Raw genomic sequence first — 54,259 nt, forward strand, 5'->3', positions numbered from 1 at the left:
GGTGAACTGCACGATCATGCCGACGATGATGGGCACCGTGATGCCGCCGATATTGCCGCCCAGGTTCATCACGCCGCCCAGGAAGCCGATCTTGTTGCGGGTGCCGAGCATCGACGGAACGCACCAGAACAGGCCGCACCAGCGCAGGAAGAACAGCGTCGACGACAGCAGCACGACCACCACGATCGGGTCGGTGACGTAGGCCACCGAGAAGATCGAGACCGTGGCCACCACCGCGGCAATGCCGAACAGCGTGCGCATCACCACATTGGGCCGGCCGCCGGCTTCCTTCCACTTGTCGGCGATCCAGCCGCCGATCAGTTCGCCCACGAAGCCGCTGAAGAAGATGATGAAGCTGGCGCCGCCCATCTGCTTGATGTCGAAGCCGTGCACCTTGTTCAGGTAGTTGGGCATCCAGGTCAGCAGGCCGTAGAACACGGTGTTGAAGCACATCCAGCCGATCGCCATGCACCACACCGAGCGGTACTTGAAGAAGTCCAGCGAACGGCCCGACAGGTTGGCCGGCTCGGCGCGGTGTTCATTGGCCTGGGCTTCCTCGATGTAGCGGGCTTCCAGTTCGTTCACGCCGCGGTGCTCGCGCGGGGAGTTGCGCACGTAGTACCAGGCCAGCACGCCGGCCAGCACGGTGCCGACGCCGGCAACGATAAAGGCCAGGCGCCACGAACCCAGCGTGGCGATCAGCCACGTGATGATGATGGCGCCGAGCGCGGCGCCCAGCGGCGCGCCGCCGTCAAGCAGGGTGGCGCCGCGGCCGCGTTCGTTCTGGGTCATCCAGATCGCGTTGAGCTTGCCGCCGGCCGGGTAGATCGGCGCTTCGGCCGCGCCCAGGCCGAGCCGGGTCAGCAGCAGCGCGGTGGCGTTGGTGGTGAAGGCCGCCACGGCCTGGGCAATGCCCCAGAACACGGTGGCGCAGGCGATCACGATGCGCGGCTTGTACTTGTCGGCCAGCATGCCGCCCGGCACCTGCATCAGCGCATAGGTCCAGAAGAACGAGCTGAGGATCAGGCCCTGCATGGTGGGGCTGAGGTCGAACTCCTTGGCGATCAGCGGCATCGCCACTGACAGTGAGGCGCGATCGATGTAGTTGATCGCGATGAGGAACAGCATCATCAAAAAAATCTTCCAGCGAACGGAGGTCTTGGCCTCCGTGACCACTGTCGCCCGGCTTGTCGTCTGCATGACGGCGTCTCCTGTTTTAGTCCTTGGGTGAGGCAGTTCTGTTGGCGTTTTGCGCAACAGGCCGGAGTATAGGATACGTAATCTGTAATTACAACGCGTGTAAGTCATTGATTTTGCGATGTTGCGCATGCACAATTTTGGTATGTGGTAGCCTTGTCGTGGTGCATTTCCCCAATCTGGTGACGTCTGTGACACAAACGCTTTCCCAAACCACGCGCCTGCGCACGCTCGGCATGTCGGCCGAAATCGCCGCCCGGCTGCGCACCATGATCGAAGAGGGCGAACTGCCGCCCGGCGCGAGGATCGATGAACGGGCCTTCTGCGAGACCTTCGATGTCTCCAAGACGCCGCTGCGCGAGGCGCTGAAGGTGCTGGTGTCCGAGGGGCTGGTGCTGCACCGGCAGTACATCGGCTATCGCGTGGCGCCGCTGGACCTGGAGGAGCTGCGCGCCACCTTCGAGACCCTGCACGGGCTCGAGGCGCTGGCGGGTGAACTGGCCGCGCAGCGCCTGGGTGCGGCCGCCATGGCCAAGCTGGAGCGGCGCCACCAGGCCATGATCGATGCGCATGCGGCGGGCCGGCGCACCGACTATTTCCGCATCAACCAGGAAATCCACCAGCTGATCATCGACGGCGCCGCCAATCCGGTGCTGGCCGGCGTCTATGCCACGCTGATGAGCAAGGTGCACCGCGCGCGCGGTGCAGCCAATGCCGATACCATCCGCTGGCAGGAGTCGCATGAGGAACACGAGGCCATCATGGCCGCGCTGCGCGAGCCCGGCCGGCCGCGCCTGGCGCAGGTGCTGCGCGCCCACTCCGAGAACACCGCCAGGGAAGTCCTGAGCGTGGTGGCGCAGACCCTGGCCGAGGCCGGCGCAACCGGCGCAATCGGCGCCACCCTCAAGAAGTCCGCCTGAACAACCCCTGAAGATAACGACGACGATGAAACTGGTTCGAGTAGGCAACCCCGGCGCCGAGCGCCCGGGCATGATCGATGCGCAAGGCCGCGTGCGCGACCTGTCCGGCGTGGTGGCCGATATCGGCGCGTTGCAGCTGGCGCCGGCGGCGCTGGCGCGGCTGGCGCAGGTGGACCCCGCGTCGCTCCCGGTGATCGAGGGCGCACGCTTTGGCGTGCCCTGGAGCGGCGTCGGCAAGATCGTGGCGATCGGCCTGAACTATGCCGACCACGCCGCCGAGGCCGGCATGCCGCTGCCGGCCGAGCCGATCGTGTTCCTGAAGGCCAACAGCTCGCTGAATGGTCCCAACGACGTGGTGATGCTGCCGCTCGGCTCGGAAAAGACCGACTGGGAAGTGGAGCTGGGCGTGGTCATCGGCAGCACCGCGCGCAATGTCTCGCGCGAAGCGGCGCTGAACCACGTGGCCGGCTACTGCGTGGTCAATGACGTGTCCGAGCGCGAGTTCCAGATCGAGCGCGGCGGCACCTGGGACAAGGGCAAAGGCTGCGACACCTTCTGCCCGGCCGGCCCGTGGCTGGTGACGCGCGACGAAGTGCAGGACCCGCAGGCGCTGGGCCTGTGGCTGGAGGTCAACGGCGAGCGCGTGCAGAAGGGCAGCACCGCCACCATGGTCTTCGACGTGGCCACCGTGGTCAGCTATGTCAGCCGCTTCATGACGCTGCTGCCGGGCGACCTGATCGCGACCGGCACGCCGCCGGGCGTGGGCATGGGTTTCAAGCCGCCGCGCTTCCTGAAGGCCGGCGACACCATGCGCCTGGGCGTGGACGGGCTGGGCGAGCAGACGCAGCAGGTGGTGCCCTACGGCGAACTCTGAGGGCAGGGCAGTGGCATCGCGTCACCCTTCGGGGTGACGCATGCCGGCAGCACTGCCGCGGGCTAATACGCGGTCCGCAATGGTTCCCCATCGATACGCTTTTACACAAAGCGTTTGGTTTCCATACAAAGCGTACGATTAGGGCAACAGTTCCGGTGCTGAAACGGGCCCGATTACATGGTTTTACAGGAATTCGCACGCTTGGCGTTTCGCTCGCGTTTTCTGCGTGAAATACTGGTTGTACAGGTTTCGCCAGAGAGCAAAACACCATGTCTGAGCACGCCCCCGAAATCGAGTCCTATCTCGGCACCACCCTCACGGCGTCCCCCACGTCACCACTCAAGCACCGGTACTGCGCGCTGGCCGACACCCTGGACAGCCGCGCCGAACTTGAAGTCATCCGGCGCAATATCCACCAGCATCCCGAACTCGCCTTCGACGAGGTCCGCACTTCGGGCCTGGTCGCCAGCCTGCTGGAGACGTGGGGCTATACGGTCACGCGCGGCGTGGGCGGCACCGGGGTGGTGGGCACCTTGCGCTGCGGTGACAGCGGGCACAGCGTGGGCATCCGCGCCGACATGGACGCCTTGCCGATCCACGAACGCACCGCACTGCCGTACGCCAGCGTCAATGCCGGCCGCATGCACGCCTGCGGCCACGACGGCCATACCGCGATCCTGCTCGGCGCGGCAAAGCAGCTGGCGCGCACGCGCAACTTTGACGGCACCGTGCACCTGATCTTCCAGCCGGCCGAGGAAATCGGCGCGGGCGGCGGCGCCGAGCGCATGCTGGCCGACGGGCTGTTCGAGCGTTTTCCCTGCGATGCGATCTTCGGGCTGCACAACCATCCGGGCGTGGAGCAGGGCACCTTCCTGTTCCGCTCGGGCCCCTTCATGGCGGCATGCGACACGGTCACCATCACCATCCGCGGCAAGGGCGGCCACGCCGCGCGCCCGCACCAGTCGGTCGACCCGATCCTGGTGGCAGGCAGCCTGGTGATGGCGCTGCAGTCGGTGGTCGCGCGCTATGTCGACCCGAACGAGACCGCGGTGGTGACGATCGGCACGCTGCACGCCGGCCACGCGCCCAATGTGATCCCGGACAATGCGCGCATGGAGATCAGCGTGCGCTCGTTCAACCCCGAGGTGCGCGCATCGGTGGAGAACCGCATCCGCCAGCTGGCCACGTCGCACGCCGAAGGCTACGGCGCGGTGGCCGAGGTCGACTATGTGCGCGGCTACCCGGTGCTGGTCAACAGCGAGCGCGAGACTGAGTTCGCGCGCCAGGTGGCCGAGGAGCTGGTCGGTGCCGGCAAGGTGGTGGACCAGGCCGCGCGCATCGCCGGCAGCGAGGACTTTGCCTACTTCCTGCAGCAGCGCCCGGGCTGCTTCGTGCGGCTGGGCAACGGCGCCAACCAGCCGCTGCTGCACAACGCCGGCTACGACTTCAACGACGAGAACCTGACCGTCGGCGCGGCCTACTGGACGCGGCTGGTGGAGCGATACCTCGCGAGCTGACCGCCATGGCGCCCCCGCTCAGCGGAAGAACGCGCTTGGCGGCACGCCGAACTGCCGCCTGAACATGGTCGCAAACGCGCTCGGGCTGTCATAGCCCAGGTCCAGCGCCACATCCACCACCTTGCTGCCGGCGGCCAGCTTCTCGAGCGCCGCCAGCAGGCGCGCCTGCTGGCGCCATTGCCCGAAGGTCATCCCGGTTTCGCGCGCAAAGCGGCGCTGGATGGTCTTGGGGTCCAGCCCCAGCCGTGAACCCCAGTCCGCCAGCGTCAGCGCCGTATCGGGCGCGCCGGTGATGGCATCGCAGATCTGCCGCAGGCTGTCATCGGCCGGGCGCGGCAGGTGCAGCGGCAGCGACGGCACCAGCATCACTTCATCGAGCAGCAGCCGCATCAGCCGCGCGCCGCGCGTGCCGGGAGCGTAGGGCAGGGGTATGTCGATTGCCGCCAGGATCAGCTCGCGCAGCAGCGCGGAGATGCCCAGCACGGTGCAGCGCTGCGGCAGGTCGGGCGCGGCATCGGGGCGGATATAGGCGGTGCGCATCTGCACCCGGCCGACCATGCGGATCCAGTGCGTGGTGCCGCCCGGCATCCACATGCCGCGCGTGGGCGGCACGATCCACTGGCCTTCGGTGGTGGCCACCACCATCACTCCGTGCACCGCGTGGATCAGCTGCGCGTGCGGATGCTGGTGCGGGTTGGTCACGTGGCCGGGCAGGTAGTCGGCGGCCATGGCGGTGACGGGCAGGGGGCTGCGGTCGAAGCGGACGTAGGGCGGGGGATCGGCGTAGGTGTCGCCCAGCGCCAGCGCCTCGGGCGTGGGGGCAGGGGGCGCATGCTGATCGCGGCGGCGGCGGGCCGCTCCGGAAGCAGAAAGGGGGCGAGGGGCGCGCGGCATGTCCTTTTCTCCAAGGTCGGGGACCTATTCTCGCAGGACAGGCGCCCGGGCGCCAGCTAGCATCGGTGCTCAGTTCCTTCCAGGCCGGCGCCCCCCGCTGGCCGCTTTCCGTCTGTCGAGAGCCGCCAATGAGCACAACCATCGACTCCGCGCCTGCTGGCGCGACACCCTCCGCGACATCCCCCCAGGCGGAACGCACCGGTTTCCGCGTGCTGTCGGCGATCAGCTTCGCCCACTTCCTCAACGACATGATCCAGTCGTTGATCCTGGCGATCTATCCGATGCTCAAGGGGGGCTTCAACCTGAGCTTCACCCAGATCGGCCTGCTGACCATGACCTACCAGGTCACGGCATCGCTGCTGCAGCCGGTGGTGGGCCTGTACACCGACAAGCATCCCAAGCCGCATTCGCTGGCCATCGCCATGGCGTTCACGCTGGCGGGCTTGCTGCTGCTGTCGGTGGCGCCGAGCTACGGCGTGCTGCTGGTGGCCGCGGCGCTGGTCGGTACCGGCTCATCGATCTTCCATCCGGAATCATCGCGTGTGGCGCGCATGGCCTCGGGCGGCCAGCACGGGCTGGCGCAGTCGATCTTCCAGGTTGGCGGCAACGGCGGCAGCGCCATGGGGCCGCTGCTGGCCGCGCTGATCGTGCACCAGCAGGCCAGCCTGGCGTGGTTCTCGCTGGCGGCGCTGGTGGGCATCGTGGTGCTGTGGCGCATCGGCGGCTGGTATGCGCGCCAGCTGGCGCAGGGCGCGCGCAAGCACAAGGCCGCCGGCGCGGTGGCCAGCCCGGTTCCCACGCGCCTGGTGGTGCGGGCCATGGTGGTGCTGATGGTGCTGGTGTTCTCCAAGTACTTCTACATGGCCAGCCTGACCTCCTACTACACCTTCTACCTGATGGAGCGCTTCGGGCTGGCGCGCCAGGACGCGCAGCTGCACCTGTTCATGTTCCTGGCCGCGGTGGCGGCGGGCACCATCCTGGGCGGCCCGATCGGCGACCGCATCGGCCGCAAGCGCGTGATCTGGGCGTCGATCCTGGGCGTGGCGCCGTTCACGCTGGCGCTGCCGCACGTGGGCCTGTTCTGGACCACGGTGCTGACCTTCATCATCGGCTTTATCCTGGCCTCGGCGTTCTCGGCGATCCTGGTGTTCGCGCAGGAGCTGATTCCCGGCAAGGTCGGCATGGTGTCGGGCCTGTTCTTCGGTTTTGCCTTCGGCATGGGCGGCATCGGCGCCGCGGTGCTGGGCGGCATGGCCGATACGCATGGCATCCGCGCGGTGTACGAGTACTGTGCCTACCTGCCGCTGCTGGGCCTGCTGACGATCTTCCTGCCCGACCTGCGCGAGCGTCAGCGGGCCTGACACTCAGGCCGGTTCATTGCCTTCGCCGCCACCGCCCGGTGGCGGCTCGAACATGCGCAGCCAGCGGCGCAGCAGCGCAGCCAGCTGCGCGCGTTCCGTCGCGGTCAGGTCCGCCAGCAGGCGGTGCTCGTTGGCCACGTGCAATTCCAGCGCGCGGTCGACGCGCTCGCGTCCGGTTTCGGTCAGTTCCACCAGCAGCCCGCGCCGGTCTTCCGGATTGGGCTGGCGCCGCACCAGCCCGGCCCGTTCCAGGTGGTCGAGCCGGTTGGTCATGGTGCCCGAAGTGATCATCAGCGAGCCGATCAGCGCGCCCGGCGACAGCGCATACGGCGGCCCCGCGCGCCGCAGCGTCGCCAGCACATCGAATTCCCACGGCTGCAGGCCGGTTTCCCCAAGCGCGGCTTCAATGGCCCGGCTGGTATGGCGGTTGAGCCGGCCCAGCCGGCCGATCACGCCCATCGGCGAGGCATCCAGGTCCGGGCGCTCTCGCGCCCATTGGGCGAGAATGCCATCGACGTGGTCAGGCGTGTCTTCGGGCTTGCGGCGGGCAGTCATCAGCAGGGCGGGCGTGGGAATACGCGATGGGCGGAATACCGAAGTATCTTGACATCAACCAATCGGCTTCGTAAAGTCTATTTATCTTGACATCAAGAATATCGACATGAAGGCGAGTGGATCTTCCTCCCTGGCCGCGACCGGCGGCGTGACCCTCAGGGACATCCTGCTGACCGGGCTGGCCCCGGCCATCTGGGGCAGCACCTACCTGGTCACCAGCCAGTGGCTGCCGCCGGGGCAGCCGCTGCTCTCAGGCGTGATCCGGGCGCTGCCGGCCGGGCTGGCGATGCTTGCCTTCGGCCGGCAACTGCCGCGTGGCAGCTGGTGGTGGCGCGCGGCGGTGCTGGGCGTGCTCAATATCGGCTTCTTCCAGGCCATGCTGTTTATCGCCGCGTACCGGTTGCCGGGCGGGGTGGCGGCCACGGTCGGCGCGATCCAGCCGCTGATCGTGGTGGTGCTGGCGTGGGCCTGGCTGGGCGCACGCCCGCGGCCGGCCGCCTGGCTGGCGGGTGTGGGCGGGCTGCTGGGCGTGGCGCTGCTGGTACTGGGCCCGGCCGCCCGGCTCGATGCCATCGGCGTGGCGGCGGCAGCGGCCGGGGCGGTATCGATGGCGGTGGGCACGGTACTGACGCGGCACTGGCGCCCGCCGGTCTCGCCGCTGGTGCTGACGGCATGGCAGTTGTGCGCGGGCGGGCTGTTCCTGCTGCCGTTCGCACTGGTGCTGGAACCGCTGCCCGGGCATTTCACGCTGGCCAACTGGCTTGGCTATGCGTGGCTGAGCATTGTCGGGGCCGGCTTCAGCTATGCGCTGTGGTTCCGCGGTGTCGGGCGCATGCCGTCGTCCGCGGTGGCGGCGCTGGGGCTGCTCAGCCCGGTCAGCGCCACCGTGCTCGGCTTTCTGGTGCTGGGCCAGGCATTGACGGCGATGCAGGCTGCCGGCGCGCTGCTGGTGCTGGGCAGCGTGTGGCTGGGCCAGCGCGCGGCGGCGCCGGCCGCGGTGACGCGCACGCAGCCGGCCTGATCCGAGATTGCGTCAGCGGCTGCTGCCGGACGGCGTTTTGCGGCATCATGGCGGGCATGAAGTCTGCCGTGCCTCCGTCCCCGCCACCCATCCACCCCGCGTCGGCACCGTCTGCCACGCCTGCCTGCGAGCGCTGCCTGGCGCTCGCCGCCGACCCGCGCCGGCGCGAGCCGCCGTCCTGCCTGGCGCTGCGCGGCACGGTGCCGCTGGTGAGCCAGAGCGCCGCCGGCGTGCCGTTCAGCATGCTTTCCTTTGCCTGCCGCGACTGCGGCACGGTATGGCGCCTGTATGACCGGGCCAACGAACTCTTTGTCTCGTGGGTGCCGGAACGCCCGCTGGTGCGCTGAGCGCGCACGCCCCGATCGGCTAAGATAGCGGCTGCTCCGCGCCAGACCGGCGAACCGCTGCCGCGCCCGGCGCCCTCCTGTCGAAATCTCTCCCGCATTTCCATCATGGCCTTCCCCTTCCGCTCATCCCTGCTGGTCGCCCTGTGCGTGACCAGCGGTGCTGCCGCACTGCCTGCCGCCGCTGCCGACGCCTATCCCAGCCGTCCGATCCGCCTGATCGTCGCCTACCCGACCGGCGGCATCAGCGACACCGTGGCGCGCGCGCTCGGCGAGCGGCTGTCGGCGCAGATGGGCACCTCGGTGGTGGTCGAGAACAAGGCCGGCGCGGGCGGCAGCATCGGCATCGATGCGGTCGCCAAGGCTGCGCCGGACGGCTATACGCTGGGCTTCGCCGCCACCAGCCCGCTGACGCTCAACCCGCATGTCGGCCGCGTCAACTACGACCCGCAGAAGGACGTGGCGCCGGTGATGAGCGTGATGTACTCGCCGGTGCTGGTGGTGGCCACCGCCGGCTTCAGCGGCAAGGGCTTTGCCGACGTGGTCGGCCAGGCCAGCGCCAAACCGGGCTCGGTGCGCTGGGCAACGTCGGGCCTGGGAACGGTTGGCCACGTAGTGCTGGAACAGATCAAGCAGAAGTCGAAGGCCGACATCACGCTGATCCCGTATAAGGGCGCGGGCCAACAGATGAATGACGCGCTCGGCGGCCAGTTCGAGGTGATGAGCACCAACGCCAGCCCGGTGCTGACCCAGCATATGCAGGCCGGCCGCCTGCGCGCGCTGGCGGTGGGTGCGCCCAGGCGCCTGGAGAGCCTGCCCTCGGTGCCGACGCTGGCCGAGCTGGGCTACCCCAAGGCCAACCTGACCTCGACCTTCGGCATCTTCGCGCCGGGCAAGACGCCCGCGGCCATCATCAACCGCCTGAACGCCGAACTGAACAAGGCGCTGGCCGAGCCGGAAGTCCATGAGCGCCTGCTCAAGGGCGGCGAAGTGCCGACCGGCGGCACGCCGGCGCAGTTTGCCAAGGCCATCCGCGAAGAGTCCGCGGAGAACGCCCGCATCGTCAGGGACGCGGGCATCAAGGCCGATTGAGGCTAGGCCGCATCGAGGCGGCTGCCCAGCCCGTACACCGACGACAGCCGCACGCCGTTGTGCGGCCACAGCGCCAGCTTGGTGCGCACGCGCGACAGGTGGCTGTCCACCGTGCGCGAGGCCGGGTCCATGTGGTAGCGCCAGACCTGGTCGACCATGGCCTGGCGCAGCACCAGCGAGCCCAGGTTGCGGAACAGCAGCACCGCCAGGTCGAATTCCTTGGGGGCCAGCAGCACCGGCTTACCCTGGACCCACACGCGCCGCTCCGCGGTGGCAAAGCGGAACACGCCGTGCTCCAGGTCGCATTCATCGACCGCCGGCCTGGCGCGGCGCAACAGCGCCAGCACGCGCGCGGCCAGCTCGGCCGTGCGCAGCGGCTTGGGCACGTAGCTGTCGGCGCCTTGCGCAAAGCAGGCCGCGACGAAGGCTTCTTCGTTGGAGGTGCCGGTCAGCATCACCGGCATCTCGCTGCCGAGCGTGCGGCGCACCCATGCCAGCACTTCCAGGGCCGGGATCCCCGGCGTATCGCAGTCGAGCATCAGCAGATCGAACGACCGGCCGCGCAGCGCGCCGATCATGGTGCGTCCGCTGAGATAGCGCGTGCACTGGTGCCCGTTCAGGCGCAGGGTCTGTTCGATGCTGACGGCGAGGGTCGGGTCCGCCTGCAGCGCGGCGATGTTCACGAGAGTGGCTCCTGCGCGGGCGCATCGGAATGCGCCGATGGATGGACAGAGCTTGGCACTGCGGGCCCGCTCGGCACGCAGCGAAGCCCATGGTAGGAGCGGCCTGCTGAGGCGAGAAGTAAAAGATTGTTGAAAATCGAGATTGAGGTCTTTCCTATTCGTGCCGAAGGCAACGCGGTCTTAAATGTCCCGCTAGTGTTCTGTTCCGTCGGAGACAACACATGGGAAAGAAAATGGCATCGCGCATTGCATCGCTTGAAGACGCGCCCGCGGATGCGGCGCTGATCCGGCAGGTCATTACCGGCGCGGGACATGACTGCGTGACTTTCGCCGAAAGCCGGCGGCTGCTGCTGGCGCTGCGCGACGCGGGCTTCGACCTGCTGCTGCTGGACTGGCAGATGCCGGACCTGTCCGGGCGCGAGGTACTGGCCTGGGTGCGTACCCACCTCGACCGCCGCATCCCGGTGATGTTCCTGACCTGCCGCGAGGCCGAGCTCGACATCGTCAACGCCCTGGCGGCCGGCGCTGACGACTACATGGTCAAGCCGGTGCGCCCGGCCGAGCTGGCCGCGCGCATCGACTGCCTGCTGCGGCGCGCGTATCCCGCGCAGCTGGCGCCGCTCGCGCCGTTGCGGCTGGGCGAGTACGCTTTTGACTGCGCCCTGCGCAAGGTCACCTGCAATGGCGATCCGGTCAGCCTGACGCCCAAAGAGTTCGACCTGGCGGTGCTGCTGTTCCGCAACGAGGGGCGCATCGTCACGCGCGACCACATCACCGCCGCGGTCTGGGGCCGCGAGATCTCGCCGCTGTCGCGCACCATCGATACCCATGTCTCGCGCGTGCGCAGCAAGCTTGGGCTGCAGGCAGGGCACGGCTTGCGGCTGACGCCGGTCTACACGCATGGCTACCGGCTGGAGCGTATCGATCGCCCGGAGCGCACCGAACGGGCCGCCGCATGAGAGCGTCCCGGCTGCACCAGGCGGGGCTGGCCGTGGCACCGTGGCTCGGCGGCCGGCCGGTCGCGCAGCGGCGCGCTGATGTGCGCAACCCCGCCGCCGTGCACGACATGCTGCTGCACGTGCTTGGCCACGACCTGCGCGCACCCAATGCCTCGCTGCTGGCCTGGCTGGAACTGCGCCGCACGCGGGCCCAGGCCGACGCCGCGCTGCTGGCGCAGGTCGGCAGCCATGCGCGCCGTTCGCTGCGCCAGATCGACGACCTGAACCGGCTGCTGCGCGAAACGCGCCACGCCTATCGCATGCGCCGTATCGCCATGGAATCGCTGCTGGATGAAGCGCTGGACCGCGTCTGGACCCTGGCCAGCGAGGCCGGCATCCGGCTTGAACGGCCGGCTGGCCGCCTGCCGCGCCTTGGCGGGGACCAGGCCATGCTGGCGCAAACGCTGGAATGGCTGCTGACCAGCGCGATTGATGCCGCGGCGCGGGAGACTGCGCTGCGGATCACGTGCCGTGGCCATGCCGGCGGCCTGGCGCTGTGGCTGGCGTTCGATTCCGCCGACGACGAAAGCGCCGCGCGGCTGGCGCAGCCCGGGCCGGCGCTGCTGTGCGCACAGCGCGTGGTGGCGCGGCATGGCGGCGTGCTGGTGCCGCTGCAGCCGATGGGCGAAGCCACCTCGCAGGCCGGCTGGTACCTGTGGCTGCGGCGCCGGCCGCGCCCATGAAAAAAGGCACCCGAAGGTGCCTTTTGCCAGGAACTGCTGATCGGGTGTCGATCAGAAGATGTGGCGGATACCCAGTGCAGCGCCAGTCTGGTTGTTGCGGCCCGGCATTTCGGTGGTGGTGCCGCCCGAAACCTTGTTGAAGTCAACCGTGCCGTAGACCTGGGTGCGCTTGGACAGCGAGTACTCGGCCAGCAGCACGCCGGTGTAGCGGCGGCCGTTGTTGTCGTTCACGCCGTTCTTGTTCTCGACGTAGTCGCCGTAGAACACGCCGGTCAGCGCCAGGGCCGGGGTGGCCTGGTAGGTCAGGCCGATGTAGCCGAGGGTGTCCTTGCGCGGGTTGCTGGCAGCGCCGGCGGTGACCACGGCCGGAGCAGGCGCGGCAGCCGAGTTGTTCAGGAAGCCGTTGTCGATCACGCCGGTGCGGTCCTTGCCGCCGACGTAGCCCACGAACAGCTTGGCCGGACCAAAGGCGTACTTACCGGCAGCGCCCCACATTTGCTGCTTGTTGCCGTTGATGTCGCGGATTTCCTGGTACACGCCGCCGATGCCGAACGGACCGAACGAGTAAGCGGCACGGGTGCCCCAGTACTGGTTCTTGGTCATGCTGCCCGGCTGCTCGCCGAAGCCGTAGCTGGCGCCCACGTCCAGGCCGCCGAACTTGCCGCCGTAGCTGACCACGTTGTCGCTGCGGAACTGGGTCAGGAAGAACGGCCAGGCGTTGTTGGTGTAGTTGCCGATGGTCAGCGGATCGTAGTCGCCGAAGAAGTTAAAGCCTTCGGTGTACTGGCGGCCCAGCTTGATCGTGCCGAAGTCGCCCGACAGGCCAACGTAAGCCTGACGACCGAACAGGCGGCCGTTCGGGTTGGTGGCGCTGGCCTGGTTGGAACGGCCGGTGTCCGGATCGAAGCCGCCTTCCAGCTGGAAGATTGCCTTCAGGTTATTGCCGAGGGCTTCGCTGCCCTTCAGGCCCCAGCGGCTGTTGGTGACGGCGCCGTTGGTCAGTTCCCACAGGTTGTCGTTGTTGGCGTTGGAGTTCGTCTGGAAGCGGATGCTCTGGTCAACGATACCGTACAGGGTAACGGACGATTGTGCGAACGCCGAACCTGCCAACAGGCTGCCGGCTGCGAGGACGATGGCCGATTTCTTCATGGTGCTCCTTTTCTGTCTTGTACTGTTCTCTCCGCCGGATCACGGCGGGGACGATGTCTACGTTTCGTTGTAGACGCCGCGAAAATTTAACAAAACGTAAGCTACAAGGACACAAAACTCCGCCAAGCTGCCCTTTCAAGCAGGATTTTGGTGCAAATCCGTTGTCTCGCCGCTACAGAATTCCGAATTGGGGCGTTCTGGCAGCGCTGGCAGCTGGCCTGCACACTGGGCTGGTGGGGAATCGCGGCGGGGAGGACGGGGGCCGGCCGACCCCGGCGCGCAAGCGGCGCCGCGGTCGGCGGAAAGACGGGAAGTGCGGGAAAACCGAAGGAGGAGGAACGAATCCGGCAGCGCCGGGATCCGTCCTCAGTTCTGCGGGATCTCGATCTTGACCTCGAGCACCTCGAGGTTGTCCTGGCGTTCCAGGCTGACGCGCAGGTCCTGGTCGCCGATCTTGACGTACTTGGAGATTACCGCCACCAGCTCGCGCTGCAGCGCGGGCAGGTAGTCGGCGGGCGCGGAATGGCCGGTGCGCTCGTGCGCCAGGATGATCTGCAGCCGCTCCTTGGCGACCGACGCGGACTTCTTCTTCTCTCCCAGCAGGAAGGAAAGGATCGACATGGGGTGAGCCCTCCTTGACCGTTACTTGTTGCCGAAGATGCGGGAGAGCAGACCCGGCTTCTGGTAGTCGGTGAAACGCATCGGCTTGTCCTTGCCGAGGAAGCGGTCCACCACGTCGCCATAGGCGTCGGCCACGTCGCTGCCTTCCAGGTGGATGGCGGGCGTGCCCTGGTTCGAGGCGTGCAGCACGGCTTCAGACTCCGGCACCACGCCGATCAGCTTGATGCGCAGGATTTCCTGGATGTCGGTCAGCGACAGCATTTCGCCGCCATGCACACGCTTGGGGTTGTAGCGGGTGATCAGCAGGTGTTCCTTGATCGGGTCGCCGCCTTCGCTGGCGCGCTTGGTCTTGGAGGCCAGGATGCCCAGGATGCGGTCCGAATCGCGCACCGACGACACTTCCGGGTTGGTCACGATCAGCGCCTCGTCGGCGAAGTACATCGCCATCAGCGCGCCCGACTCGATGCCGGCCGGCGAGTCGCAGATGATGAATTCGAAATCCATCTCGATCAGGCCGTTGATGACCTTCTCGACGCCTTCGCGCGTGAGCGCGTCCTTGTCGCGCGTCTGCGAGGCCGGCAGGATGAACAGGTTCTCGCACTTCTTGTCCTTGATCAGCGCCTGGCGCAGGTTGGCTTCGCCCTGCACCACGTTGATCAGGTCGTACACCACGCGGCGCTCGCAACCCATGATCAGGTCAAGGTTGCGCAGGCCGACGTCGAAGTCGATCACGGCAGTCTTGTGGCCGCGCAGGGCCAGGCCGGCGGCAAAGCTGGCGCTGGTGGTGGTCTTGCCGACGCCTCCCTTGCCGGAGGTCACAACGATGATTTTTGCCATGGCTCTTTGGTCCAGTAATAAGTTGAAGCTTGCGCTCTCTGCAATTCGGTCCCGAGGGCTGCGCGGTTACTTGAGCCGCAGCGCTTCGAGAATCAGTTTTTCATCGGCCAGGCGCACCTGGGCGGTCTTGCCGAGCACGTCGGCCGGAAGCGTCTGCTCCGCGGTCCGGTAGATGCCGGCGATGGAAATCAGTTCAGGCTCCATGCACGTGCTGAAAATGCGCGCGCCGGTGTTGCCCTTGACGCCCGCCAGCGCACGGCCGCGCAGCGGGGCATAGATATGGATGTTGCCTTCGGCGATCACCTCGGCGCCGTAGCTGACCACGTCCAGGATGACCACGTCGCCCTGCGCGTAGACCTGCTGGCCCGAGCGCAGCGGCTTGTCGATCAGCATGGTCTGGGTCTGGCGGATGGCAGCGGCCACGGCGGCGTCGGTGGTGGCCTGCGCGGCGGCGCGGATGGATTCCTCGCGCGCGGCCTGTTCGGCGGCGGCCTGTTCCGCCGCGGCTGCGGCCCTGGCCTCGGCGGCACGGTCGGTGGCGCGATCGGCGCCACTGCCGCGGCGGGCCTGGCTGTCCAGCAGCGGCAGGCCGAAGCGCTCGGCCCACTCGCGCTGGCCGGGGCGGGCCACCACGCCGATGGCGCGGGCCCTGAGCGTGGCCAGCGTGTCGATCACGGTGCCAAGCGCGACTTCGCTGTCATCTTCCAGCGCGCGCAGGTCCAGCGCGATCACGTCATTGGAAAAGAAGTCGGGGGTGGCTTCAAAGCGGGCGAGGAGGTCATCCCGCAGCGCAGCCATGTCGGCGGTCTGGAGGGCGAGAAGGAGGGCGTCTACGTTGCCACTGCGCAGCTCGAAGCGTGGCGATTTCTTCTGGGACATAGCCGGGTGACCGTGGAAATGCCACATTCTAACGTCGTATCTGTCGCGAACTGTAACAATTGGATCGATATGTACAGCAGGTGGCGCGTGGGTTCCATATGCGCGTGCACGGCACACCGTAGCGCCGGACAAGTGCGGCCAGCGTGGTATGCCGCGCGGGGCAACGCGCATCGAGTCCGGCACAGCGTAAAGGCTTGTTACGATTGCGCCATCTGATCAGCGGAGTTTTCATGGGCGCCATCGTCAATTGCGTGGCCTACCGGCAGGGCAAGCGGCTCGGCACAGTGGGCATGGATGAGATCCGCACCGTGCTGGGGGTGCCCGGCACCTTTGTCTGGCTGGGCCTGCATGAGCCTGACCTCGCGCTGCTGCGCCAGGCCCAGCAGGCGTTCGGCCTGCACGACCTGGCGGTGGAAGATGCGCTCGATGCGCACCAGCGCCCCAAGCTCGAGGCCTACGGCGATTCGGTCTTCGTGGTGCTCAACACGGCGCAACTGGTGGAAGATGAAGTGGTGGTCGGCGAGACCCATCTCTTTGTCGGCCCCAACTATGTGGTTTCGGTGCGCCACGGTGTCAGCAGCACCTACGCGCCCGTGCGCGAGCGCTGCGAGCAGGACCCGCACGGCCTGGCCAATGGCCCGGGCTATGTGCTGTACGCGCTGATGGACTTTGTCGTCGACCACTACCTGCCCATCGTCACGCGCCTGGAAGACACCTTCGAGGCGCTGGAGCAGGGCATCTTCCGCGACGAGTTCGACCGTGCGGCGATCGAGCGCCTGTACCGGATCAAGCGCCAGGTGCTGCGTCTGCGCAATGCGGTCAGCCCGGTGGAGGACATGTGCGGCCAGCTGATCCGGCTGCACGAAGACCTGGTGCCGAAGGAGCTGCGCGCCTATTTCCGCGACATCGAGGACCACGCCAGCCGGCTGGTGCGCACGCTCGACGTGGTGCGCGAAATGCTGACCACGGCCGTGCAGGTCAACCTGGCGCTGGTCACCGTGGGCCAGAACGAGGTGGTCAAGCGGCTGGCCGGCTGGGGCGCGATCCTGGCGATCCCGACCGTGATCTTCAGCCTGTATGGCATGAACTTCGATTTCATGCCTGAGCTGAAATTCCACTTCGCCTACCCGGCAGTGATCGGCGTGACCGCGGTCGCCTGCGGGGGACTGTGGCGGCGGCTGCATCGGGCCGGGTGGATCTGAAGACCTGGTTTTATCTGTGCGAGGAATGATCGTGGCAGATATTATGGCCGATTGATTATTCGTATGGATATTCCGGCGAGTCCGCGCCTGCCTACCGGCGCCGTGTCCTGACTCCTACACTGGAATCAGGAAGGCGCTGTGCCCGGAGTCCGCCATGTCGATTGCCCGCCCCCCGATTGCCGCCTTGCTCGCCGGCGCCACCGCCGCATGGCTGTTGTGCATGCAGGCGGCAGCCTCCGCACCGCAGCCGCCTGCCCCCGCGCAGGTCCAGACCCGCGACGCGGTCACCGCGTATGAAGCGGGCAACTTCGACCAGGCCCTGCGTGGCTTTGCCGATGCGGCCCGGCTGGGCAACCGTCTGGCCCAGTTCAACTACGCAATGATGCTGCTGCGCGGCGAGGGCACCGCCGCCCGCCCGCAGGAGGCGCTGGTCTGGCTGAAAAAAGCGGCCGACAACCAGATGACGCATGCCCAGTACACCTGGGGCGACCTTTACGAGCGCGGCGAACTGGTGCCGAAGTCACTGGAGGAAGCCAACCGCTGGTATGCACTGGCGGCACAGGGCGGGCATGTGCAGGCGCAGATGGCGCTGGCGACGAATTACTTCACTGGCCGGGGCGTGCCGCGCGACTACGGACAGGCGTTCATGTGGTACAGCCGCGCGGCCAGTGCCGGCGACGGCGGCGCGCAATACATCGTCGGCAGCTTCTACGAACACGGCGAGCCCGGCGTGGTCGACCGGGATCTCGAGCAGGCCAAGATCTGGTATGCGCGCTCAGCCGCGCACGGGGATCCGGGCGCGCTGGCGAAGTTGCGGTCGTTGCTGGAGGAGTCGGTGCGGGGAAGGGCGGCGAGGTAGCGCGGTGGGATGCGTGTGCCGGGAAGCGTCAACCATGTCCTCGCACACCTGTCACCTGTGTGCCCGCTCTGTACAGCGGGGGAGGGGACCGGACCGGCGCGGAATCATGGCTTCCCGCCGCTGCCATCTTCCTCGTCATGCAGATGCTCGATGATCGCCGCTACCCGGTCCCCCAGGTATTTGTTGGCCGAGATCTCCAGCGCCCGCATCATCTCCGTCTCCGCCATCACCAGTGCCAGCGGGCGGATGCGCCACAGGATCTCCACCAGCCGCGGCACGTCCTGCGGCGGCGGCAGCTTGCCAATGCCAAAGCGGTCCAGCTCGCGCACCACGGTAGCGACGATATGGTCAGATACCGCCTGGAAATGCCCGCGCGACTGCGCGATGATCTCCAGCACGTCTTCCAGCGCAAAGCCCGCCTGGGCGATCTCCGCGCCCGCGGCCAGCGCGCGCGGGCTGCGCGCGAGATAGCCCAGGCCATCCGGTTCCAGCAGCCCCAGCGAGATCGCCTTGGCCAGGGCCGGGCGCGAGATCGCGCGGCCGAACAGCCGCGCCAGCGCCAGGTAGGAGTAGTGCCGCGGCGTCTCGTTGGTCCACGGGCTGCTGATGGCAGTCTCCAACCCAAGGATCGAGCGCAGATCGTGCCCCTCGACGATGGCCTTGAGCAGCTCGGTGATATTGGCCAGCGTATAGCCGCGCGCCAGCAGGTGGTGGATCAGCTTGAGCCGTCCCAGGTGCGCCTGCGTGTAGATGCCGACGCGCCCGCGCCGCTGCGGCGGATCGATCAAGCCGCGGTCCTGGTAGGAGCGCACGTTGCGCACCGTGGTGCCGGCCACGCGCGCCAGCTCGTCGATGGTGTATTCCGGGGCGGGCGGCGTGGTGTCGGACGCCTGGCTGGTCGGGGACGAGGGGTGGCGGCGCCGGATCAGTGTCATGCGAAAAATTCTAACCGAGGAATGCGGCAGGCAAAGGTGGCGGCCGGTATTGCCGATAATGAGGGCATTGCCGCCCCACCTTCAACGGTCCGCCTTCCATGCATATCCGCTGGCTTGAAGACTTCGTCTGCCTGGCCCAGGCCGGCAGCCTGGCGCGCGCCGCCGAGCTGCGCAACGTGACCCCGCCCGCGTTTGGCCGCCGCATGCAGGCGCTTGAGGTCTGGGCCGGCGCCCCGCTGATCGACCGCAGCGCGTTCCCGGTGCGGCTGACCGCCGAAGGGCGCCAGTTCCTGGAAGCCGCGCAGAGCGCCTTGCGCACGCTGGACGAGACCCGCGTGGCGCTGCGCGCCGCGCACCGCGCCGACGCCAGCACGGTCACCATCGCCACCGGCAAGACCCTGGCGCGCTCGATGGTGCCGGCGTGGCTGGCGGGCCTGCGCGAGGCGCTGCGGCACGACCCCGCGGCGGCCGGTTTCCGCACGCAGCTGTCGACCTTCCCGATGCATGACGCGCTAGCCATGTTTGCCGAGGGCGATGCCGATTTCCTGCTCTGCTACAGCCCGCCGGACCTGCCGGTGATGCTGGATGACGCGCGCTACCAGTTCCACCTGGCCGGCGTGGAGCGGCTGGTGTGCGTCAGCGCCGCCGATGCGCGCGGCGCGCCGCTGCACCGGCTTGCGACCGGCAAGGCTGCGGCGAAGCCGGTGCCCATGATCGCCTACGCCGAGACCCTGACACTCGGCCGCATGGTCAACCAGGAGATCGCGCGCCGCAAGCTGGCGCCGCGGCTGGACGTGATCGCGGTCAGCGACTTTGCCGAGTCGGTGCACGAGATGGTGCGCCAGCGCATGGGCCTGGCCTGGCTGCCGGCACGCCTGATTGCTGACGACCTGCACGCCGGGCGCCTGGTGCGTGCCATCAGCGGCGCGCGCAGCGATGATGGCGGCGACCTGGCGCTCGATATCCGCCTGTACCGCCCGCGCGCGCCGATGCGCCCGCTGGCCGAGGCTTTCTGGCAGGCGGCGGTGCAGGCACCGCGCTGATGCGCCTTCGGCCACCATTGCCGAATCGGCAACCGCCCTTGCCAAAGCTGCACGCCGGGCCGGTTCCGCGCTCACTACCATCGCTCCACAACAACCATTCCGGGACCCCCAGAGCCAAGACCATGAAGACCATCCTGCGCGCGGCCGCTGCCGCACTCTGCCTTGCCGCTTCCGCCGGCGCCGTTGCCTCCGCCTGGCCCGCCAAGCCGATCACGCTGGTGGTGGGCTACACCGCCGGCGGCAGCGTCGACCTGGTGGCCCGGACCATTGCCCCGGAGCTGGGCAAGCGCCTGGGCCAGAGCGTGGTGATCGAGAACCTGGGCGGCGCCGGCGGCACCATCGGCGCGGCCAAGGTGGTCAAGGCCGAGGCCGACGGCTACACCCTGCTGATGGGCTCGGGCAGTGAAGTGTCGATCGCCCGCCTGACCAACCCCGCCGTGCGCTACGACGGCGAAAAGGACCTGGTGCCGGTGACCTTCGTCGGCACCCAGCCGATGGTGCTGGTCGGCAAGCCCGGCCTGGCGGCCAGGAACGCGGCCGAGCTGATTGCGCTGGCCAAGGCCCAGCCGGGCAAGCTGTCGTATGCCTCGTCGGGCGTGGGCACGCCGCTGAACCTGGCCGGCGAGCTGATCAAGCAGCAGGGCAAGGTCAATATCACGCACGTGCCGTACAAGGGCGCGTCGGCCATGGCCACCGACCTGCTCGGCGGCCAGATCGACCTGGCGGTAATGGTGCTGTCGTCGGCGCTGCCGCATATCCAGGCCGGCCGCGTGCAGGCCTACGGCGTGACCAACGCCAAGCGCTCGCCGGTGGCGCCGAACGTGCCCGCGCTGGCCGAGACGCCCGCGCTCAAGGGCGTCGACATGGGCGTGTGGTTCGGCCTGATGGGCCCGGCCAGGCTGCCGCAAACGGTGGTGGAGCGCCTGAACACCGAGATGCAGGCCGTGCTGGCCATGCCGGATGTGAAGAAGAAGCTGGCAGAAGCCGGTGTGGAAGTGGCGCCTGCCAATCCGGCGCAGTTCGGCAGCTTTATCAAGCGCGAGACGGGGCGCTATCGCACCATCGTGCAGACCGCTGGCATTCATGAATAAGTGAGGTTGCGGGGCGGCGTCGCTTCTTGCAAGTGCCCGCCGCCCTTCCTCAACTCGATTCACAACAACGACCCCGCAGGCATACGACCTGCCAGGCGCCCTGAACGCACCGATTCCCATGACCCAGCCCACCGCACCGATCGACGCCTACCCAGTCGATGTCGCGTTCCCCGACATCCGCGCCTACGCCGCCGGCAATACCGGCATCCCCTACCTGTACACCTTCGACAGCGGCCAGCCCGGCCCGCACGTGATGGTCAACGCGCTGACCCACGGCAACGAGGTCTGCGGCGCCATCGCCGTCAAGGCGCTGCTGGACCACGGACTGCGCCCGCGCCGCGGCCGGCTGACGCTGGCGTTTGCCAACGTCGACGCGTACCACAGCTTCGATGCCGCCAGGCCCGACGCATCGCGCTTTGTCGACCAGGATTTCAACCGCGTGTGGACCGCCAGGGTGCTGGATGACGCCAGCCTGGATTCATCGGAGCTGCGCCGCGCGCGCGCCATGCGGCCGGTGATCGACACCGTCGACCTGCTGCTGGACCTGCATTCGATGCATGAGAAAAGCCGGCCGCTGATCGTCTCCGGCCCGCTCGACAAGGGCATCGCCCTGGCGCGCGCGCTGGGCGCGCCGGCCGATGTGATCGTCGACGAAGGCCACCCCGAAGGCCGCCGCATGCGCGACTACGATGGCTTTGGCGATGCCGCCAGCCCGCGCAATGCACTGCTGATCGAGTGCGGCCAGCACTGGGAGCCCGCCGCCGTGACCGTGGCGCAGGACAGTACCGCGCGCTTCCTGCTGCATGCCGGCGTGATCGATGCGAGCGACTTGCCCGCAGGCTGGCTGCAACCGCTGCCCGCCACGCAGCGCGTGGTGCGCGTGACCGAGCCGGTGGTGGCCACCAGCATGGACTTCCGCTTTGCCGGCCCCTATACCGGGCTGGAGACCTTTACCGAGGCCGGGACCGTAATCGGCTGGCGCGACGGCGAGCCAGTGGTGACGCCGTATCCGGATTGCGTGCTGGTGATGCCGTCGCTGCGGCAGCTGCGCCCGGGCGTGACCGTGGTGCGCCTGGGGCGGCTGGAGCGCTGATCCGGGTACGCTGGGCCGGGCGCGGCTGCGCCCGGCAAGATGCTGCGCAGAGAGGCATGGTCCGGCCCTCCGGTTGACTGCTGACAGGCTAGGCCGCCGGGGCGGCCGTGCCCGGCGGCGGCGGGGGCGGCGGCAGCATGCCGGGGAACAGCTGTTCGACCAGTTCATCCAGCTTGGACGACGGCTGCACGAAGTTGCTCAGGTTGAGCCCGCCCGCGCTGCGGTTGGCGCTATAGATGGCCTTGCCGACACGGTCGCCGTTGCGGAACACGGTGATGTCCGCGCTGTTCAGGTACGCAGTCCAGTACCAGGCGCTGCGCGCCGTGTACAGCGCCACCACCGGGCATGCCGCGATCGAGGTCTGCGCCTGCAGCACCTTCACCTCAAAATTGCGCCGCCGCAGCGATGAGAGAAAGTTCTCGACAAAGTCATTGCCTGTGACCGGGTTCACCACCACGCACAGCAGCGTGCCGTTGGCGCCGTAGTTGCCCAGCGGGCCGCCGCCAGCGGGCACCTGGAACGCGACCAGGGGATCGGTGTGGTCGGGCCGGTCGACCGGGGTCACTGCCTGGTAGGTCGAGCAACCGGTGATCAGCAGGCCAAGGCCTGCGGCCAGCATAGCTTTGTACATGGATGTCCTGTATGGCTGGGGCGGGCTGCCATGCAAGACACAGTGGCCACCGCATACCTTCACACTGTAGGCGCCGGCACGCCGATCCAATCGTCCAAACAGAAGCGCAAAACGGCCGCTTCTGCGCCGCGGTGGCGCCTCAGCCGCCCGCGCCGCCGCCTTGAGCCAGCCGGCCCACCAGGACCAGGCACAGCCCGGCAAGGCAGACCCCGATCACTGCGACCTGCAGCCGCGTGACGGGTCTGCCGCCAAACAGCGTCTGGCTGAGCCAGGCGGGCGAAACCACGCCGACGATGGTGGCCACCATGATCAGGATGGCAAGGACGGACAGAACGGATTGCATGGCGGGACTCCGGAATCTAGGATGGCGCGATCAGTTGGCGCCGCCGCGCAGCAGGCAGTCGCGCAGCAGCGGTGCGCCATCCGCCAGCCCTGCGCCGTTGCATTCGAGCGCGACCTTCTGGCCGCGCCGCACCATGGTGGCTCGTGCTTCCACCTCGCACACCCGCCCTGCCGGGCCGCAGATCTGGCGTTGCAGCAGCAGTGCGCGCACATTCACGCCGGGATCGTTGGTGCGGATATCGACAAAGACCTGGTCGCGCTCGCGGCGAATGCCGCTGGCGACGCCTTCGACGATCAGGTACTGGCCCAGGTAGCGGGTGTCGGCTTCCTTGGGGTTGTCGCGGTAGTCATTCAGCAGCGTGTCGGCCTGGAGCTGCGGCAGCCGGTCCGCGGGGCGCTCCGGGTCAATGCTGATCGGGTCGAGCGTGCCATCGCGCGGGATCCCGCGCACGACGCTGGCCGGCACCGCGCTGGCTTCGGCCTGCGCCTCGGGCGCGGCATCGCCGACATCGTCGCGGCGGTCATTGCCGGCAAACCACAACATGCCAAGGACAGCCACGGCGACGATGGCAACAAGGATTTGCTGGGTACGGTTCAACATCGGAAGGTCCTGCGTCAGTGAATGCGGAATGCGGAACGGGATTATGCGCCCTGCCTGCCGCAAAAGCGCTCAATCGCCGCCACGGCGTGGTCGACGCCACGCTCGGCGGCCATCGCGCGGCCCAGCCTGGCGGCCCGTTCGCGCGTGGCCGGCTGCTCGGCAAAGGCGATCATCGACGCCAGCCGCGGCGCGTCGATCTTGTGCCCGGCGACATGACGCGGCGCCACGCCCAGTGCCGCCAGCCGGCCCGCCCAGAAGAACTGGTCGCCCGCAAACGGCAGCACGATCGCCGGCACGCCCGCCGCCGCGGCCGCATGCGTGGTGCCCGCACCGCCGTGATGGATTGCCGCCGACACGCGCGGCAACAGCCAGTCATGCGGGGTGGCGCCCACCACGTGGAAGCTGGATGGCAACGCCGCCACGTCGATGCCGCTCCAGCCCGGATAGAACAGCGCGCGCCGGCCATCGGCCGCCTGCACCAGCGCCGTCACCACCTTGTGCCGGTCAAAGCCCGCCATGCTGCCAAAGCCGATATACAGCGGCGCCTCGCCGGCCGCCAGGAAGTCGCGCAGCGGCGCGTCCGGTTGCCAGTCCGGCTGCGGCGGCATGGTCCACGCGCCGCTCACCAGCCAGTCGTCATGCCAGTCATGCGGGCGCGGGACCAGCTGCGGCGAGATCGCGTACAGCGTAGGAAAGTCCGCCCACATCGCCTTGCGCGCCGACGCGCCGAACAGCCTGGAGCGCGCAGCATTGGTCGCGCTACGGAACATGCGCCACAGCACGAAGTTGATCACGTGGTGGCTGGCGCGATTGGCCCACCCCGGCATCCTGAACGGCGGCAGCAGCGCGGACGGAAAGGCCCGCGTCGGCGAGATCGGGAACATGCCCGCGCCGATCACCGGCTTGCCCAACTGCTCGCCCACCGACAGCGCCACATACGCCGTCAGCCCCGAGAACACGATGCCGTCCGCATCGCGCGCAGCCTCCGCCAGCTGCGCCATCCACGCCTCGGTGTTGTCCTCGGCAATGCGCGCGAATGCACGCGTGGCCTCGGCGACGTTGCCGCCTTCGGTCATCAGCTTGTGCAGCGCGCCGCCGGGCGCCAGCGTCTGCTGGATATCGCCTGCCATCGGCGCGAAGGCGAGGCCGTGCTCTGCCGCGAGCGTGGCCGCCGAGCGTTCGCCCAGCATCAGCACGTCATGGCCGGCGGCGCGCAGGCCGAGGCCCAGCGCGACGATGGGGCGGCAGTCGCCCTGGGTACCGAAGGTGATCAGGATGAGGCGCATGGCGGGGGAAAGGTGCGATGCAAAAATCCGCATCGCAGCTTCGATTGTGGTGTTCCCGACAGTTTACCCGGGCGTAGCTTGCGCAGTAGGCCAGCCTGGCCTCAGGAAGCGTGTGCCGGCCAGCGGCCGTCGGCGACCAGGGCCTGCACCGTGTCGGAAATCAGCGCTTGCACGGTCGATGCGGCCATCGACAGTGGGGTGGTGGCAGAGCGGCACAGGTAGACCGGCCGCGAAATGCCGGGCTCGACGATGCGGGCCGCGGACAGCAAGCCGCTGCGCAATTCGCGGCGGACCGACGCATAGGACAGGATGGTGAAGCCGACCCCCGCCGCGGCCAGCTCGATCAACTGCGGAATGGCGTTGACCTCCGCCAGCACGCGCAAGCTGACGTGATGGGATTTCGCATGGCGGTCGATCAGCGCGCGCAGGCCATGCAGCCCGGCCGGCAGGAGCATGGCGTAGTCAGCCAGTTCGGCGAAGGCGACCTGGCCGACCGTGCCCGGACTGCCGCTGGCATTCGGCGCCCCATGGAGCGCGCCAGGGGGTCCCACCAGGACCAGGTCCTCGTCCAGCAGATGCTCGAAGAGCAGCCCGGCGCCAGGATCCACCTGGAAGGTCAGGCCGATGTCGATGTGCCCGCTGAGCAGGCGCTCCGGGATATAGCCCGTGCTCAGTTCGATGATCTGGAGCTGGATCTTCTGCCAGCGCGCCAGCGTCTCGCGCACCAGCGCCAGGGTCAGGATCTGCGCCATGGACTGGGGCAGGCCGATCGCGACACGGCCCGCCGGCTCGGCCACGAAGTCGCGGACATCCTCGCAGGCCAGGTCGACGCGGGTCAGGATGTCCTTGGCGTGGCTCACGAAGCGCAGGCCGGCCGCCGTGGGTAGCACGCCCCTCTGGGTACGGTCGAACAGCCTGACGCGTAGTTCTTGCTCGAGTTGCTTGATCTGGAGGCTCAGCGCCGGCTGGGCCAGATGCATGTGCTCGGCCGCCCGCGAGATCGAGCCTGCGGACACGACGGCCAGGAAGCACCGCAGATCCCGTATATCAATGGCCATGATGGGATTTCCAGCAAACGCGCGACAAGGCGGGGAGCTCAGTATATAAAAATTATATGTATGGCATCGTGAAACGGTCTTTTACTTATAGCAAGGCCGGCGCCATAGTGGCAACCAGATTCCCATCCTGCCAGGCAAGCGTGTCCGGCCAGGGACAAGGGAACCACACCGGAGACTGCCATGACATTCAGCCGCCGCACCCTGCTGCTCGGCACTGCCGCCGCCTTGCTGGCCCGGCACGGGTTTGCACAGGGCTGGCCTTCCAGGCCGGTCAGGATCGTGGTGCCGTTCGCGGCGGGAGGTCCGGGCGATTTCGTCGCGCGCCTGGCCGCGAAGCATCTCGCGCAGGTGCTGGCGCAGCCGGTCGTGGTCGAGAACAAGCCAGGCGCCAGCGGCAACCTGGGAGCGCAGTTCGTGCTGGACACGGAGGCCGATGGCCATATCCTGCTGCTGAACACGGTCGGCATGCAGGCGGTCAATCCCCTGATGTACCCAGCCGCGCGCTTCCTGCCGCAGCGCGATTTTGTGGCCATCGGCATTGCCGCCACCGTGCCGAACGTGCTGGTAGTCCATCCGGGCAAGCTCGGTGTCTCGACCATGGGCGACCTGGTCAGGCTTGGCAAGCAGCGGCCCGGCAACCTCACCTTTGCCACCTACGGGCCGGGGAGTTCTCCGCATATCTACGGTGCGCTGCTCCAGCGGCTGGCCGGCTTCTCGGCCATTGAAGTGCCGTACAAGGGCAGCGCGCCGGCCAGCAGCGATGTGATGGCGGGCCAGGTGGACTTCCTGTTCGACAGCATGACCACCTGCGTGGGCCAGATTCAGGGCGGCAAGCTGAAGGGGCTGGCGATCACCTCGGCAGAGCGGTCGCCGCTGTTGCCGGCCGTCCCCACCATGAAGGAGGCGGGCTACGGCGGCCTGGCCCTGAAGTACTGGCTGTCGCTCCAGGCTTCGGCCAGGACCCCGCCTGAGATCGTGTCCGCGCAGCGCCAGGCCCTGGCCAGGGCGCTGGCCGATCCCGCCTATCAGCGCGCCCTGGCCGCGCGTGGCGCAGAGCCGCTCCTGATCGCCCCGGCGCAAGTGCAGGCCTTTGTCGACCGCGATGCTGAACGCTGGACTGCCGCGGCCCGCAGCATTGGCATTCGGGCGGAATAGCCGCCACCCGGCCCTCTCATCCGACTTTACATCCATTGAAACTGCCCATGCTTGCGCTACAAGGAATTCGCGTGCTGGACCTGAGCAAGGTGCTGGCCGGCCCGCTGTGCGGCCAGTATCTGGGGGAGCTCGGCGCCGACGTCGTCAAGGTCGAGCCGATCGGCGTGGGGGACGATACCCGCGCCTGGCTGCCGCAGGAGCAGGGCCAGTCGGCAACCTTCCTTTCGGTCAACCACAACAAGCGCAGCATCGCGGTCGACCTCAAGACCGCCGAGGGACAGCAGCTCGTGCAGACCCTGGCCGCCGGCGCGGACATCGTGCTGCAGGGCTTCGGCGGAGGCACCGCGGCCCGGCTGGGCGTGGACCATGACAGCCTGAGCGCGCGCAATCCCCGCCTGATCTACTGCGAGATCTCCGGCTATGGCCGCACCGGCCCGCTCGGCAACGAGCCCGGCTATGACGTCATGCTGCAGGCGTTCAGCGGCATGATTAGCACCATGGGCGATCCGGCAGGCAAGCCGGCGCGCGCCAGTTTCTCTCCGGTCGACCTGGGCACGGGCATGCATGCCTTCAGCGGCATCCTGGCCGCGTTGATCGAACGCGAAAAGACCGGGCACGGCGTCTACCTGGAGGTCTCGCTGCTCGATACCGCGCTCGGCTTCATGGGCTACATGGCGCAGAACTACTGGCGCACCGGCCGGGCGCCGGCGCGCATGGGGACCGCGCACCCCGCCATGGCCCCGTACCAGGCCTTCGATGCAGCGGATGGCCCGCTCATGATCGGCGTCGGCAACGATGCCCAGTGGCGCCGCTTCTGCACGGTCGCCGGGCTGCACGACCACGTCGATGACCCCGCGTTCGCCACCAATGCGGCGCGCGTGGCCAACTTCGCGCGCACCGTGGACCTCGTGCAGCGCCGCATCGCCACGCAGCCGGTCGCATTCTGGCTGCAGGCATTGCGCGCGGCAGGCGTGGCCTGCTCGCCCATCCACACACTCGACCAGGCCCTTGCCCACCCGCAGCTGGAGGCACGGCAGCTGGTGGTCGAATCGGAACACCCGGTGCTGGGCACGGTCCGGAACATGGGTTTGCCGGTGCGGTTTCGCGACGGCAAGCGGCAGGCGCACCGCGCGCCGCCCTTGCTGGGGCAGCACACCGAGGAAATTCTGCGCGAGGCAGGCTTTGGCCCCGACATGATCCGGCGCTACCAGGCCGACGGCATCGTGGCGGTCGCCGGATCCGTCACGTAGTGAGCGCGAGGCAAGCCCGCCCCCAAGTCAACTGAAGCCCGTCCCATATCCACTCAATGGAATCCATGTCCTCCATCCGCTATGCCGTGCGCGACCAGGTCGCCGAAATCCAGCTGGACAGCCTGCCAGTCAATGCGCTGAACGAGGCCATGATCGACGACCTGATCGGCGCCTTGCGGCGCGCCGCCGAAGACGACTCGGTGCGCGCCGTCATCCTCGGCAGCGCCATCCCGCGCCGCTTCTGTGCCGGCCTGCGGCTCGATGCCGTGCAGCAGTCTTCACCGAGCCAGCTCTATGCGCTGGTGGAGAAACTCTATGTGGGGTTGTGCGAGGCGCAGTTCCAGCTGAAGAAGCCGTCGATCGCGGCGGTCGAGGGTGCGGCGCGCGGCGGTGGCATGACCCTGGCCATCTCGTGCGACATGATCGTCGCGGCCGAGGACGCAACATTTGGCTATCCCGAGATCGACGTCGGCATGATCCCTGCCATCCACTACACGCATCTGCCGCGCATCGTCGGGCGCCACCGCGCCTTTGACCTGCTGTTCACCGGGCGCGCATTCGATGCCGACGAAGCCTGGCGGCTGGGCCTGGTCAGCCGCGTCGTGCCGCAGCCGGACGTCATGCGCGAAGCCCGGGCGCTGGCGCAATCCTTCTGCGAGAAATCGCCCACCATCGTGCGGATGGGCCGCGCCGCCTTCCTGCGCGCCAACGACTCCGACTACCGCCGCGGCGTAGCCGGTGCGGTGGAGAGCTTCGGGAATATCGCGGTAACCGATGACGCAAAGGAAGGCGTGGCGGCGTTCGTGGAGAAGCGCAAGCCGGCATGGTCGCCAGGGTGACTGTGATCCCGTCAGGAGAACGCAACCCAGCAGTGCTTTCATCAAAGGGCCAACCATGCCAGATCATTCCCGAGCCGATCGCCTCGAAGCATTCCGCCAGGAGGTTCGCAGCTTCCTGCGCGAGGTGGTCCCGCCCGATATCCGGGCCGCTTCGCGCGCCCATTGCCTGGTGACGCGCGAGCAGGCCGTGCGCTGGCAGCGGATCCTGCATGCGCGCGGGTGGGCGGCACCTGGCTGGCCGCGGGAGTACGGCGGCCCGGGATGGTCGCTGGTGGAGCAGGCAATCTTCCGGGAAGAGCTGGCGGCCAGCGACGCGCCGCGCTATGACAATCTCGGCATCGATACCATCGGACCCACGCTGATCCGCTATGGCACGCCCGAGCAGTGCCGGCGCTTCCTGCCCGGCATGCTGTCCTTCGATGACTTCTGGGCGCAAGGCTATTCCGAGCCCGACGCCGGGTCCGACCTAGCGTCATTGCGCACCGTTGCGCGCCGCGATGGCGACGAATGGGTCGTCAACGGCAGCAAGATCTGGCAGACCCTGGGCCAGTGGGCCAACTGGGCACTGGTGCTGGTCCGCACCGATCCGTCTGCCCGACGCAAGCAAGAAGGCATCTCGGTGCTGCTGATGGACCTGCGCACACCGGGCGTGACGGTGCGGCCGATCCGCTTTATCAACGGCGCGCACTTCCACGTGCAGATGTTCTTCGACGACGTGCGGGTGCCCGCGGCCAACCTGGTGGGCGTGGAACACGCCGGCTGGTCCATCGCCAAGGGACTGCTGGTGATCGAGCGCCTGTTCGTCGCCCGGGTGGGAGACTGCAAGGCGGAGCTGGCCAGCGTCGCGAAACTGGCCGGCAAATGGCGCCCGGGCCCCGGCGCGCAGATCGACGATGCCTTGCTGGCGCGCCGGCATGCCGAGCTCGATATTCGCATGCGCGCGCTCGAAGCCGCGTGGTGGCCGGCAGTGCGGTTTGCTGAGCAGGGCGGCAGCCCTGAGCTGGAAGCCTCGCTGCTCAAGCTCGATGGCAACCTGCTGCTGCAGGACCTGCACACGTTCAAGCTGGATGCGTTGGGCGCCCGAACATTGCCCTTCGATCCCCGCGCGATCGATGGCGAGCCCAGTCCGGAGCCGCTATCTCCTGGCCATGCCGAGAATTTTCCGCTGCACTACTGGCGCTACCGTGGCATCACGCTGGCCGGGGGCTCGTCGGAGATACAACGCCAGATCGTTGCCAAGGCTGTGTTCGGCGGACTGACCGAGATCGACCGCCCCCGCCAGGACCAGATGGACGAGCAGCAGGCGATCATGGACGGCACCCTGCGCCGCTGGCTGGACAAGCACTACGGCTTCGAGCGCAGGCGCGAGACCGTGGCTGCCAGGGACGGTTTCGACCCTGCCGCATGGGCTGCCCTTGCCGAGCTGGGCCTGACCGGCCTGCTGATCCCGGAGTGCGACGGCGGCCTGGGCGGCACCCTGTCCGACCTCATGCCATTGCTGGAAGCGCTCGGCGAGGCCCTGGTGGTGGAGCCTATGCTCTGGAGCGCGGTCCTCGGCACGCAGGTGCTGCTTGGCGCGGAGAACGCAGAAGGACGCGAACCGCTGCTCGCAGCGCTGGCCAGCGGCCAGGCCCGCTGCGCGCTGGCTTATCGCGAGGGCCAGTCCCGCCGCGACGTCCACCATCCTGAAACCGTTGCGCGCCGGGATGGCGCGCACTGGCGCCTGCACGGCGTCAACCGGCTGGTGATGGGCGCCGCCCAGGCGCAGCATCTGTTTGTTACGGCTTGCCTGCCTGAAGGCGGGCTGGCGCTGTTCGATGTGCCGAGCCAGGCGGCCGGTGTCGGCCTGCGTGCCTATCAGCTCCACGACGGGCGCAGCGCGGCGGACATTCGCTTCGACAACGTCGAACTGCCTGCGTCCGCGCTGCTCTGCGGCGCGGACCACGCCACGGCGTTGCTGGACGACGCGCTGGAACTTGCCACCCTCGCCCTCTGCGCGGAAAGCATCGGGGCCATGCGGCGATCGCTTGCCCTCACGGTTGAGTACATGCGCATGCGCAAGCAGTTCGGCCGCACCCTTTCAGAGCAGCAAGTGCTTCAGCATCGGGTGGCCGACCACTATCGCGGCTGGCATGCCGCACGCCAGCTGGTGCGCGAAGCCGTTGCAGGCTGGTCCCTGGTGCCGCCGGCCGAGCGCTCGCGCCGCGTCAGCGCCGCCAAGTACATGGTTGGCCATGCCAGCCGTGTGCTTGCGCTTGACGCCCTGCAACTGCATGGGGCGATCGGCATGCAGGACGAAACCCCGATCAGTCACTACAGCAAGCGCCTGATGGCCAACGATGCACTGCTCGGCAATGCCTCGGCGCATCTCGGGCGCTTTGTCGATGCCGGCCATCGCTCGCAGGCGTGAACAGGACAACACTGAGAAGAAAGAGGCAATGCCATGCAAGCACTTCGCAGTACCAGGCGCCTGGCGCTCGCACTTGCCGCTGCCCTGGGCGCAATGATGGCGGCCCCGGCTGTGTCCGCGCAAACGGGCGCGGCGTGGCCTGCGCGGCCGGTTACCATCATCGTGCCGGGCGCGGCAGGGGGCACGATCGATATTCCCATCCGCCTGCTCGCGCAGAAACTGAGCCTTCGCCTTGGCCAGCCTGTCATCGTGGACAACCGGCCCGGCAGCGGGGGCATCATCGGCACACAGGCGGCGCTACGCGCGCCCGCCGACGGCTACACGCTCCTGGCCGGGAATGTCGGGCCGCAGGCCATCAACTACAGCGCCTACAAGACCCTGCCATACAAGCCGGACGACCTGGTGGGGATTACCGATGTCATCTCTTTTCCCAGCGTCCTGGTCGTCAACGCACAGTCGCCGATCCGGAGCGCCGCCGACCTGGTCGCGCAAATGAGGGCGCAGGCGGGAAAGCTGTCCTTCGGCTCCTCCGGCATCGGCCAGACCAGCCACCTGACCGGCGAACTGCTCAAGCAGCGCACGGGAACGGATGCCATTCACGTTCCCTATCGCGGTTCCACGCCGGCGACCACCGCGCTGCTGGCCGGTGAAACGACTTTCCAGTTCGACAACCTGACCCAGGCCCTGCCGCATATCCGGGCCGGCAAGCTGCGCCCGCTCGCCGTGACGTCGGCACGGCGAATCCCCAGCCTGCCCGAGGTGCCGACCATGGAGGAAACCGGGGTGGGCAACCTCTTGTCGACGGCGTGGATCGGCATCTTTGTGAAAGCCGGCACGCCGCCGGAGATCGCAGCCAGGCTGCATGAGCACCTGGTCGCGGTCCTGCGCGCCCCGGACGTGGTTACCGAAATCAGCCGGATGGGCGGTATTCCAGGCGGACAGGCACAGGAGAGATTCGCCGCCTTTGTCACGGCGGAACGCTTGCGCTGGAGCGAAACCATCAAGACATCGCAGCTGAGCCTGGATTGAGGTCAGGCGCTGCGCCTTATTTTCCGATGCAAAACCGCGTAAAGATCGTCCCCAGCAGATCATCACTGGTGAACTCACCCGTAATGCTGTTCAGGCAATCCTGTGCCAGCCGCAGTTCTTCGGCAAACAGGTCCAGCGCCTGCGCCTGGTGCTCGGCCTGCTCGGCGGCGATATCCAGGTGCGATTGCGCATTCCGCAGCGCCGTCAGGTGCCGCTCGCGCGCCAGGAAGTTGCCTTCATTGCCCGACTGCCAGCCCACCAGCCGCAGCAGCTCACGGCGCAGCAGTTCAATGCCGGCCCCGGTGCGCGCCGAGATCCAGATCTCGGTCGGGTTGGGGCCGTTGGCGGCGACCACGTGCGGGCGGTTGCCGCCGAAGACGACATCGCCAACCGCGGGCGCCTTGTCGATCTTGTTGACGATGCGCACGATCGGCGAGCCCGGCGGCAGCTGGCCGCTGAGCTGGTCGTCGATGGCGTCGTCAGTCTCTGACAGGCCATGGCGCAGGTAGTCGGTGGCGTCGACCAGGTGCAGCACGATGTCGGCGCGGCGGATAGCGTCCCAGGTGCGTTCGATGCCGATGCGCTCGACTTCGTCGGCGGCATGCTCGCGCAGGCCGGCGGTGTCGATGATATGCAGCGGGATGCCGTCGATCTGGATGGTCTCGCGCACGCGGTCGCGCGTGGTGCCGGCGATGGGCGTGACGATGGCCAGCTCCGCGCCGGCCAGCGCGTTCAGCAGCGACGACTTGCCCACGTTGGGCTGGCCCGCCAGCACCACCGACAGGCCCTCGCGCAGCAGCGCGCCCTGGCGCGCCTGCGCCAGCACGCCGCTCAGTTCGGTGCGGATGGTGGCAAGCTGGCCGCGCGCGTCGGACTGTTCCAGGAAATCGATCTCTTCTTCGGGGAAGTCCAGCGTGGCTTCGACCAGCATGCGCAGGTGGATGACCTTGTCCACAAGCTGGCGGATGGCGTTGGAGAATTCGCCCTCCATTGAACGCGCCGCCGAGCGCGCCGCGGCCTCGGTGCTGGCTTCGATCAGGTCGGCCACGGCCTCGGCCTGGGCCAGGTCGAGCTTGTCGTTGAGGAAGGCGCGCCGCGTGAACTCGCCGGGCTCTGCCAGGCGCAGGCCGATGCCGTCGCCCGCTTGCAGGCAGCGTGTCAGTAGCATCTGCATCACCACCGGCCCGCCGTGGCCCTGCAGCTCGAGCACTTCCTCGCCGGTATAGGAATTGGGCGCCGGGAAATACAGCGCCAGGCCGTGGTCGATGACCTTGCCATGGCCATCGAGGAACGGCAGGTAGGTGGCGTGGCGCGGCTTCAGTGCCTGGCCGCAGACGGCGCGCATCACGGGGCCAACATCGGGGCCCGACACGCGCACCACGCCGATGCCGCCGCGTCCGGGCGCGGTGGCGATGGCGGCAATGGGAACCTGGGGAGCAGTCATGGCGCTATTGTCGCAGATCGGGTGCGGTTGGCGTGGCACGCGGTGGGCAGGCCGCCATGGCGGGCGGGTGGTCAGCTGGCACCGGGCAGCGGGCGCGGCGGCGCCTCGTCCGGCATTGCCTGCGCCTGCAGGCAATCGGCCAGCAGCCGGCGCGCGACGATGCCGTCGACAAGGCGGCCGAGCTTTGCCTGCCCTTTGACCAGCTTGCGATGCAGGTCCCTGGTGTAGCGGGATGGCAGCACCGGCTCGAATGCCTCGATCACATAGCGCAGTCGCTTGCCGGCGATGCGCTGCTCATGCACCGCGCGGGGATCGCCGCGGCGTGCGGCCTTTGCCAGCGCGCGCAGGCGCTTGCGGCCGCGGCGCACGCGCTTGCGCGCAAAGGGCCCGAGGCGGCCACCGCCATTGCGGGCGCGGGCGGCCAGCTGGGCCAGGTGCGCCAGGTCGCGATGCAGCGCTGGCAGCGGCCAGTCACGGTAACCGGCCAGGGCCGCCAGCATGGTTTGCCGTGCGGTGTCGCGGCGCTCTCGGGCGGTGTCGGCGATGGCCGACAGCACGGTATCGTCCGGTTCCAGTTTGCGTGCCGGGGCAATGGTTTCGGCCAGGAATACGTCCCAGTCGCGCACGTCGCTGGTGGCGCGCGCCAGCATGCGCAGGTCATGCTTCCAGCGATCGCGCTCCTGCCGCGGCAACGACGGCCCCAGGGCCCAGAGCACCGCGCGCGCATGGCGCACCGCCACGCGCAGCGCGTGCAGGTCTTCGGGCTCGTCGCGGCGCAGCAACTGGGCCAGGCTCGCTTCGATGCGCGCCAGGCTTGCCTGCGTCAGCGCGGCAAAGGCCGCGGCGGGCCGCGTCTTGCGGCGCAGTGTGGGGGGATGGGTGTCGGCGATCATTGCGGGCTGCATGCGCTCAGGCGCGCACTCGGGTCGCGGATGCTTCCAGTGTAGGCGACGGCACGCCGGCCCGCTTCCGCGCGGCGTAACAGGCGCATGGATGGTTGACAGCCCCGCGCCTTCACGCTGCAATGCGCACATCCCGGTGATGCAGTGACCCGACAAGGAACAGCCATGACCACCGAACAGGAACGGCTTCTGCTGCGCGACACCATCGAGGCGGGCTTTCGCCAGGCCGCCTTTGTCAACGATGTCGGCATCACGCTGGCGGACTGCGGGCCCGGCTGGTGCGAATCCACGCTGGCCATTGCGCCGCGCCACCTGCAGCACGGCGGCATCGTCCATGCGGGCGTGCAGGCCACCATCGCGGACCACACCGCGGGCGCGGCGGCATCCACCATCCTGGAGGCAGGCCAGCACGTGGTCACCGCGGAGTTCAAGATCAACCTGCTCAGGGCCGTGCGCAGCGAACGGCTGCGCTGCCGTGCCGATGTGCTCAAGTCCGGCCGTTCGATCATCGTGGTGGAGGCGGATGTCTTCGCCGACGTCCACGGTGAATCGGTGCTGGTCAGCCGCCTGAACGCCACCATGAGCGTGCTGGACCTGGCCTGAGCCCTCTCCCACCGTTGAAAGGAAGCGACCCATGATCGACCACACCGGCGTAAGCGTCAGTGACTACGGCAAGAGCCGCGCCTTCTACCAGGCGGCGCTGGGCGCCATCGGCTATGTGCTGGACAAGGAATTCCCGGCCAGCGTCACCGGCAGCACCGATGTCGCAGGCTTCGGCCCACCGGGGCAACCCGACTTCTGGATCCACCGCGGCACGCCCAACCAGCCGCCGCTGCATGTGGCCTTCCGCGTGGACAGCCGCGAGACCGTCGATGCCTTCCATCGCGCGGCGCTGGCCGCGGGCGGGCGCGACAACGGCGCGCCGGGCATCCGCGCGCACTACCACCCCAACTACTACGGCGCCTTCGTGCTGGATCCGGACGGGCACAACATCGAAGCGGTGTGCCACAAGCCGGCGTAGGGCTGGCGTCAGCGCGTCGCGACGATAAACAGGCGCGGGAACGGCAGCAGCACCGACCCGTCCGGCAGCGCCGGGTACGCTTTGGCAATCTCGGTCTGGTAGCGCGCCAGGTAGGCGGCGCGCTCGGCCTCGTCCAGCGGTTGCAGGAAGGGGCGCAGGCCGCTGCCCTTGAACCACTCCACCACCGCGGCCGGGCCGCCCGCCAGCGGATGGTGGTACGTGGTCAGCCATACGTCCACGCGCTGGCACAGCGGGCGCAACAGCTCGTAGTACCACTGCGCCGGGGCACGCTCGGCGCGGGCCTTGCTGGCGCCGGCGAGCTTTTCTGCCCACGGGCTTTCCGCCGCCACCTGGCGCATCAGCCGGTGCGCGGGTTCTTCCAGGTTGTCCGGCATCTGCACGGCCAGCGTGCCGCCGGGAGCGAGCCTGGATACCAGTGCCGGGAACAGGCTGGCGTGGTCAGGCAGCCACTGCAGCACGGCATTGGCCAGGATCACGTCATAGGGCCCGGCCTCGTCCCAGGCGCCGATGTCGGCCACGCGGAACTGCACCGCGGGCAGGCGCTTGCGCGCCGCATCGACCATGTCCTGCGAGCTGTCCAGCCCGGTCACCGACGCCCCCGCATAGCGCGCCAGCAGCACCTCGGTGGAGTTGCCCGGCCCGCAGCCGATATCCACCGCGCTGCGCGCGATCTCATTGGGGATGGCAGCCACCAGGTCGCGGACCGGGCGGGTGCGTTCGTCTTCGAAGGCGACGTATTGGTGGGCGGACCAGCTCATGGGGGATCTCCTGACTTTTAGAGCAGGCCAGTAGGATACGCCTGCCGCAGCGGTTCGCTGGCCCTGTCAGCCAGCCCTTACCCCAGCTTCTTCTTCAGCAGCTCATTCACCTGCGCCGGATTGGCCTTGCCCTTGGTCGCCTTCATCGCCTGCCCGACCAGCGCATTGAACGCCTTCTCCTTGCCCGCGCGGAATTCCTCGACCGACCTGGCGTTGGCGGCCAGCACGTCGTCGATGATCTTCTCCAGCTCGCCGGTGTCGGACATCTGCTTCAGGCCCTTGGCCGCGATGATGGCGTCGGCATCGCCGCCGTGCTCGCCGGCCCACATCGCCGGGAACACGTCCTTCTTGGCGGTGTTGTTCGATACCGTGCCGTCGGCGATGCGCGCGAGCAGCCTGGCCAGTTGCGCCGGCGTGACCGGTGCGGCGTCGATGGCGATGCCTTCGCGGTTCAGCTGCGAGGCCACATCGCCCATCAGCCAGTTGGCCGCGGGCTTGGCGTTGGCGGCGCCGGCGTCGGCCACCACGGCCTCGTAGTAGGCGGCGAAGGCCTTGGTCGCGGTCAGCGTGGTGGCGTCATAGGCCGACAGGCCGTACTGCGAGACAAAGCGCGCCTGCATCGCCACCGGCAGTTCCGGCAGCTCGCCGCGCACGCGCTCGACCCAGCTCGCGTCGATTTCCAGCGGCATCAGGTCGGGGTCTGGGAAGTAGCGGTAATCGTGCGCGTCTTCCTTGGTGCGCATGGCGCGCGTTTCGCCCGTTTCCGGGTCGAACAGCACGGTGGCCTGCTGGATCTTGCGGCCGTCCTCGATCTCGGCGATCTGCCACTGCACTTCGTACTCGATGGCCTGCTGCAGGAATCGGAACGAATTCAGGTTCTTGATTTCGCGGCGGGTGCCGAATTCCTTCTGGCCGAGCGGGCGCACCGACACGTTGGCGTCGCAGCGGAAGCTGCCTTCCTGCATGTTGCCATCGCAGATGCCCAGCCACACCACCAGCGAGTGCAGCGCCTTGGCATAGGCCACGGCTTCGGCGGCGCTGCGCATGTCGGGCTCGGTGACGATTTCCAGCAGCGGGGTGCCGGCGCGGTTCAGGTCGATGCCGGTCATGCCGGCAAAGTCTTCGTGCAGGGACTTGCCCGCGTCTTCTTCCAGGTGGGCGCGGGTCAGGTTGACGGTCTTTTCGTAGAACTCGCCCTTCTTGCCTTCGACCTGGATGGTGATGGTGCCGCCCTGTACCACCGGGATCTCATACTGGCTGATCTGGTAGCCCTTGGGCAGGTCGGGGTAGAAGTAGTTCTTGCGCGCAAAGACGCTGCGCGGCGAAATGGTGGCGCCGATCGCCAGGCCGAACTGGATGGCGCGCTCGACCGCGCCCTTGTTGAGCACCGGCAGCACGCCCGGCAGCGCCAGGTCCACCGGCGAGGCCTGCGTGTTGGCCTCGGCCCCGAAGGCGGTGGAGGTGCCGGAAAAAATCTTGGAGGCCGTCGAAAGCTGAGCGTGCGTTTCGAGGCCGATCACCACTTCCCATTGCATGGCGGTATTCCTGTTCGGTTCTTTCGGTTCTGTCTGTTGCGGTGGAGCGGCGCAGCCGCCCCGGGGTTCAGTCTGGTCTTGCCCCGGCCCTCAGGGGTCGGGGCTGGCAAGCCATGAGTCGAGCTGGGCCAGCGCGGCGACGCGGGCCACCGCATCGCCGCCGACGGTGACGCCCTGGGTCTTGCGCATGCCCGCCGGTACGTCGCGGCGCATATGCAGCTCGCTGGTGCCGTCAAAGCCGTGATAGGCGCCGGGGTAGATCTCCAGCCGGAAGCGCGCGCCCGGCTGGCGCGCCAGCACCGCGCTTTGCAGCATGGCGCAGCGGGTGGCGGGCGTCCAGTCGTCGGCGCCGCCGATCATCAGCAGCATAGGCGCGCGCAGGCGGAAGTTGTGCTGCTGCACGGCGCGCCTGCAGCCCGGGTAGAACGCCACCGCGCGCTCCACCTGGGGCGTGCCGGCCGGCCACGGGCGGCTGGCATCGACGGTAGCCAGCACCGCCTGCGCGCCGTTGGACCAGCCCAGCAGCACGATACGCGCGGTGTCGACCGCCGGCTGCTGCGCCACCCAGCGCAGCGCGGCCAGCGCATCGGCGCGGCGCGTGCGGTCGTCGATGCCGCGCGCGTCGATGGGTTCGGAGCAGATGCCGTGGGGCCTGCCGCGCGCGCTGAAGCTGTCCGGCATCAGCACGGCATAGCCGCGCTCGTTCAGCCAGTGCGCGTATTCGCGGTAGCGTTGCTGCAGCAGTCCGGAAACGTCCGCCTGGGCGGTTCCGGCGGCACCCGCCGCGCTCGCGCGCGCGGGGCGCGCGGACAGCAGGCCGCCGCAGCCGTGCAACGCCACCACCACCGGCAGCGCGCGCGGGGTGGCGCCCTCGCGCGGCAGGAACCAGTAGGCGGTGAGCGCGGGCGTGGCCGCATCGCCGCGCAGCTGGACACGCTGCGCCGGCACGGGTGCCGTGGCCGCGGATCCTGGCGCGGCCCGGCTCACCGCATTCGGCGCCAGCACGCCGGCGGGCGTCAGCGGCGCCGGCTGCGCCAGCGCGGGCGCGGGCAGTTCCGGTGTATGCGCGGATGCGCCGGCCAGCCATGCGCCCAGTCCCAGTGCCACCGCGGCGCGCAGCACCGCCACCGCCGGACGGGCGGTGCGCGGTGAGCGTTGCGGGGTGGCGGGTGCGTGGGTCATGGCCGGCTTCGGTGGCTTCAGCGCGTGCGGGCGCAGGCGCCGCTGCCCGGCTCGAACATCACGGGCCAGGCTTCTTCGTAGACGCCGGGGGTGCAGCGCTGCTGGCAGTTGGCGTGCGCCAGCGTAACGCGGCGCGGGTCCTGCCAGACCATCAGCTTGCAGCCGCTGCCGTCATTGGCGCGCAGCTCGATATGCGGCTTCTTCTGGACCTGGCGGAAGTCCGCCAGGTTGAAGCTGCACGAGCCGCGCTTGCCTACCCACAGCTTCCACGACAGCTGCTGCACGCTGTTGTCCGACACGCGCAGCTGGGCGTCTTCGCGGAAGCCGTCTTCCTCGGTGCGGCGGCAGTCGCCGGCCAGGTCGATGTCGCGGCTGGCGATTGGAGCGGGCCGGCCCAGCCCGCCCGGCAGCGGGATGCAGCCGGCCACCGCCGCGGCGAGCGCGGCCGCGGCCATCAGGCGCAGGGTCAGCGAGGAGCGCGCGGTCATGTTCATGCCTTGCCCGGACGGCGCAGGTGCCAGTCGGTCGCCTGCTGGAACGCGTGCGCGGTCTGCAGCAGGCGCGCCTCGTCGAAGTAGTTGCCGATCAGCTGCAGGCCCACCGGCATGCCGGCCTCGCCAAAGCCGCACGGCACGCTCATGCCGGGCAGGCCGGCCAGGCTGGTCGACAGCGTGAAGATATCGGCCAGGTACATCTGCACCGGGTCCGAGGTCTTCTCGCCCAGTTTCCACGCCACCGTCGGCGCCACCGGCCCCATGATCACGTCGCACTGGGCGAAGGCACGCTGGAAGTCGTCGGCGATGATGCGGCGGATCTTCTGCGCCTGCAGGTAGTAGGCGTCGTAGTAGCCATGCGACAGCACATAGGTGCCGACCATGATGCGGCGCTTGACCTCGGCGCCGAAGCCTTCGGCGCGGCTCTTCTTGTACATGTCGAGCAGGTCGCGGTATTCGGCCGCGCGGTGGCCGTAGCGTACGCCGTCAAAGCGCGACAGGTTGGACGAGGCCTCGGCCGGCGCGATCACGTAGTACACCGGGATCGACAGCTCGGTCTTTGGCAGCGTCACCTCGACCAGCGTGGCGCCCAGCTTTTCATACTCGGCCAGCGCGGCGCGCACGGCCTGCTCGACGTCGGCCGACAGGCCCTTGCCGAAGTATTCCTTCGGCAGGCCGATGCGCAGGCCGGCGAGCGGGCGCTCGGTAGTGGCGCCGGCGCGCGGCTGGCCCAGCAGGCGGGTGTAGTCCTCGTCCACGCCGCCCTGCGCGGGCGTGATGCTGGTGGAGTCCCTGGGGTCGAAGCCGGCCATGGCGTTGAGCAGCAGCGCGCAGTCTTCGGCGCTATGGGCCATCGGGCCGGCCTGGTCCAGCGACGAGGCGAAGGCGATCATGCCGTAGCGCGATACGCGGCCGTAGGTCGGCTTGATGCCGGTGATGCCCGAGAACGACGACGGCTGGCGGATCGAGCCGCCGGTGTCGGTGCCGGTGGCGGCGGGGGCCAGGCCGGCGGCCACGGCCGCGGCCGAGCCGCCCGACGAGCCGCCGGGCACGCGGCTGGTGTCCCAGGGGTTGCGCACCGGGCCGAAATGCGAGTTCTCGTTGGACGAGCCCATCGCGAACTCGTCCATATTGGTCTTGCCCAGCGTGACCATGCCGGCCGCGGCCATGCGTTCGACCACGGTGGCGTCGAACGGGCTTTCATAGTTGGCCAGCATCTTCGAGCCGGCGGTGGCACGCCAGCCGCGCGTGACGAACACGTCCTTGTGCGCGATCGGCACGCCGGTCAGCGGCGCGGCCTCGCCGCGGGCGCGGCGTTCATCGGCGGCGCGCGCCTGCGCCAGGGTCCGCTCGGCATCGACGTGGATAAACGCGTTGAGCGCGGCAGCCTGCTCGATGCGGGCCAGGTACTCGCGTGCGAGTTCCTCGGCGGAGACGGAGCGCGCGGCCAGCGCATCGGCTAGCTGGCGCAGGGAGGTCACGGAATCAGCGGAAAAGGGCATGACAGTCGGTTGGCATCAGGGGGTGGCGTACTGGCGGGTGGCCGGCGCCGGACAGGCATGCACAGGTGCGTCGGGTCCGGGCCGGGCGGCGGTCATTCGATGACCTTGGGCACCAGGTACAGGCCGTCTTCGGTGGCCGGCGCGGGGCGCTGGTAGTCGGCACGGCGGTCGGATTCGGTGACCACGTCCTCGCGCAGGCGCTGGACCATGTCGCGCACGGCTGACAGCGGGTGGGCCAGCGGCTCGATACCGGTGGTGTCGACCGCCTGCATCTGCTCGACCAGCGAGAAAAAGTTGTTCAGCTGCGCAAGCGTCTGGGCGGCCTCGTCATCGCTGATTTCGATGCGGGCCAGGTGGGCGATGCGCTTGACGTCGGATAGAGCGAGGGCCATGGCGTGGTGGTTCGGATGCTCGGATGCGGGGGCGCGGGCTGCGCCGGCGGCTGGCTCATGGGGCGGCTGCGTCGCACGGCCCGTGGCCTGACCGGGGGCGCCGGAGTGGCGCCCCGGAGTCGTCGGAATTACAGGTATTTTCAGGCTGTAAACGCCCGAAGCAGCAGGAATTATAAGGTATCATTGCGAGTTACCGACCCTTGGCAACGCTTACGCCACATGGCCGCAAGCCGGCCGCTGGCCGGCGCGCTTGCGCCTGGCATCCACAGGCGCCCGAAGGGCGGACCTGGGTCCTCTGATTAGGCCTCTGCAGCCGGCCAGCGCATGTCGCAGTGATTCGATATGGTGCGCCGGTGCCTGCACATTTCCGCGAACTTTTCCGCGGGGTCTAATCAAAGGTTCCCGTAGGGCCGGCGCGCGCGGTGCGCCGGCGATTGCCGTTCCCATTCCATTCCATCCCGGCCCGGGCAGCCCCGTGCCGGACGGCGGGCGGACCGGGAAGCCGGGAACCATTCCGTATTCAACACAACGTATTTCGTGGCCGGGCCGTTCGCGGTGCCGGCCGCTTCGCCTACCCGCGAACACCACCACAGACAGGATTCCTGATGTTCGGATTTCTCCGCAGCTACTTCTCCAACGACCTGGCGATCGACCTCGGCACCGCCAACACGCTGATCTACATGCGCGACAAGGGCATCGTGCTGGACGAGCCCTCGGTCGTCGCGATCCGCCAGGAAGGCGGCCCCAACGCCAAGAAGACCATCACGGCGGTGGGCAAGGAAGCCAAGCAGATGCTGGGCAAGGTGCCGGGCAATATCGAGGCGATCCGCCCGATGAAGGACGGCGTGATCGCCGACTTCACCGTCACCGAGCAGATGCTCAAGCAATTCATCAAGATGGTGCACGACAGCAAGCTGCTGCGCCCGAGCCCGCGCATCATCATCTGCGTGCCGTGCGGCTCGACCCAGGTCGAGCGCCGCGCCATCCGCGAATCGGCGCTGGGCGCCGGTGCCAGCCAGGTCTACCTGATCGAGGAGCCGATGTCGGCCGCGATCGGCGCCGGCCTGCCGGTGTCCGAGCCGTCGGGCTCGATGGTGGTGGATATCGGCGGCGGCACCACCGAGGTGGGCATCATCTCGCTGGGTGGCATGGTCTACAAGGGTTCGGTGCGCGTGGGCGGCGACAAGTTCGACGAGGCCATCGTCAACTACATCCGCCGCAACTACGGCATGCTGATCGGCGAACAGACCGCCGAAGCGATCAAGAAGGAAATCGGCTCGGCCTTCCCGGGCTCCGAAGTCCGCGAGATGGAAGTCAAGGGCCGCAATCTGTCCGAAGGCATCCCGCGCGCCTTCACCGTGTCGTCCAATGAAATCCTCGAAGCCCTTACCGATCCGCTGAACCAGATCGTTTCGGCGGTGAAGATCGCGCTGGAACAGACCCCGCCCGAACTGGGCGCCGACATCGCCGAACGCGGCATGATGCTGACCGGCGGCGGCGCGCTGCTGCGCGACCTGGACCGCCTGCTGGCGGAAGAAACCGGCCTGCCGGTGCTGGTGGCCGAAGACCCGCTGACCTGCGTGGTGCGCGGTTCCGGCATGGCGCTGGAACGCATGGACAAGCTCGGCAGCATCTTCTCCTACGAGTAAGAAGGACGCTCACGTGGCGATGCGCGGCCTGCCGGATCCAGCGATCAGGGCGGCGTCGCGGCGCCTCATCCGCCGGGGCCGGGCCCTGGCAGTTCCCGCCGCCCGGCCGTGCCGCTCCCGTCCCCGCAAGGGACCCGGGCGTGGCACGGCGGGCGGCGGGGCGTTTCCGCGTGGGCTTTGGCCTTTGTTCGGGTAAATGGATTACTCCCCTCCGCCGCTCTTCAAGCAAGGCACCTCGGCTGTCGCCAGGCTGGTCCTGTACGTGGGTATCGCGCTGGCGCTGCTGGTGGTCGATGCCCGTTTCGACGCGCTCAGCGTGGGCCGGCAGGTTGCCGCCACCGTGCTGATGCCGGTCGAACGCCTGGTGCTGACGCCGCGCGACGCACTGCGCACGATGTTCGACTATGCGCAGTCGTCGGCGATGCTCGCCACCGAAAACCGCGAACTGCGCCAGAACGCCGTGCAGCAGGCCCAGGCCTCGGTGCGCCAGGCGCAGCTGGAGTCCGAGAACAACCAGCTGCGCAAGCTGCTCGGGCTGGCGCAGCAGTCGGCCACGCCGGTGACGGCCGCCGAGATCCTGTATGACGCGCGCGATCCCTACACCCAGCGTATCGTGATCGACAAGGGCAGCCAGCACGGCCTGCGCGCCGGCTACCCGGTGATCGACGAGCGCGGCGTGGTGGGGCAGGTCACGCGCGTGTCGCCGTTCCAGTCCGAGGTGACGCTGCTCACCGACAAGGACCAGGCCATCCCCGTGCAGGTGGTGCGCAACGGGCTGCGCAGCGTGGCCTTCGGCGGCGCGCGCGCGGGCCAGCTGGACCTGCGCTTCATGGCCGCCGCCGCCGACCTGCAGCAGGGCGACCTGCTGGTGACCTCGGGCCTGGACGGCACCTACCCGCCGGGCCTGCCGGTGGCAAAGATCGTCCATATCGAGCGCAAGGCCGATACCGCGTTCTCGCGCGTGTACTGCGAGCCGGTGGCCGGCGTGCGCGCGCACCGCCTGCTGCTGGTGGTGCGCTACGACGCAGCCATTCCCGCGCGGGAAACGGTCGAGGCCAAGCCGGAGGCGCCGGTCAAGGGCGCCAAGTCCGCTGCGGCACGCGCTGCCGCCGATAGCGCAGCGGCTGCCAAGGCCGCACCCGCCAAGGAGGCACCACGGTGACCAATCCCCAATACCTGCTGCGGCCGGTCAATCCCGCCTTTATCGCCTTCAGCTTCGTGCTGGCGTTCCTGTTCAACCTGATGCCCTGGGGCACCACGCTGTGGGTCCCCGACATGGTGGCGCTGGTGCTGGTGTTCTGGAACATCCACCAGCCGCGCAAGGTGGGCATGGGCGTGGCCTTCCTGCTGGGCCTGCTGATGGACGTGCACGATGCCCGGCTGCTGGGCGAGCACGCACTGGCCTACACTCTGCTGGCCTACTTCGCCATCACCATCCACCGCCGCGTGCTGTGGTTCACCGTCTATACCCAGGCGCTGCACGTGCTGCCGCTGCTGTTCGTCGTGCACGCGGTGCCGGTGCTGATCCGGCTGGCCATGGGTGCGCCGCTGCCGGGCTGGCAACTGCTGCTGGCACCGGCGATCGAGGCGCTGCTGTGGCCGCTGGCCACCAGCCTGCTGCTGGCGCCGCAGCGCCGTTCGAGCGATGTCGACGAGACGCGTCCGATCTGACGCCGCACGCACCTGACTGCACCTAAACGCTCATCCCTGGCCAACGCAGTACCATGACCGAAATCCGCAACGTCGAACTGGAAATCGGCCGCTTCCGCATCCGCGTGGCGGCCGCGGCCCTGTTCACGGTGATCTGCTTTGGCCTGCTGTTCACGCGCTTCCTGTGGCTGCAGTGGTACAAGCATGACCAGTACTCGGCCAAGGCCGAGGACAATCGCATCTCGGTGGCGCCGATCGAGCCCAACCGCGGCATCATCATGGACCGCAACGGGATCGTGCTGGCGCGCAATTATTCCGCGTACACGCTGGAGATCACGCCGTCCAAGCTGGGCGATACGCTGGACAACACCATCGAAGGCCTGTCGGCGCTGGTGGATATCCAGCCGCGCGACCGGCGCCGCTTCAAGCGGCTGATGGAAGAGTCGCGCAGCTTTGAAAGCCTGCCGATCCGCAGCCAGCTGAGCGACGAGGAAGTGGCGCGCTTCTCCGCGCAGCGCTTCCGCTTCCCGGGCGTGGATGTGCGCGCGCGGCTGTTCCGGCAGTACCCGCTGGGCGAGTCGGCTTCGCACGTGATCGGCTACCTGGGCCGCATCTCGCAGCGCGACCAGGAACGCATCGAGGCCATGGACGAGGCCAACGATGCCGACGGCGCCAAATACGATCCGCGCAAGGACGCCGACAACTACAAGGGCACCAACTACATCGGCAAGATCGGCCTGGAGCAGAGCTACGAGAGCGAGCTGCACGGCCTGACCGGCTTCGAGGAAGTGGAAGTGAGCGCGGGCGGGCGCCCCATCCGCACGCTTTCGACCTCACCCGCCACGCCGGGCAACAACCTGATCCTGTCGCTGGACATCCGCCTGCAGCAGCTGGCCGAGGCACTCTACGGCAACCGCCGCGGCGCACTGGTGGCGATCGAGCCGTCCACCGGCGACATCCTGGCCTTTGTCTCCAAGCCGACCTACGACCCCAACCTGTTCGTCGAGGGCATCGACACCAATACCTGGAACGAGCTCAACAACTCGCCCGACAAGCCACTGCTGAACCGCCCGCTGCGCGGCACCTACCCGCCGGGCTCGACCTACAAGCCGTTCATGGCGCTGGCCGCGCTGACCACCGGCAAGCGCACCGCGGCCTGGGGCATGTCCGACCCCGGCTTCTTCACGCTGGGCAACCATACCTTCCGCGACGACAAGCCGGGCGGCCATGGCTGGGTCGACATGCACAGCTCGATCGTGCATTCGTGCGACACCTACTACTACGCGCTGGCGCGCGACATGGGCGTCAACGGCATCCATGACTTCATGAAGCCGCTGGGCTTCGGCCAGATCACGGGCATCGACATCGAGGGCGAAAGCCGCGGCATCCTGCCGTCGACCGACTGGAAGCGCAAGGCGTACCGCAAGCCCGAGCAGCAGAAGTGGTACGACGGCGAGACCATCTCGCTGGGCATCGGCCAGGGCTACAACAGCTTCACCATCCTGCAGCTGGCGCAGGCCACCTCGGTCATCGTCAACGACGGCAAGGTGATGAAGCCCCACCTGGTCAAGGCCGTGGAGGATGCGGTCACGCGCAAGCGCACGCTGACCGTGCCCAAGGAAAGCTACACGATCCCGCTCAAGCAGGCCGACATCAACGTGATCAAGCGCGCCATGGTGGCGGTGACGCATTCCGGCACGGCCGCGCGCGTGTTCGCCGGCGCCGCCTACGAATCGGCGGGCAAGACCGGCACGGCGCAGACCTACAGCCTGGCCAAGGGCGAGAAGTACAACCACCACGCGCTGGACGAGCGCAAGCGCGACCACTCGCTGTACACGGCCTTCGCGCCCGCGGACAACCCCAGGATCGCGATTGCGCTGATCGTCGAGAACGCCGGCTTCGGCGCCGCGGTGGCCGCGCCGATCGCGCGCAAGGTGATGGACTACTACCTGACCGGCAAATGGCCGGCGGAGCTGGAAGCCATCGCGCCGCCGGAAGCCGAGCGCATGGCGGGCCGCCCGCCGGTGGCAACGCCGAGCGTGTTCACCACCGGCCAGACCGCCAGCATTGCCAGCGCCACGGTGATGTCGAGCGGCAGCGCGCCGGCCAGCGGCGCGGCCGCCAGCGAGGTCGCCGCGGCGTCGGGCGCGCATGCCGGGGCGTCTGACGCGATCGCGGCGGCGCTGGACCCGGCCGCGATCGCACCGGCCTCGGCCGTGCAGACGCTGGATGAACGCATGCTGCAGGCGCTGGGCCACAGCAAGCCGAAGGTGCCGCCGCCGGCTTCCGCGCCGGTCGTGCCGGCCAAGGCGCCCGCGCCCAAACCACGCGTCAAGCCCGTGGCTGCCAAGGCAGCCAGCGGTGCCGACGCCACTCGCTGAAGGAGACGCGCATGGATCGACGCCGCGTCCTGTCCCTGATCAAGACCGCGCTGACCGGTTTTGACAAACCACTCTCGCTGATCGTCTTCCTGCTGTTCGCCACTGGCATCGTGGCGCTGTACTCGGCCGCCATCGACATGCCGGGCCGGGTTGAGGATCAGCTGCGCAATATCCTGCTGTCTTATGTGGTGATGATCGTGATCGCCTACCTGCCTACGCAGACGCTGATGCGGGTGGCGGTGCCGATCTACACGGTCGGAGTGGCGCTGCTGATCGCGGTGGCCATGTTCGGCCTGATCCGCAAGGGCGCGCGCCGCTGGCTCTATGTCGGCATGGTGATCCAGCCGTCCGAGATCATGAAGATCTCGATGCCGCTGATGCTGGCCTGGTATTTCCAGAAGCGCGAGGGCGTGATCAAGTGGTTCGACTTCGTGGTGGCGCTGGGGCTGCTGCTGATCCCGGTCGGCCTGATCGCCAAGCAGCCTGACCTGGGCACGGCACTGCTGGTGATGGCCGCGGGCGTGTACGTGATCTACTTCGCCGGCCTGTCGTGGCGGCTGATCCTGCCGCTGCTGGGGCTGCTGGTGGTGGCGATCACGCTGCTGATCACGTTCCAGAACGATATGTGCGCGCCGGGCGTGAACTGGCCGGTGCTGCACGACTACCAGCAGCACCGCGTCTGCACGCTGCTGGACCCGACCAGCGATCCGCTCGGCAAGGGCTTCCACACGATCCAGTCGATCATCGCCATCGGCTCCGGCGGGGTCGAGGGCAAGGGCTGGCTCAAGGGCACGCAGACGCACCTGGAATTCATCCCGGAAAAGCACACCGACTTTATCTTCGCGGTGTACTCGGAAGAGTTCGGCCTGATCGGCAATGCGGTGCTGCTGGTGCTGTACCTGCTGCTGATCTTTCGCGGCCTGTTTATCGCGGCCAATGCGCCGACGCTGTTCTCGCGGCTGCTGGCGGGATCGATCACGCTGATTTTCTTCACCTATGCCTTCGTCAACATGGGCATGGTCAGCGGCATCCTGCCGGTGGTGGGCGTGCCGCTGCCGCTGATGAGCTATGGCGGCACCGCACTGGTGACGCTGGGCGCGGGCATCGGCATTCTGATGAGCATTTCGCGGCAGAAGCGGCTGATCCAGACGTAGCGCAGCCTGCGTAAAAAGGGGGCCGCGGCTGTGCCGCCGGTCCCCTTTGCTAAACTGCCACCCACTTTACCTCTACCGGTCCACGCCCCATGAACGCCCAAGACGTTGCCGCCTACCTGCAGAGCCACCCCGAATTCTTCGAAGAACACGCCGAGCTGCTGGCCGCGGTGCAGCTGACCAGCCCGCACAGCCACCGCGCCGTGTCGCTGCAGGAACGCCAGATGGAAATCCTGCGCGAGAAGAACAAGGGCCTGGAGCTGCGCCTGGCGGACCTGGTCCGCCACGGCCATGACAACGACCGCACCCAGCAACGCATGCATGCCTGGCAGCTGCGCCTGCTGGCCGAAGCCGATTCGCACGCGCTGCCCTATGCAGTGCAGGACGGCCTGCAGCAGGTGTTCGATGTGCCGGCGGTGGCGCTCAGGCTGTGGGATGTCGCCGAGCAATACGTCCATATGGAAGTGGCGCAGGGCGCCAGCGAAGACCTGCGCATCTTTGCCGAAGGCCTGCGTGCGCCGTACTGCGGCAGCAACGGCGGCTTCGAGGCCGCGGGGCTGCTGGAGCGCGACGATATCACCTCGCTGGCGATGGTGACGCTGCGCGTGCCGGTGCGTGCCGGCGATGCCGAGGCCGGTGCCGACGTGCGCGGCGCAGCCTTTGGCCTGCTGGTGCTGGGCTCGCCCGATCCGCGCCGTTTCCACGAAGGCATGGGCACCGCCTACCTGTCGCAGATCGGCGAAGTCGCCGGCGCCGCGCTGCACCGGCTGCGCGACTGAGGCGCGGCGGCCCACGCCTGACGCCATGACTGCACGCCGGCCGCCCCGCAGCGTGGTTGCGGATATCGCTCCTGCCAGCGACGGCCCGCCGCCGGCACCCGAGCCGCTGGTCACACGCTACCTGGACTGGCTGCGCGGCAGCCGCAAGCTGGCCGAGCACACGCTGACCAGCTACAGCCGCGACCTGCGCGTGCTGCAGGGGCACGCGGCGCGTTATGCACCCGGCGTGGCCCTGCTGGCACTGCAGACCCACCATATCCGCAACTTTGCCGCGCGGCTGCATGGCGCCGGGCTGGTCGGCACCAGCATCGCGCGCACCTTGTCGGCCTGGCGCGGTTTCTTCCAGTGGGCGGCGCGCCACGGCCATGGCGTCACGGTGAACCCGGTCGACGGCGTGCGCGCGCCGCGCTCTGGCCACGCACTGCCCAAGGCCTTGTCGGTCGAACATGCGGTGGCACTGGTCGCGCATCCTGCCGGCACGGATGCCCAGGCACTGCGCGACCAAGCGGTCCATGAGCTGTTCTATTCAAGCGGGCTGCGGCTGTCCGAGCTGGTGCAGCTGGACCTGCGCTATGCCGATGCCGACGGCTACCGCTCCAGCGGCTGGCTCGACCTGGCCGGAGCGGAAGTCACCGTGACCGGCAAGGGTTCGCGCCAGCGCTCGGTGCCGGTCGGCAGCAAGGCCATCGAGGCGCTGCGTGCCTGGCTGGCGGTGCGCGACACGCTGCTGCGCCCAGGCGCCTTGCCGGAAGATGCCCACGCCTTGTTCCTCGGCCCGCGCGGGCGGCGCCTGTCGATGCGCACGGTGCAGTTGCGGCTCAAGCAACAGGCGCTGCGCGCCGGCGTGCCGGCCGATGTGCATCCCCATATGCTGAGGCACTCATTTGCCACCCACGTGCTGCAGTCGTCGGGGGACCTGCGCGCGGTGCAGGAGATGCTGGGCCATGCCAGCATTTCGACCACGCAGGTCTATACCGCGCTCGATTTCCAGCATCTGGCGAAGGTCTACGACAAGGCCCATCCGCGGGCCGGCCGGGCGCGCGCCAGGCCGGCGGCGGACGCAGCCGCCGATCCTGCTGACTCCGGCGAAGCGTCGGAAGACTAGTTCACTCCCACTGCGCCAGCACCTCGCGGAAGCGCTCGATCTCGGGCAGCAGCCAGCCGCGGAACGCCTGCACCTTGGGCAGGTTCAATGAGCCCGGGGCGCATACGAAGTACAGCAGCCATGGACAGGGGATGCTGACATCGAACAGCCGCACCACGCGCCCGGCCAGCAGGTCGTTGTAGGCCAGCGAGGAGCGGATCAGCGCAATGCCCTGGCCTTCGGACGCGGCCTGCAGCAGCAGCGAGGAATCTTCCAGCAGCAGGCCCTTGCGCGGCTCGGGCCAGTCCAGCCCGGCGGCCTCGAACCACGGCTTCCACGGATCGCCCTCGCCGCGCAGCAGCGGCAGCCCCGCCATGTCCTGCGGCCGCTCGGGCAGGCGGCCGCCATTGAAGCCGGGGCTGCAGACCGGGAAGAAGACGTCGTCCAGCAGCCGCTCCACATACAGGCCGGGATAGTCGCCGCTGCCCATGCGCAGCGCGATATCGACTTCCTCATGCGCAAAGTTGACCAGCGTGTTCGACGACAGCAGCTCGACATCCAGCTCCGGGTGGCGCTCGATAAAGCTGCCGATGCGCGGCGTCAGCCAGCGCGCGGCAAACGACGGCATGGTGCTGATGGTCAGGCGCTTGTCGCGGTTGCCGGCCTGCAGCGCGCGCGTGGCATCGGCGATCTGCAGCAGCGCGTCACGCACGCGCTCGGCATAGAGGCGCCCCGACGGCGTCAGCGCGACACGCTTGCCGTGGCGCTCGAACAGCGGCATGCCCAGTTCGTCTTCCAGCGCGCGGATCTGGTGGCTGACCGCGCCGTGCGTGACAAACAGCTCCGTGGCCGCGCGCGAAAAGCTCTCGTGCCGCGCCGCGGCCTCGAAGGCGCGCAGCGCGGTCAGCGCCGGCAGGCGCGGCAGCTCGCGGTGCCAGCCGCGCGGCAGGTCCTTTTCCCAGGCGCTCTTCCATGCCATGGTGGTCTCCAGGCGGTCGTGTGTATGTGAGTTTGTCTAACAAGAACAAAGAAAATATATCGTTTTGATAGTGGCCGGGCAATCACTAATATTCCATCACCGGCCCCCGCAGTAGTCATTTACTTCACGGCGATATTCAGAGGATTTAACTGGCCTGGTCCCCTTGCCGGGCCAGTTCCGGTACCCCGCCGCGAATTCGTACTGGGTTTGGCGTATCCCCGCCGAGGCCGGCTGAACGGAGAACCACCATGAAAACCGTGCTCACAACGACCGTGTTCACCCTGAATCCTGGCGAAGTCACCACGCTGTCGGTGCATGCTGCCCAGCGCCTGCATGTCGAAGAGGCCCGCGGCGCTGACGTATGGCTGACCCGCGAGAAAGATTCAGAGGACTACTGGCTGCGTTGTGGCGGCAGCCTGCTGCTGCGCTCGGGTGACGAGGTGGTGCTGAGCGTTGACCCGCGTGCGCTGCACCCGGTGCGCCTCGCCCTGATCGCGGAAGCCCGCCGCCCGGCGCTGGCGCTGGCTGATGTGCCGCACCTGGTATATCGCAGCCTGCGCCGTCTGGTTCGAGGCACGGAGTGGACGCCTAACCAGGACCAGGTCACTGCATCCTGAGGCGAAGGCCGGCGGGGCATCGTCCGCATCACACCGCAGCCGCGGGCATCTGCGCCTGGTCTGGTCGCGTGACGCATCGGACGATTCCCGCCGGTCCACGCCCTGAGCGGGCAGCACAAGTGACCGAGGCAGGGCCGGCGCAAGCCGGCCCTTTTCGTTACACTCTCGCCATGCATCCGATTCAAGTCATCGAACGCGGCCGCGAGGACTATCAGCCGTGTTTCGACGCGATGCGCGCCTTCACCGCCGCACGCACGCCCGAGACGCCCGACCAGGTCTGGCTGGTCGAGCATCCGCCGGTCTACACGCTGGGCCAGGCGGGCGATCCCGCACACCTGCTCGCCCCGGACGACCAGATTCCCGTCGTGCAGATCGATCGTGGCGGGCAGATCACATATCACGGTCCCGGCCAGGTCGTGGCCTATTTGCTGCTCGATCTGCGCCGCCGCCGCCTGATGGTGCGCGAACTGGTGCACGGCATCGAGCAGGCGGTGCTGGACACGCTCGCGGCGTATAATCTCGCAGCCGAACGCAAGCCCGGCGCCCCCGGCATCTATTTGTCCGACGGGCCGCACCAGGGCGCCAAGATTGCCGCGCTCGGCCTCAAGATCCGCAACGGCTGCAGCTACCACGGCGTCAGCCTCAACGTGCAGATGGACCTGTCGCCGTTCCTGCGCATCAATCCCTGCGGCTATGCCGGGCTGGAAACAGTCGACATGGCCAGCGCAGGCGCCACCTTCGCGGCGGCGGATGCCAACGGCGCCCCCTTGCCCGTGACCGCGGCACAACAACCGGAAATCGCACTGCGCCTGGCGGCAGCATTGTGCGAGGTGCTGGCAGCGCACGAAGCCCGCGCGCTGGCTGCCGAAGGAACTGCCGCCCCGGCTGAAGCGAAGCAGCCGGGTGAGACGGCCCTGGCCTCCTAGTCAAAAGCGAAATGCACGCTGAGCGCGTGCGGAGAAATGTATGAGCGACGCCCTGATCGCCACTTCCAGCGAAGCCCCGCAGTCCCCCGCGGAGCAGTATGACCCGACCCGCAAGCAGAAGTCGGCCGACAAGACCGCACGCATCCCCATCAAGATCGTGCCGGCCGAAAAGCTCAAGAAGCCGGACTGGATCCGCGTCAAGGCCGCCACCGGCAGCTCACGCTTCTACGAGATCAAGGACATCTTGCGTGCCAACAACCTGGTGACGGTGTGCGAGGAAGCGAGCTGCCCCAACATCGGTGAATGCTTCGGCAAGGGCACCGCGACCTTCATGATCATGGGCGACAAGTGCACGCGCCGCTGCCCGTTCTGCGACGTCGGCCACGGCCGCCCCGATCCGCTGGATGTGAACGAGCCGGGCAACCTGGCCCGCACCATCGCCCAGCTCAAGCTGAACTACGTCGTGATCACCAGCGTCGACCGCGACGACCTGCGCGACGGCGGCGCCCAGCACTATGTCGACTGCATCTCGCAGACGCGCGAGTTGTCGCCCGCCACGCGCATCGAAGTGCTGGTGCCCGACTTCCGTGGCCGCCTGGACAAGGCGCTGGACATCCTGCAGGCTTGCCCGCCGGACGTGATGAATCACAACATGGAAACCGTGCCGCGGCTGTACAAGCAGGCGCGCCCGGGCGCGGACTATGAGCACTCGCTCAAGCTGCTGCAGGAATTCAAGCGCCGCAACCCCAACGTGCCGACCAAGTCCGGCCTGATGGTGGGCCTGGGCGAGACCGACGAGGAAATCCTCGAAGTCATGCGCGACATGCGCGCCCACGATATCGACATGCTGACCATCGGCCAGTACCTGGCGCCGTCGAACCACCACTTGCCGGTGCTGCGCTACGTGCATCCCGACACCTTCAAGATGTTCGAGGAAGAGGCTTACAAGATGGGCTTCACCCACGCTGCGGTGGGCGCGATGGTGCGCAGTTCGTACCATGCCGACCAGCAGGCGCATCAGGCTGGGTTTGCCTGAACGACAGCGCTGCACACTGATCGAGCAGAGACGGCCGGGATTTCCCGGCCGTTTTTCTTTGGTGCCCGGCCATGGTGCAGCCGGTCGCAGTGGCCCTTGCGCCCCTAGGGTCAATCCTGACTGTTTCTCCTCGCCTCATTTCGATATTATGAATTCATCGATAAATTATCGATGAAATACAAACACGTCACATTCCGGCTTGCCTGCCTAAACTGGTAGCAAGTGCGCTACCGTGAATCTCATGAACTGCACCGTCCACCGACTCGCCGAGCAGGCGCTGCTGTACAGCGTGGCTCCCCCCGCATCG

General features: G+C 68.2%; 55 protein-coding genes (2 of these 55 cut by a window edge). 32 read left to right on the forward strand and 23 right to left on the reverse strand.

Annotated elements, in window-relative coordinates:
* Positions 1 to 1,200: the 5' portion of an MFS transporter gene (locus AC1Q6V_RS00285; protein ID WP_010811437.1), read on the reverse strand. The gene continues 99 nt to the left of window position 1, outside the view; only the first 1,200 of its 1,299 coding nucleotides appear in the window; the start codon lies at positions 1,198 to 1,200; its stop codon lies off the left edge, out of view.
* Positions 1,201 to 1,241: 41 nt separating this feature from the next.
* Between AC1Q6V_RS00285 and AC1Q6V_RS00290 the strand changes: the two genes are divergently transcribed.
* The 3 genes from AC1Q6V_RS00290 (at position 1,242) to AC1Q6V_RS00300 (ending at position 4,508) form a co-directional block, all read left to right on the forward strand.
* Entirely contained in the window at positions 1,242 to 2,117 is an 876-nt protein-coding gene (locus AC1Q6V_RS00290) for a GntR family transcriptional regulator (RefSeq protein ID WP_231881372.1), read from the forward strand.
* Positions 2,118 to 2,142: 25 nt separating this feature from the next.
* Positions 2,143 to 2,991, forward strand: a complete 849-nt coding sequence (locus AC1Q6V_RS00295; RefSeq protein WP_011614334.1) for a fumarylacetoacetate hydrolase family protein — start codon at positions 2,143 to 2,145, stop codon at positions 2,989 to 2,991.
* 269 nt (positions 2,992 to 3,260) lie between these two features.
* Entirely contained in the window at positions 3,261 to 4,508 is a 1,248-nt protein-coding gene (locus AC1Q6V_RS00300) for a M20 aminoacylase family protein (RefSeq protein ID WP_011614335.1), read from the forward strand.
* Positions 4,509 to 4,526: 18 nt separating this feature from the next.
* On the opposite strand, the gene AC1Q6V_RS00305 is transcribed toward AC1Q6V_RS00300, so the two are convergent.
* Positions 4,527 to 5,402, reverse strand: coding sequence for an AraC family transcriptional regulator (locus AC1Q6V_RS00305; protein WP_011614336.1), 876 nt, complete (start codon positions 5,400 to 5,402; stop codon positions 4,527 to 4,529).
* A 128-nt stretch (positions 5,403 to 5,530) separates the two neighbouring features.
* Here AC1Q6V_RS00305 and AC1Q6V_RS00310 point away from each other — a divergent pair, with 128 nt between their 5' ends.
* A complete protein-coding gene (locus tag AC1Q6V_RS00310) occupies positions 5,531 to 6,763 on the forward strand; it encodes an MFS transporter (RefSeq protein ID WP_010811442.1) in 1,233 nt (410 codons plus the stop codon).
* Positions 6,764 to 6,766: 3 nt separating this feature from the next.
* Here AC1Q6V_RS00310 and AC1Q6V_RS00315 read toward each other — a convergent pair whose 3' ends face one another.
* Positions 6,767 to 7,318 carry a MarR family winged helix-turn-helix transcriptional regulator gene (locus AC1Q6V_RS00315; protein WP_037025273.1) on the reverse strand — a complete coding sequence of 184 codons (552 nt, stop codon included), beginning with the start codon at positions 7,316 to 7,318 and terminating at the stop codon, positions 6,767 to 6,769.
* 106 nt (positions 7,319 to 7,424) lie between these two features.
* On the opposite strand from AC1Q6V_RS00315, the gene AC1Q6V_RS00320 reads away from it, so the two are divergent.
* The 3 genes from AC1Q6V_RS00320 to AC1Q6V_RS00330 all read left to right on the forward strand — a co-directional run bounded on the left by AC1Q6V_RS00320 (position 7,425) and on the right by AC1Q6V_RS00330 (position 9,775).
* Positions 7,425 to 8,339, forward strand: a complete 915-nt coding sequence (locus AC1Q6V_RS00320; RefSeq protein ID WP_058697465.1) for an EamA family transporter — start codon at positions 7,425 to 7,427, stop codon at positions 8,337 to 8,339.
* A 47-nt stretch (positions 8,340 to 8,386) separates the two neighbouring features.
* Entirely contained in the window at positions 8,387 to 8,686 is a 300-nt protein-coding gene (locus AC1Q6V_RS00325) for a hypothetical protein (protein ID WP_010811445.1), read from the forward strand.
* Positions 8,687 to 8,791: 105 nt separating this feature from the next.
* Positions 8,792 to 9,775, forward strand: coding sequence for a Bug family tripartite tricarboxylate transporter substrate binding protein (locus AC1Q6V_RS00330; protein WP_454751139.1), 984 nt, complete (start codon positions 8,792 to 8,794; stop codon positions 9,773 to 9,775).
* Positions 9,776 to 9,777: 2 nt separating this feature from the next.
* On the opposite strand, the gene AC1Q6V_RS00335 is transcribed toward AC1Q6V_RS00330, so the two are convergent.
* A complete protein-coding gene (locus AC1Q6V_RS00335; protein ID WP_454751138.1) occupies positions 9,778 to 10,458 on the reverse strand; it encodes a response regulator transcription factor in 681 nt (226 codons plus the stop codon).
* A 221-nt stretch (positions 10,459 to 10,679) separates the two neighbouring features.
* On the opposite strand from AC1Q6V_RS00335, the gene AC1Q6V_RS00340 reads away from it, so the two are divergent.
* Both AC1Q6V_RS00340 and AC1Q6V_RS00345 read left to right on the forward strand, forming a co-directional pair.
* Entirely contained in the window at positions 10,680 to 11,417 is a 738-nt protein-coding gene (locus tag AC1Q6V_RS00340; protein ID WP_454751137.1) for a response regulator transcription factor, read from the forward strand.
* On the forward strand, positions 11,414 to 12,139 hold the full coding sequence (locus AC1Q6V_RS00345) for a histidine kinase (protein ID WP_454751136.1): 726 nt from the start codon (positions 11,414 to 11,416) through the stop codon (positions 12,137 to 12,139). Before AC1Q6V_RS00340 ends, AC1Q6V_RS00345 begins: the two co-directional genes overlap by 4 nt.
* Before the next feature lie 51 nt (positions 12,140 to 12,190).
* Here the strand turns inward: AC1Q6V_RS00345 and AC1Q6V_RS00350 are convergent, their stop codons facing one another.
* The 4 genes from AC1Q6V_RS00350 to minC all read right to left on the reverse strand — a co-directional run bounded on the left by AC1Q6V_RS00350 (position 12,191) and on the right by minC (position 15,625).
* Positions 12,191 to 13,288 carry a porin gene (locus tag AC1Q6V_RS00350; protein ID WP_010811450.1) on the reverse strand — a complete coding sequence of 366 codons (1,098 nt, stop codon included), beginning with the start codon at positions 13,286 to 13,288 and terminating at the stop codon, positions 12,191 to 12,193.
* Positions 13,289 to 13,654: 366 nt separating this feature from the next.
* The gene (gene minE / locus AC1Q6V_RS00355) at positions 13,655 to 13,909 is read right to left on the reverse strand and encodes a cell division topological specificity factor MinE (RefSeq protein WP_010811451.1); all 255 of its coding nucleotides are present in this window, start codon (positions 13,907 to 13,909) and stop codon (positions 13,655 to 13,657) included.
* Positions 13,910 to 13,930: 21 nt separating this feature from the next.
* Positions 13,931 to 14,746 (reverse strand): septum site-determining protein MinD, encoded by an 816-nt coding sequence (gene minD / locus AC1Q6V_RS00360; RefSeq protein ID WP_010811452.1) that lies wholly within the window; start codon positions 14,744 to 14,746, stop codon positions 13,931 to 13,933.
* Between the two features lie 66 nt (positions 14,747 to 14,812).
* On the reverse strand, positions 14,813 to 15,625 hold the full coding sequence (gene minC / locus AC1Q6V_RS00365) for a septum site-determining protein MinC (RefSeq protein ID WP_454751135.1): 813 nt from the start codon (positions 15,623 to 15,625) through the stop codon (positions 14,813 to 14,815).
* 230 nt (positions 15,626 to 15,855) lie between these two features.
* Here minC and AC1Q6V_RS00370 point away from each other — a divergent pair, with 230 nt between their 5' ends.
* On the forward strand, positions 15,856 to 16,827 hold the full coding sequence (locus AC1Q6V_RS00370) for a magnesium and cobalt transport protein CorA (protein ID WP_011614341.1): 972 nt from the start codon (positions 15,856 to 15,858) through the stop codon (positions 16,825 to 16,827).
* 154 nt (positions 16,828 to 16,981) lie between these two features.
* A complete protein-coding gene (locus AC1Q6V_RS00375) occupies positions 16,982 to 17,686 on the forward strand; it encodes a tetratricopeptide repeat protein (RefSeq protein ID WP_010811455.1) in 705 nt (234 codons plus the stop codon).
* A gap of 104 nt (positions 17,687 to 17,790) precedes the next feature.
* On the opposite strand, the gene AC1Q6V_RS00380 is transcribed toward AC1Q6V_RS00375, so the two are convergent.
* A complete protein-coding gene (locus AC1Q6V_RS00380) occupies positions 17,791 to 18,621 on the reverse strand; it encodes a MerR family transcriptional regulator (RefSeq protein WP_010811456.1) in 831 nt (276 codons plus the stop codon).
* 98 nt (positions 18,622 to 18,719) lie between these two features.
* On the opposite strand from AC1Q6V_RS00380, the gene AC1Q6V_RS00385 reads away from it, so the two are divergent.
* The 3 genes from AC1Q6V_RS00385 (at position 18,720) to AC1Q6V_RS00395 (ending at position 21,848) form a co-directional block, all read left to right on the forward strand.
* On the forward strand, positions 18,720 to 19,664 hold the full coding sequence (locus AC1Q6V_RS00385) for a LysR family transcriptional regulator (RefSeq protein ID WP_010811457.1): 945 nt from the start codon (positions 18,720 to 18,722) through the stop codon (positions 19,662 to 19,664).
* A gap of 122 nt (positions 19,665 to 19,786) precedes the next feature.
* Positions 19,787 to 20,755, forward strand: coding sequence for a Bug family tripartite tricarboxylate transporter substrate binding protein (locus tag AC1Q6V_RS00390; protein WP_010811458.1), 969 nt, complete (start codon positions 19,787 to 19,789; stop codon positions 20,753 to 20,755).
* 118 nt (positions 20,756 to 20,873) lie between these two features.
* Entirely contained in the window at positions 20,874 to 21,848 is a 975-nt protein-coding gene (locus tag AC1Q6V_RS00395; RefSeq protein WP_058697467.1) for a M14 family metallopeptidase, read from the forward strand.
* A gap of 88 nt (positions 21,849 to 21,936) precedes the next feature.
* On the opposite strand, the gene AC1Q6V_RS00400 is transcribed toward AC1Q6V_RS00395, so the two are convergent.
* The 5 genes from AC1Q6V_RS00400 to AC1Q6V_RS00420 form a co-directional block, all read right to left on the reverse strand.
* Positions 21,937 to 22,479 (reverse strand): Sbal_3080 family lipoprotein, encoded by a 543-nt coding sequence (locus AC1Q6V_RS00400; RefSeq protein ID WP_439671150.1) that lies wholly within the window; start codon positions 22,477 to 22,479, stop codon positions 21,937 to 21,939.
* A gap of 139 nt (positions 22,480 to 22,618) precedes the next feature.
* Positions 22,619 to 22,822 (reverse strand): hypothetical protein, encoded by a 204-nt coding sequence (locus AC1Q6V_RS00405; protein ID WP_010811461.1) that lies wholly within the window; start codon positions 22,820 to 22,822, stop codon positions 22,619 to 22,621.
* Positions 22,823 to 22,852: 30 nt separating this feature from the next.
* Positions 22,853 to 23,422 (reverse strand): OB-fold putative lipoprotein, encoded by a 570-nt coding sequence (locus AC1Q6V_RS00410; RefSeq protein ID WP_010811462.1) that lies wholly within the window; start codon positions 23,420 to 23,422, stop codon positions 22,853 to 22,855.
* 41 nt (positions 23,423 to 23,463) lie between these two features.
* Complete coding sequence (locus AC1Q6V_RS00415; protein ID WP_041687095.1) at positions 23,464 to 24,708, reverse strand: glycosyltransferase; 1,245 nt, start codon at positions 24,706 to 24,708, stop codon at positions 23,464 to 23,466.
* Positions 24,709 to 24,809: 101 nt separating this feature from the next.
* Positions 24,810 to 25,766 carry a LysR family transcriptional regulator gene (locus AC1Q6V_RS00420; protein ID WP_011614346.1) on the reverse strand — a complete coding sequence of 319 codons (957 nt, stop codon included), beginning with the start codon at positions 25,764 to 25,766 and terminating at the stop codon, positions 24,810 to 24,812.
* 180 nt (positions 25,767 to 25,946) lie between these two features.
* Between AC1Q6V_RS00420 and AC1Q6V_RS00425 the strand changes: the two genes are divergently transcribed.
* From AC1Q6V_RS00425 to AC1Q6V_RS00445, 5 genes are all read left to right on the forward strand, one after another.
* Complete coding sequence (locus AC1Q6V_RS00425; RefSeq protein ID WP_454751134.1) at positions 25,947 to 26,921, forward strand: Bug family tripartite tricarboxylate transporter substrate binding protein; 975 nt, start codon at positions 25,947 to 25,949, stop codon at positions 26,919 to 26,921.
* A 47-nt stretch (positions 26,922 to 26,968) separates the two neighbouring features.
* A complete protein-coding gene (locus AC1Q6V_RS00430) occupies positions 26,969 to 28,171 on the forward strand; it encodes a CaiB/BaiF CoA transferase family protein (protein ID WP_439671153.1) in 1,203 nt (400 codons plus the stop codon).
* Positions 28,172 to 28,236: 65 nt separating this feature from the next.
* Entirely contained in the window at positions 28,237 to 29,010 is a 774-nt protein-coding gene (locus tag AC1Q6V_RS00435) for an enoyl-CoA hydratase/isomerase family protein (RefSeq protein ID WP_010811467.1), read from the forward strand.
* A gap of 55 nt (positions 29,011 to 29,065) precedes the next feature.
* A complete protein-coding gene (locus AC1Q6V_RS00440) occupies positions 29,066 to 31,420 on the forward strand; it encodes an acyl-CoA dehydrogenase family protein (protein WP_454751133.1) in 2,355 nt (784 codons plus the stop codon).
* Between the two features lie 33 nt (positions 31,421 to 31,453).
* Positions 31,454 to 32,449, forward strand: coding sequence for a tripartite tricarboxylate transporter substrate binding protein (locus AC1Q6V_RS00445; protein ID WP_010811469.1), 996 nt, complete (start codon positions 31,454 to 31,456; stop codon positions 32,447 to 32,449).
* A 16-nt stretch (positions 32,450 to 32,465) separates the two neighbouring features.
* Here the strand turns inward: AC1Q6V_RS00445 and mnmE are convergent, their stop codons facing one another.
* Positions 32,466 to 33,893 (reverse strand): tRNA uridine-5-carboxymethylaminomethyl(34) synthesis GTPase MnmE, encoded by a 1,428-nt coding sequence (gene mnmE, locus AC1Q6V_RS00450; protein ID WP_058697470.1) that lies wholly within the window; start codon positions 33,891 to 33,893, stop codon positions 32,466 to 32,468.
* Positions 33,894 to 33,964: 71 nt separating this feature from the next.
* Positions 33,965 to 34,786, reverse strand: coding sequence for a CHAD domain-containing protein (locus tag AC1Q6V_RS00455; protein ID WP_454751132.1), 822 nt, complete (start codon positions 34,784 to 34,786; stop codon positions 33,965 to 33,967).
* A gap of 174 nt (positions 34,787 to 34,960) precedes the next feature.
* Between AC1Q6V_RS00455 and AC1Q6V_RS00460 the strand changes: the two genes are divergently transcribed.
* Together AC1Q6V_RS00460 and AC1Q6V_RS00465 are read left to right on the forward strand one after the other, a co-directional pair.
* Positions 34,961 to 35,398 (forward strand): PaaI family thioesterase, encoded by a 438-nt coding sequence (locus tag AC1Q6V_RS00460; protein ID WP_010811472.1) that lies wholly within the window; start codon positions 34,961 to 34,963, stop codon positions 35,396 to 35,398.
* A 31-nt stretch (positions 35,399 to 35,429) separates the two neighbouring features.
* Positions 35,430 to 35,816, forward strand: coding sequence for a VOC family protein (locus AC1Q6V_RS00465; RefSeq protein WP_010811473.1), 387 nt, complete (start codon positions 35,430 to 35,432; stop codon positions 35,814 to 35,816).
* An 8-nt stretch (positions 35,817 to 35,824) separates the two neighbouring features.
* Here the strand turns inward: AC1Q6V_RS00465 and tam are convergent, their stop codons facing one another.
* The 6 genes from tam to gatC form a co-directional block, all read right to left on the reverse strand.
* Positions 35,825 to 36,595 carry a trans-aconitate 2-methyltransferase gene (gene tam / locus AC1Q6V_RS00470; protein WP_058697473.1) on the reverse strand — a complete coding sequence of 257 codons (771 nt, stop codon included), beginning with the start codon at positions 36,593 to 36,595 and terminating at the stop codon, positions 35,825 to 35,827.
* Between the two features lie 77 nt (positions 36,596 to 36,672).
* On the reverse strand, positions 36,673 to 38,130 hold the full coding sequence (gene gatB, locus AC1Q6V_RS00475; protein ID WP_010811475.1) for an Asp-tRNA(Asn)/Glu-tRNA(Gln) amidotransferase subunit GatB: 1,458 nt from the start codon (positions 38,128 to 38,130) through the stop codon (positions 36,673 to 36,675).
* A 90-nt stretch (positions 38,131 to 38,220) separates the two neighbouring features.
* A complete protein-coding gene (locus tag AC1Q6V_RS00480) occupies positions 38,221 to 39,312 on the reverse strand; it encodes a dienelactone hydrolase family protein (RefSeq protein ID WP_010811476.1) in 1,092 nt (363 codons plus the stop codon).
* 17 nt (positions 39,313 to 39,329) lie between these two features.
* Positions 39,330 to 39,806, reverse strand: coding sequence for a hypothetical protein (locus AC1Q6V_RS00485; RefSeq protein ID WP_010811477.1), 477 nt, complete (start codon positions 39,804 to 39,806; stop codon positions 39,330 to 39,332).
* Positions 39,803 to 41,308, reverse strand: a complete 1,506-nt coding sequence (gatA, locus tag AC1Q6V_RS00490) for an Asp-tRNA(Asn)/Glu-tRNA(Gln) amidotransferase subunit GatA (protein WP_010811478.1) — start codon at positions 41,306 to 41,308, stop codon at positions 39,803 to 39,805. The genes AC1Q6V_RS00485 and gatA overlap by 4 nt, the downstream gene beginning before the upstream one ends.
* 92 nt (positions 41,309 to 41,400) lie before the next feature.
* Positions 41,401 to 41,700, reverse strand: a complete 300-nt coding sequence (gene gatC / locus AC1Q6V_RS00495; protein ID WP_010811479.1) for an Asp-tRNA(Asn)/Glu-tRNA(Gln) amidotransferase subunit GatC — start codon at positions 41,698 to 41,700, stop codon at positions 41,401 to 41,403.
* A gap of 605 nt (positions 41,701 to 42,305) precedes the next feature.
* Here gatC and AC1Q6V_RS00500 point away from each other — a divergent pair.
* The 7 genes from AC1Q6V_RS00500 to AC1Q6V_RS00530 all read left to right on the forward strand — a co-directional run bounded on the left by AC1Q6V_RS00500 (position 42,306) and on the right by AC1Q6V_RS00530 (position 50,415).
* Positions 42,306 to 43,349 carry a rod shape-determining protein gene (locus AC1Q6V_RS00500; protein ID WP_008648066.1) on the forward strand — a complete coding sequence of 348 codons (1,044 nt, stop codon included), beginning with the start codon at positions 42,306 to 42,308 and terminating at the stop codon, positions 43,347 to 43,349.
* Positions 43,350 to 43,545: 196 nt separating this feature from the next.
* On the forward strand, positions 43,546 to 44,511 hold the full coding sequence (mreC, locus tag AC1Q6V_RS00505; protein ID WP_010811480.1) for a rod shape-determining protein MreC: 966 nt from the start codon (positions 43,546 to 43,548) through the stop codon (positions 44,509 to 44,511).
* Positions 44,508 to 45,020, forward strand: a complete 513-nt coding sequence (gene mreD, locus AC1Q6V_RS00510; RefSeq protein WP_010811481.1) for a rod shape-determining protein MreD — start codon at positions 44,508 to 44,510, stop codon at positions 45,018 to 45,020. The genes mreC and mreD overlap by 4 nt, the downstream gene beginning before the upstream one ends.
* Before the next feature lie 53 nt (positions 45,021 to 45,073).
* Positions 45,074 to 47,380, forward strand: a complete 2,307-nt coding sequence (mrdA, locus tag AC1Q6V_RS00515; RefSeq protein WP_011614359.1) for a penicillin-binding protein 2 — start codon at positions 45,074 to 45,076, stop codon at positions 47,378 to 47,380.
* Between the two features lie 11 nt (positions 47,381 to 47,391).
* Positions 47,392 to 48,534, forward strand: coding sequence for a rod shape-determining protein RodA (rodA, locus tag AC1Q6V_RS00520; protein ID WP_010811483.1), 1,143 nt, complete (start codon positions 47,392 to 47,394; stop codon positions 48,532 to 48,534).
* Between the two features lie 89 nt (positions 48,535 to 48,623).
* Positions 48,624 to 49,310 (forward strand): DUF484 family protein, encoded by a 687-nt coding sequence (locus tag AC1Q6V_RS00525; protein WP_010811484.1) that lies wholly within the window; start codon positions 48,624 to 48,626, stop codon positions 49,308 to 49,310.
* A 25-nt stretch (positions 49,311 to 49,335) separates the two neighbouring features.
* Positions 49,336 to 50,415 (forward strand): tyrosine recombinase XerC, encoded by a 1,080-nt coding sequence (locus tag AC1Q6V_RS00530; protein WP_010811485.1) that lies wholly within the window; start codon positions 49,336 to 49,338, stop codon positions 50,413 to 50,415.
* Position 50,416: 1 nt separating this feature from the next.
* Here AC1Q6V_RS00530 and AC1Q6V_RS00535 read toward each other — a convergent pair whose 3' ends face one another.
* Entirely contained in the window at positions 50,417 to 51,373 is a 957-nt protein-coding gene (locus AC1Q6V_RS00535; RefSeq protein ID WP_010811486.1) for a transcriptional regulator GcvA, read from the reverse strand.
* A 248-nt stretch (positions 51,374 to 51,621) separates the two neighbouring features.
* Here AC1Q6V_RS00535 and AC1Q6V_RS00540 point away from each other — a divergent pair, with 248 nt between their 5' ends.
* From AC1Q6V_RS00540 to pxpB, 4 genes are all read left to right on the forward strand, one after another.
* Positions 51,622 to 51,990, forward strand: a complete 369-nt coding sequence (locus tag AC1Q6V_RS00540; RefSeq protein WP_010811487.1) for a DUF2917 domain-containing protein — start codon at positions 51,622 to 51,624, stop codon at positions 51,988 to 51,990.
* Positions 51,991 to 52,160: 170 nt separating this feature from the next.
* Positions 52,161 to 52,916: a lipoyl(octanoyl) transferase LipB gene (gene lipB, locus AC1Q6V_RS00545; RefSeq protein ID WP_010811488.1), complete on the forward strand. Its 756-nt coding sequence runs from the start codon at positions 52,161 to 52,163 to the stop codon at positions 52,914 to 52,916.
* 40 nt (positions 52,917 to 52,956) lie between these two features.
* Positions 52,957 to 53,952: a lipoyl synthase gene (gene lipA / locus AC1Q6V_RS00550; protein ID WP_010811489.1), complete on the forward strand. Its 996-nt coding sequence runs from the start codon at positions 52,957 to 52,959 to the stop codon at positions 53,950 to 53,952.
* Between the two features lie 241 nt (positions 53,953 to 54,193).
* On the forward strand, positions 54,194 to 54,259 hold the 5' portion of the coding sequence (gene pxpB / locus AC1Q6V_RS00555; RefSeq protein WP_010811490.1) for a 5-oxoprolinase subunit PxpB. 582 nt of this gene lie beyond the right edge of the window; the window shows 66 of its 648 coding nt (coding positions 1-66); it begins with the start codon at positions 54,194 to 54,196; the stop codon falls past the right edge of the window.

The organism is Cupriavidus sp. GW823-FHT07B10 (assembly GCF_058794355.1).

What these genes read in the sequence shown, in the direction of transcription:
- AC1Q6V_RS00295 (WP_011614334.1), top strand. Translation starts at nt 2,143, where the DNA reads ATGAAACTGGTTCGAGTAGGCAACCCCGGCGCCGAGCGCCCGGGCATG.
- AC1Q6V_RS00300 (WP_011614335.1), top strand. Translation starts at nt 3,261, where the DNA reads ATGTCTGAGCACGCCCCCGAAATCGAGTCCTATCTCGGCACCACCCTC.
- AC1Q6V_RS00305 (WP_011614336.1), bottom strand. Translation starts at nt 5,402, where the DNA reads ATGCCGCGCGCCCCTCGCCCCCTTTCTGCTTCCGGAGCGGCCCGCCGC.
- AC1Q6V_RS00310 (WP_010811442.1), top strand. Translation starts at nt 5,531, where the DNA reads ATGAGCACAACCATCGACTCCGCGCCTGCTGGCGCGACACCCTCCGCG.
- AC1Q6V_RS00315 (WP_037025273.1), bottom strand. Translation starts at nt 7,318, where the DNA reads ATGACTGCCCGCCGCAAGCCCGAAGACACGCCTGACCACGTCGATGGC.
- AC1Q6V_RS00320 (WP_058697465.1), top strand. Translation starts at nt 7,425, where the DNA reads ATGAAGGCGAGTGGATCTTCCTCCCTGGCCGCGACCGGCGGCGTGACC.
- AC1Q6V_RS00325 (WP_010811445.1), top strand. Translation starts at nt 8,387, where the DNA reads ATGGCGGGCATGAAGTCTGCCGTGCCTCCGTCCCCGCCACCCATCCAC.
- AC1Q6V_RS00330 (WP_454751139.1), top strand. Translation starts at nt 8,792, where the DNA reads ATGGCCTTCCCCTTCCGCTCATCCCTGCTGGTCGCCCTGTGCGTGACC.
- AC1Q6V_RS00340 (WP_454751137.1), top strand. Translation starts at nt 10,680, where the DNA reads ATGGGAAAGAAAATGGCATCGCGCATTGCATCGCTTGAAGACGCGCCC.
- AC1Q6V_RS00345 (WP_454751136.1), top strand. Translation starts at nt 11,414, where the DNA reads ATGAGAGCGTCCCGGCTGCACCAGGCGGGGCTGGCCGTGGCACCGTGG.
- AC1Q6V_RS00350 (WP_010811450.1), bottom strand. Translation starts at nt 13,288, where the DNA reads ATGAAGAAATCGGCCATCGTCCTCGCAGCCGGCAGCCTGTTGGCAGGT.
- minE (WP_010811451.1), bottom strand. Translation starts at nt 13,909, where the DNA reads ATGTCGATCCTTTCCTTCCTGCTGGGAGAGAAGAAGAAGTCCGCGTCG.
- minD (WP_010811452.1), bottom strand. Translation starts at nt 14,746, where the DNA reads ATGGCAAAAATCATCGTTGTGACCTCCGGCAAGGGAGGCGTCGGCAAG.
- minC (WP_454751135.1), bottom strand. Translation starts at nt 15,625, where the DNA reads ATGTCCCAGAAGAAATCGCCACGCTTCGAGCTGCGCAGTGGCAACGTA.
- AC1Q6V_RS00370 (WP_011614341.1), top strand. Translation starts at nt 15,856, where the DNA reads ATGGGCGCCATCGTCAATTGCGTGGCCTACCGGCAGGGCAAGCGGCTC.
- AC1Q6V_RS00375 (WP_010811455.1), top strand. Translation starts at nt 16,982, where the DNA reads ATGTCGATTGCCCGCCCCCCGATTGCCGCCTTGCTCGCCGGCGCCACC.
- AC1Q6V_RS00380 (WP_010811456.1), bottom strand. Translation starts at nt 18,621, where the DNA reads ATGACACTGATCCGGCGCCGCCACCCCTCGTCCCCGACCAGCCAGGCG.
- AC1Q6V_RS00385 (WP_010811457.1), top strand. Translation starts at nt 18,720, where the DNA reads ATGCATATCCGCTGGCTTGAAGACTTCGTCTGCCTGGCCCAGGCCGGC.
- AC1Q6V_RS00390 (WP_010811458.1), top strand. Translation starts at nt 19,787, where the DNA reads ATGAAGACCATCCTGCGCGCGGCCGCTGCCGCACTCTGCCTTGCCGCT.
- AC1Q6V_RS00395 (WP_058697467.1), top strand. Translation starts at nt 20,874, where the DNA reads ATGACCCAGCCCACCGCACCGATCGACGCCTACCCAGTCGATGTCGCG.
- AC1Q6V_RS00400 (WP_439671150.1), bottom strand. Translation starts at nt 22,479, where the DNA reads ATGTACAAAGCTATGCTGGCCGCAGGCCTTGGCCTGCTGATCACCGGT.
- AC1Q6V_RS00405 (WP_010811461.1), bottom strand. Translation starts at nt 22,822, where the DNA reads ATGCAATCCGTTCTGTCCGTCCTTGCCATCCTGATCATGGTGGCCACC.
- AC1Q6V_RS00410 (WP_010811462.1), bottom strand. Translation starts at nt 23,422, where the DNA reads ATGTTGAACCGTACCCAGCAAATCCTTGTTGCCATCGTCGCCGTGGCT.
- AC1Q6V_RS00415 (WP_041687095.1), bottom strand. Translation starts at nt 24,708, where the DNA reads ATGCGCCTCATCCTGATCACCTTCGGTACCCAGGGCGACTGCCGCCCC.
- AC1Q6V_RS00420 (WP_011614346.1), bottom strand. Translation starts at nt 25,766, where the DNA reads ATGGCCATTGATATACGGGATCTGCGGTGCTTCCTGGCCGTCGTGTCC.
- AC1Q6V_RS00425 (WP_454751134.1), top strand. Translation starts at nt 25,947, where the DNA reads ATGACATTCAGCCGCCGCACCCTGCTGCTCGGCACTGCCGCCGCCTTG.
- AC1Q6V_RS00430 (WP_439671153.1), top strand. Translation starts at nt 26,969, where the DNA reads ATGCTTGCGCTACAAGGAATTCGCGTGCTGGACCTGAGCAAGGTGCTG.
- AC1Q6V_RS00435 (WP_010811467.1), top strand. Translation starts at nt 28,237, where the DNA reads ATGTCCTCCATCCGCTATGCCGTGCGCGACCAGGTCGCCGAAATCCAG.
- AC1Q6V_RS00440 (WP_454751133.1), top strand. Translation starts at nt 29,066, where the DNA reads ATGCCAGATCATTCCCGAGCCGATCGCCTCGAAGCATTCCGCCAGGAG.
- AC1Q6V_RS00445 (WP_010811469.1), top strand. Translation starts at nt 31,454, where the DNA reads ATGCAAGCACTTCGCAGTACCAGGCGCCTGGCGCTCGCACTTGCCGCT.
- mnmE (WP_058697470.1), bottom strand. Translation starts at nt 33,893, where the DNA reads ATGACTGCTCCCCAGGTTCCCATTGCCGCCATCGCCACCGCGCCCGGA.
- AC1Q6V_RS00455 (WP_454751132.1), bottom strand. Translation starts at nt 34,786, where the DNA reads ATGATCGCCGACACCCATCCCCCCACACTGCGCCGCAAGACGCGGCCC.
- AC1Q6V_RS00460 (WP_010811472.1), top strand. Translation starts at nt 34,961, where the DNA reads ATGACCACCGAACAGGAACGGCTTCTGCTGCGCGACACCATCGAGGCG.
- AC1Q6V_RS00465 (WP_010811473.1), top strand. Translation starts at nt 35,430, where the DNA reads ATGATCGACCACACCGGCGTAAGCGTCAGTGACTACGGCAAGAGCCGC.
- tam (WP_058697473.1), bottom strand. Translation starts at nt 36,595, where the DNA reads ATGAGCTGGTCCGCCCACCAATACGTCGCCTTCGAAGACGAACGCACC.
- gatB (WP_010811475.1), bottom strand. Translation starts at nt 38,130, where the DNA reads ATGCAATGGGAAGTGGTGATCGGCCTCGAAACGCACGCTCAGCTTTCG.
- AC1Q6V_RS00480 (WP_010811476.1), bottom strand. Translation starts at nt 39,312, where the DNA reads ATGACCCACGCACCCGCCACCCCGCAACGCTCACCGCGCACCGCCCGT.
- AC1Q6V_RS00485 (WP_010811477.1), bottom strand. Translation starts at nt 39,806, where the DNA reads ATGAACATGACCGCGCGCTCCTCGCTGACCCTGCGCCTGATGGCCGCG.
- gatA (WP_010811478.1), bottom strand. Translation starts at nt 41,308, where the DNA reads ATGCCCTTTTCCGCTGATTCCGTGACCTCCCTGCGCCAGCTAGCCGAT.
- gatC (WP_010811479.1), bottom strand. Translation starts at nt 41,700, where the DNA reads ATGGCCCTCGCTCTATCCGACGTCAAGCGCATCGCCCACCTGGCCCGC.
- AC1Q6V_RS00500 (WP_008648066.1), top strand. Translation starts at nt 42,306, where the DNA reads ATGTTCGGATTTCTCCGCAGCTACTTCTCCAACGACCTGGCGATCGAC.
- mreC (WP_010811480.1), top strand. Translation starts at nt 43,546, where the DNA reads ATGGATTACTCCCCTCCGCCGCTCTTCAAGCAAGGCACCTCGGCTGTC.
- mrdA (WP_011614359.1), top strand. Translation starts at nt 45,074, where the DNA reads ATGACCGAAATCCGCAACGTCGAACTGGAAATCGGCCGCTTCCGCATC.
- rodA (WP_010811483.1), top strand. Translation starts at nt 47,392, where the DNA reads ATGGATCGACGCCGCGTCCTGTCCCTGATCAAGACCGCGCTGACCGGT.
- AC1Q6V_RS00525 (WP_010811484.1), top strand. Translation starts at nt 48,624, where the DNA reads ATGAACGCCCAAGACGTTGCCGCCTACCTGCAGAGCCACCCCGAATTC.
- AC1Q6V_RS00530 (WP_010811485.1), top strand. Translation starts at nt 49,336, where the DNA reads ATGACTGCACGCCGGCCGCCCCGCAGCGTGGTTGCGGATATCGCTCCT.
- AC1Q6V_RS00535 (WP_010811486.1), bottom strand. Translation starts at nt 51,373, where the DNA reads ATGGCATGGAAGAGCGCCTGGGAAAAGGACCTGCCGCGCGGCTGGCAC.
- AC1Q6V_RS00540 (WP_010811487.1), top strand. Translation starts at nt 51,622, where the DNA reads ATGAAAACCGTGCTCACAACGACCGTGTTCACCCTGAATCCTGGCGAA.
- lipB (WP_010811488.1), top strand. Translation starts at nt 52,161, where the DNA reads ATGCATCCGATTCAAGTCATCGAACGCGGCCGCGAGGACTATCAGCCG.
- lipA (WP_010811489.1), top strand. Translation starts at nt 52,957, where the DNA reads ATGAGCGACGCCCTGATCGCCACTTCCAGCGAAGCCCCGCAGTCCCCC.